At 70.1% G+C, this 57671-nt stretch carries 49 protein-coding genes and 1 pseudogene (2 of these 50 running past the window's edge); 30 read left to right on the plus strand and 20 right to left on the minus strand.

Annotated elements, in window-relative coordinates; genetic code table 11:
• The 3 genes in view from ACFWNN_RS02515 to ACFWNN_RS02525 are tightly spaced (at most 13 nt apart) and all read right to left on the minus strand, a layout consistent with a single transcriptional unit that may run on beyond the window.
• Positions 1–264 carry the 5' end (the start) of an acyl-CoA dehydrogenase family protein gene (locus ACFWNN_RS02515; protein WP_382438045.1) on the minus strand. 849 nt of this gene lie to the left of the window's left edge, so 264 of the gene's 1113 nt are visible here — the first part of the coding sequence; the start codon lies at positions 262–264; the stop codon falls past the left edge of the window.
• A 13-nt stretch (positions 265–277) separates the two neighbouring features.
• The gene (locus ACFWNN_RS02520; protein ID WP_382438046.1) at positions 278–898 is read right to left on the minus strand and encodes a TetR/AcrR family transcriptional regulator; all 621 of its coding nucleotides are present in this window, start codon (positions 896–898) and stop codon (positions 278–280) included.
• The gene (locus ACFWNN_RS02525; protein WP_382438047.1) at positions 895–2727 is read right to left on the minus strand and encodes an AMP-dependent synthetase/ligase; all 1833 of its coding nucleotides are present in this window, start codon (positions 2725–2727) and stop codon (positions 895–897) included. Before ACFWNN_RS02525 ends, ACFWNN_RS02520 begins: the two co-directional genes overlap by 4 nt.
• Positions 2728–2962: 235 nt before the next feature.
• On the opposite strand from ACFWNN_RS02525, the gene ACFWNN_RS02530 reads away from it, so the two are divergent.
• Both ACFWNN_RS02530 and ACFWNN_RS02535 read left to right on the plus strand, forming a co-directional pair.
• On the plus strand, positions 2963–4171 hold the full coding sequence (locus ACFWNN_RS02530) for an acetyl-CoA C-acetyltransferase (protein ID WP_382438397.1): 1209 nt from the start codon (positions 2963–2965) through the stop codon (positions 4169–4171).
• 20 nt (positions 4172–4191) lie between these two features.
• Complete coding sequence (locus ACFWNN_RS02535; RefSeq protein WP_382438048.1) at positions 4192–6297, plus strand: 3-hydroxyacyl-CoA dehydrogenase NAD-binding domain-containing protein; 2106 nt, start codon at positions 4192–4194, stop codon at positions 6295–6297.
• Here ACFWNN_RS02535 and ACFWNN_RS02540 read toward each other — a convergent pair.
• Entirely contained in the window at positions 6288–6935 is a 648-nt protein-coding gene (locus tag ACFWNN_RS02540; protein WP_382438049.1) for a TetR/AcrR family transcriptional regulator, read from the minus strand. The genes ACFWNN_RS02535 and ACFWNN_RS02540 overlap by 10 nt on opposite strands.
• A 144-nt stretch (positions 6936–7079) precedes the next feature.
• Here ACFWNN_RS02540 and ACFWNN_RS02545 point away from each other — a divergent pair, with 144 nt between their 5' ends.
• Genes ACFWNN_RS02545 through ACFWNN_RS02560 form a run of 4 tightly spaced genes read left to right on the plus strand, consistent with a single transcriptional unit; the run spans position 7080 to position 12256 of the window.
• On the plus strand, positions 7080–8309 hold the full coding sequence (locus ACFWNN_RS02545) for an oxygenase MpaB family protein (protein ID WP_382438398.1): 1230 nt from the start codon (positions 7080–7082) through the stop codon (positions 8307–8309).
• Between the two features lie 30 nt (positions 8310–8339).
• Entirely contained in the window at positions 8340–9554 is a 1215-nt protein-coding gene (locus ACFWNN_RS02550) for an oxygenase MpaB family protein (RefSeq protein WP_382438050.1), read from the plus strand.
• On the plus strand, positions 9551–11776 hold the full coding sequence (locus ACFWNN_RS02555; RefSeq protein WP_382438051.1) for a molybdopterin cofactor-binding domain-containing protein: 2226 nt from the start codon (positions 9551–9553) through the stop codon (positions 11774–11776). Before ACFWNN_RS02550 ends, ACFWNN_RS02555 begins: the two co-directional genes overlap by 4 nt.
• 9 nt (positions 11777–11785) lie before the next feature.
• A complete protein-coding gene (locus tag ACFWNN_RS02560; protein ID WP_382438052.1) occupies positions 11786–12256 on the plus strand; it encodes a (2Fe-2S)-binding protein in 471 nt (156 codons plus the stop codon).
• A gap of 291 nt (positions 12257–12547) precedes the next feature.
• Here the strand turns inward: ACFWNN_RS02560 and ACFWNN_RS02565 are convergent, their stop codons facing one another.
• The 10 genes from ACFWNN_RS02565 to ACFWNN_RS02610 all read right to left on the minus strand — a co-directional run bounded on the left by ACFWNN_RS02565 (position 12548) and on the right by ACFWNN_RS02610 (position 21585).
• Positions 12548–13150, minus strand: coding sequence for a helix-turn-helix domain-containing protein (locus ACFWNN_RS02565; protein ID WP_382438053.1), 603 nt, complete (start codon positions 13148–13150; stop codon positions 12548–12550).
• Between the two features lie 5 nt (positions 13151–13155).
• On the minus strand, positions 13156–14619 hold the full coding sequence (locus ACFWNN_RS02570; RefSeq protein WP_382438054.1) for an MFS transporter: 1464 nt from the start codon (positions 14617–14619) through the stop codon (positions 13156–13158).
• Positions 14603–15562 (minus strand): alpha/beta hydrolase, encoded by a 960-nt coding sequence (locus tag ACFWNN_RS02575; protein WP_382438055.1) that lies wholly within the window; start codon positions 15560–15562, stop codon positions 14603–14605. The genes ACFWNN_RS02570 and ACFWNN_RS02575 overlap by 17 nt, the downstream gene beginning before the upstream one ends.
• Positions 15559–16236 carry a class I SAM-dependent methyltransferase gene (locus ACFWNN_RS02580; protein WP_382438056.1) on the minus strand — a complete coding sequence of 226 codons (678 nt, stop codon included), beginning with the start codon at positions 16234–16236 and terminating at the stop codon, positions 15559–15561. The genes ACFWNN_RS02575 and ACFWNN_RS02580 overlap by 4 nt, the downstream gene beginning before the upstream one ends.
• Positions 16237–16338: 102 nt before the next feature.
• On the minus strand, positions 16339–17313 hold the full coding sequence (locus tag ACFWNN_RS02585) for a GlxA family transcriptional regulator (protein ID WP_382438057.1): 975 nt from the start codon (positions 17311–17313) through the stop codon (positions 16339–16341).
• A complete protein-coding gene (locus ACFWNN_RS02590) occupies positions 17303–18133 on the minus strand; it encodes an ABC transporter ATP-binding protein (protein ID WP_382438058.1) in 831 nt (276 codons plus the stop codon). Before ACFWNN_RS02590 ends, ACFWNN_RS02585 begins: the two co-directional genes overlap by 11 nt.
• Positions 18130–19206, minus strand: a complete 1077-nt coding sequence (locus ACFWNN_RS02595) for a FecCD family ABC transporter permease (RefSeq protein WP_382438059.1) — start codon at positions 19204–19206, stop codon at positions 18130–18132. Before ACFWNN_RS02595 ends, ACFWNN_RS02590 begins: the two co-directional genes overlap by 4 nt.
• Position 19207: 1 nt before the next feature.
• Positions 19208–20209: an ABC transporter substrate-binding protein gene (locus ACFWNN_RS02600; protein ID WP_382438060.1), complete on the minus strand. Its 1002-nt coding sequence runs from the start codon at positions 20207–20209 to the stop codon at positions 19208–19210.
• Positions 20206–20832 (minus strand): DJ-1/PfpI family protein, encoded by a 627-nt coding sequence (locus tag ACFWNN_RS02605; protein WP_382438061.1) that lies wholly within the window; start codon positions 20830–20832, stop codon positions 20206–20208. The genes ACFWNN_RS02600 and ACFWNN_RS02605 overlap by 4 nt, the downstream gene beginning before the upstream one ends.
• A 369-nt stretch (positions 20833–21201) precedes the next feature.
• Positions 21202–21585, minus strand: a complete 384-nt coding sequence (locus ACFWNN_RS02610; protein ID WP_382438062.1) for a winged helix-turn-helix transcriptional regulator — start codon at positions 21583–21585, stop codon at positions 21202–21204.
• Positions 21586–21676: 91 nt separating this feature from the next.
• Between ACFWNN_RS02610 and ACFWNN_RS02615 the strand changes: the two genes are divergently transcribed.
• The 7 genes from ACFWNN_RS02615 to ACFWNN_RS02645 all read left to right on the plus strand — a co-directional run bounded on the left by ACFWNN_RS02615 (position 21677) and on the right by ACFWNN_RS02645 (position 27608).
• The gene (locus ACFWNN_RS02615; protein ID WP_382438063.1) at positions 21677–22513 is read left to right on the plus strand and encodes an enoyl-CoA hydratase/isomerase family protein; all 837 of its coding nucleotides are present in this window, start codon (positions 21677–21679) and stop codon (positions 22511–22513) included.
• A gap of 163 nt (positions 22514–22676) precedes the next feature.
• Positions 22677–23210 carry a hypothetical protein gene (locus ACFWNN_RS02620; protein ID WP_382438064.1) on the plus strand — a complete coding sequence of 178 codons (534 nt, stop codon included), beginning with the start codon at positions 22677–22679 and terminating at the stop codon, positions 23208–23210.
• A gap of 119 nt (positions 23211–23329) precedes the next feature.
• Entirely contained in the window at positions 23330–23914 is a 585-nt protein-coding gene (locus ACFWNN_RS02625; protein ID WP_382438065.1) for an RNA polymerase sigma factor, read from the plus strand.
• Positions 23901–24584 carry an anti-sigma factor gene (locus ACFWNN_RS02630; protein ID WP_382438066.1) on the plus strand — a complete coding sequence of 228 codons (684 nt, stop codon included), beginning with the start codon at positions 23901–23903 and terminating at the stop codon, positions 24582–24584. The genes ACFWNN_RS02625 and ACFWNN_RS02630 overlap by 14 nt, the downstream gene beginning before the upstream one ends.
• Positions 24585–24680: 96 nt before the next feature.
• Positions 24681–25490, plus strand: a complete 810-nt coding sequence (locus ACFWNN_RS02635; protein ID WP_382438067.1) for a DUF4397 domain-containing protein — start codon at positions 24681–24683, stop codon at positions 25488–25490.
• A complete protein-coding gene (locus ACFWNN_RS02640; RefSeq protein ID WP_382438068.1) occupies positions 25487–26152 on the plus strand; it encodes a class F sortase in 666 nt (221 codons plus the stop codon). The genes ACFWNN_RS02635 and ACFWNN_RS02640 overlap by 4 nt, the downstream gene beginning before the upstream one ends.
• A 103-nt stretch (positions 26153–26255) precedes the next feature.
• Positions 26256–27608: a TIGR01777 family oxidoreductase gene (locus tag ACFWNN_RS02645; RefSeq protein ID WP_382438069.1), complete on the plus strand. Its 1353-nt coding sequence runs from the start codon at positions 26256–26258 to the stop codon at positions 27606–27608.
• Between the two features lie 26 nt (positions 27609–27634).
• Here the strand turns inward: ACFWNN_RS02645 and ACFWNN_RS02650 are convergent, their stop codons facing one another.
• Entirely contained in the window at positions 27635–29572 is a 1938-nt protein-coding gene (locus tag ACFWNN_RS02650; RefSeq protein WP_382438070.1) for a PASTA domain-containing protein, read from the minus strand.
• 494 nt (positions 29573–30066) lie between these two features.
• Here ACFWNN_RS02650 and ACFWNN_RS02655 point away from each other — a divergent pair, with 494 nt between their 5' ends.
• The 6 genes and pseudogenes from ACFWNN_RS02655 to ACFWNN_RS02680 all read left to right on the plus strand — a co-directional run.
• Positions 30067–30609 (plus strand): hypothetical protein, encoded by a 543-nt coding sequence (locus ACFWNN_RS02655; RefSeq protein WP_382438071.1) that lies wholly within the window; start codon positions 30067–30069, stop codon positions 30607–30609.
• A 162-nt stretch (positions 30610–30771) separates the two neighbouring features.
• Entirely contained in the window at positions 30772–31245 is a 474-nt protein-coding gene (locus ACFWNN_RS02660) for a hypothetical protein (protein WP_382438072.1), read from the plus strand.
• A 366-nt stretch (positions 31246–31611) separates the two neighbouring features.
• On the plus strand, positions 31612–33132 hold the full coding sequence (locus ACFWNN_RS02665; RefSeq protein ID WP_382438399.1) for a substrate-binding domain-containing protein: 1521 nt from the start codon (positions 31612–31614) through the stop codon (positions 33130–33132).
• A complete protein-coding gene (locus tag ACFWNN_RS02670) occupies positions 33129–34877 on the plus strand; it encodes a hypothetical protein (RefSeq protein WP_382438073.1) in 1749 nt (582 codons plus the stop codon). The genes ACFWNN_RS02665 and ACFWNN_RS02670 overlap by 4 nt, the downstream gene beginning before the upstream one ends.
• Before the next feature lie 20 nt (positions 34878–34897).
• The gene (locus tag ACFWNN_RS02675) at positions 34898–35632 is read left to right on the plus strand and encodes a class I SAM-dependent methyltransferase (protein WP_382438074.1); all 735 of its coding nucleotides are present in this window, start codon (positions 34898–34900) and stop codon (positions 35630–35632) included.
• Between the two features lie 50 nt (positions 35633–35682).
• A pseudogene (locus ACFWNN_RS02680) lies at positions 35683–37641 on the plus strand (DUF3367 domain-containing protein); the annotation flags it as partial.
• 2016 nt (positions 37642–39657) lie between these two features.
• Here ACFWNN_RS02680 and ACFWNN_RS02685 read toward each other — a convergent pair.
• A complete protein-coding gene (locus ACFWNN_RS02685) occupies positions 39658–40863 on the minus strand; it encodes a lipopolysaccharide biosynthesis protein (protein ID WP_382438075.1) in 1206 nt (401 codons plus the stop codon).
• 93 nt (positions 40864–40956) lie between these two features.
• Between ACFWNN_RS02685 and ACFWNN_RS02690 the strand changes: the two genes are divergently transcribed.
• The 3 genes from ACFWNN_RS02690 to ACFWNN_RS02700 are packed head-to-tail and all read left to right on the plus strand — an operon-like array spanning position 40957 to position 43533.
• On the plus strand, positions 40957–42630 hold the full coding sequence (locus ACFWNN_RS02690; RefSeq protein WP_382438076.1) for a hypothetical protein: 1674 nt from the start codon (positions 40957–40959) through the stop codon (positions 42628–42630).
• A 2-nt stretch (positions 42631–42632) separates the two neighbouring features.
• On the plus strand, positions 42633–42803 hold the full coding sequence (locus ACFWNN_RS02695) for a DUF2613 family protein (protein WP_382438077.1): 171 nt from the start codon (positions 42633–42635) through the stop codon (positions 42801–42803).
• A 31-nt stretch (positions 42804–42834) separates the two neighbouring features.
• The gene (locus tag ACFWNN_RS02700; RefSeq protein ID WP_382438400.1) at positions 42835–43533 is read left to right on the plus strand and encodes a methyltransferase domain-containing protein; all 699 of its coding nucleotides are present in this window, start codon (positions 42835–42837) and stop codon (positions 43531–43533) included.
• On the opposite strand, the gene ACFWNN_RS02705 is transcribed toward ACFWNN_RS02700, so the two are convergent.
• The 3 genes from ACFWNN_RS02705 to ACFWNN_RS02715 are packed head-to-tail and all read right to left on the minus strand — an operon-like array spanning position 43530 to position 46438.
• Positions 43530–44531, minus strand: a complete 1002-nt coding sequence (locus ACFWNN_RS02705; RefSeq protein WP_382438078.1) for a DUF3068 domain-containing protein — start codon at positions 44529–44531, stop codon at positions 43530–43532. The genes ACFWNN_RS02700 and ACFWNN_RS02705 overlap by 4 nt on opposite strands.
• Positions 44516–45682 (minus strand): glycosyltransferase family 4 protein, encoded by a 1167-nt coding sequence (locus ACFWNN_RS02710; RefSeq protein WP_382438079.1) that lies wholly within the window; start codon positions 45680–45682, stop codon positions 44516–44518. Before ACFWNN_RS02710 ends, ACFWNN_RS02705 begins: the two co-directional genes overlap by 16 nt.
• Positions 45683–46438 carry a glycosyltransferase gene (locus tag ACFWNN_RS02715; protein ID WP_382438080.1) on the minus strand — a complete coding sequence of 252 codons (756 nt, stop codon included), beginning with the start codon at positions 46436–46438 and terminating at the stop codon, positions 45683–45685.
• A gap of 696 nt (positions 46439–47134) precedes the next feature.
• Here ACFWNN_RS02715 and ACFWNN_RS02720 point away from each other — a divergent pair.
• The gene (locus ACFWNN_RS02720; protein ID WP_382438081.1) at positions 47135–47266 is read left to right on the plus strand and encodes a hypothetical protein; all 132 of its coding nucleotides are present in this window, start codon (positions 47135–47137) and stop codon (positions 47264–47266) included.
• Positions 47267–47316: 50 nt separating this feature from the next.
• Here ACFWNN_RS02720 and ACFWNN_RS02725 read toward each other — a convergent pair whose 3' ends face one another.
• Entirely contained in the window at positions 47317–48549 is a 1233-nt protein-coding gene (locus ACFWNN_RS02725; RefSeq protein WP_382438082.1) for an ROK family protein, read from the minus strand.
• Positions 48550–48684: 135 nt separating this feature from the next.
• Here ACFWNN_RS02725 and ACFWNN_RS02730 point away from each other — a divergent pair, with 135 nt between their 5' ends.
• From ACFWNN_RS02730 to ACFWNN_RS02760, 7 genes are all read left to right on the plus strand, one after another.
• On the plus strand, positions 48685–50349 hold the full coding sequence (locus ACFWNN_RS02730; RefSeq protein ID WP_382438083.1) for an ABC transporter substrate-binding protein: 1665 nt from the start codon (positions 48685–48687) through the stop codon (positions 50347–50349).
• A gap of 2 nt (positions 50350–50351) precedes the next feature.
• Positions 50352–51350, plus strand: coding sequence for an ABC transporter permease (locus tag ACFWNN_RS02735; protein ID WP_382438084.1), 999 nt, complete (start codon positions 50352–50354; stop codon positions 51348–51350).
• The gene (locus tag ACFWNN_RS02740; protein ID WP_382438085.1) at positions 51347–53026 is read left to right on the plus strand and encodes a dipeptide/oligopeptide/nickel ABC transporter permease/ATP-binding protein; all 1680 of its coding nucleotides are present in this window, start codon (positions 51347–51349) and stop codon (positions 53024–53026) included. Before ACFWNN_RS02735 ends, ACFWNN_RS02740 begins: the two co-directional genes overlap by 4 nt.
• Entirely contained in the window at positions 53023–53778 is a 756-nt protein-coding gene (locus ACFWNN_RS02745) for an ABC transporter ATP-binding protein (RefSeq protein ID WP_382438086.1), read from the plus strand. Before ACFWNN_RS02740 ends, ACFWNN_RS02745 begins: the two co-directional genes overlap by 4 nt.
• Positions 53775–56231 carry a glycoside hydrolase family 2 protein gene (locus ACFWNN_RS02750; protein ID WP_382438087.1) on the plus strand — a complete coding sequence of 819 codons (2457 nt, stop codon included), beginning with the start codon at positions 53775–53777 and terminating at the stop codon, positions 56229–56231. Before ACFWNN_RS02745 ends, ACFWNN_RS02750 begins: the two co-directional genes overlap by 4 nt.
• On the plus strand, positions 56221–57060 hold the full coding sequence (locus ACFWNN_RS02755) for a LacI family DNA-binding transcriptional regulator (protein WP_382438088.1): 840 nt from the start codon (positions 56221–56223) through the stop codon (positions 57058–57060). The genes ACFWNN_RS02750 and ACFWNN_RS02755 overlap by 11 nt, the downstream gene beginning before the upstream one ends.
• A 173-nt stretch (positions 57061–57233) precedes the next feature.
• Positions 57234–57671: the start of a cellulase family glycosylhydrolase gene (locus ACFWNN_RS02760; RefSeq protein ID WP_382438089.1), read on the plus strand. The gene runs 1161 nt beyond the window's last position; the window shows 438 of its 1599 coding nt (coding positions 1–438); its start codon is at positions 57234–57236; its stop codon lies beyond the right edge, outside the window.

Below are 57671 nucleotides of genomic sequence, written 5' to 3' on the forward strand. Positions count from 1 at the left end.
GGCGGCCGCGATGACGGTGGTGGCGAACCCGCTGATCGGCGCGCGGTGGAACGCCGTCTCCTCCAGGAAGAGGCACAGGTCGGTCATCCCGAGCCCGGCGCCGCCGTACTGTTCGGGCACGGCGATGCCGAGCCACCCCAGCGCGGCCATCTTCTCGTAGACGACCTGGTCGTGCGGCTCGGTCCCGGTCCTCGGCTCGCGGCGGCAGAAGTCGCCGACCGCGGCGAGCAGGTCGCGGCGTTCGTCGGTCAGGGTCCTCGGCATGGCGTGGGGCTCCTCAGTCGTTGCGCACGGCGGGAAAGACGGTCTCGACCAGGTGCAGCACGGTGCGGGTGAGCATCACGTGCAGGTCCGCGCGGGTGAGCGTGCCGCGCACCAGCCACTCGCGGGAGGCGGCCTTCAGCATGCCGCTGTGCGCGCGGATCATCGCCCGCAGCTTCGGCTGGTCCGCGCCGACGTCGGTCAGCATCACCGCTTCGAGCACGCGGTCCGTGGCGATCTCGTCGGCCTCCAGCATGATCTGCTCGATCTCCTGGTCGTTGCCCAGGTTCTCCAGCCCGATCGCGAAGAGCCACATCTCCCGGTTGCGCTCCACGACCTCGAGCCACCGGTCGACGCAGATCGACACCCGTTCCTGCGCGGTCGTCGGCGGCAGCCGTTCGGAGACGGACGCCGGCACGACCATCATCTGCCGCACCACCTCCAGGTAGAGGTCGCGCTTGGTCGTGAAGTAGTGGTGGATCAGCGCACGGGTCACGCCGGCCTCGGCCGCGATGTCCGTCGTGGACACCGAGGGGTAGCCGTGCGCGCCGAAGAGCCGCCGTGCCGCGCCCAGGATCTCCGCCCGCCGGGCGTCCGGTTCCATCCTGCGGCGCTGCGCCTGACGCTGCTCGCTCATCCCGTGGTTCCCCTCGTGTACATCGACTCGATCGTCGCGGCGTGCAGAGCGTCGACCTCCCTGCGCCGCAGGCTCATCTTCGGCGTCAGCTCAGCAGACTCCGGCGACCACGGCACTCCCAGGACCCGGTAGTGCTTCACCTGCTCGGACCGGGCCAGCACCTCGTTGACGCCGGCGACCGCCTCGTCCAGGGCGGCGAGCACGTCCGGGTGTTCCGCGAGCGCTTGGAGATCCGTGGTGGCGATTCCCCTGGCACGGGCCCAGAGCGGCGCCGCCTCCTCGTCGAGCACCAGCAACGCCGTGACGTACGGGCGCCGGTCACCGATCGCGACGGCGTACGCGATCAGCGGGTGCGCCCGCAGCAGGGACTCGATCCTCGTCGGCGCGATGTTCTTGCCGCCGTCGGTGATGATGAGCTCCTTCTTGCGGTCGGTGATGGTGACGATGCCCCGTTCGTCGACCTCGCCGACGTCACCGGTCTGGAACCAGCCGTCGGCGTCGGTGGCGGGATCCACGCCGCCGTCGGCGCGGAGGTAGCCCTGGCAGACCACGGGACCCCGCACGAACAGCTCCCCGTCGTCGGCGACCTTCACCTCTATGCCGGGGCCCGGCCGTCCGACACCGCCCAGGGCGAACACGTCCGGCGTGGCGACGGTGGCGGCTCCGGTGGTCTCGCTCAGGCCCCACACCTCGTACACCGGCAGCCCGACGCCGGCCAGGAACTCCAGCACGGCCACGGGAATCGGGGCCGCGCCGCTGAACGTGCGCCCGCACTCGCCGAACCCGATCGCGGCCCGGATCGGCCGCAGCACCGCGGCGTCGAGCTGCCCGTGCCGGGCGGCGAGGTGTGGTGGCACCTCCTTGCCCGCCGACCTGAGGTGGAACACCTCCAACGAGGTCTCCCGCGCCAGCGTCACCGCCGCGGCCTGCTCACCGGTGAGGATGTCGAGCTTCGCGCGCAGCCCGGCGGCGAGCTTCTCCCACACCCTGGGGACGCCGAAGAACCCGTTGGGCCGCACCGCCTGCAGCGCGGGCAGGAGCTGCGTCGGATCCGCGCAGATCGTCACGTGCCCCGCGGAGCAGATGGGCATGTAGATGCCGAGCACCCGTTCGGCGATGTGGGCCATCGGCAGGTAGGCCACCGAGCGCGGGTGGGGTTCGACGGGGACGAGGACGTCCTGCATGAGCGACTCGTAGATCACGTTGCGGTGGGACAGGACGACGCCCTTGGGTTCGCCGGTCGTGCCGGACGTGTAGACGACGGCCAGCGGCTGGTGCGGCGTGGCCTCGTCGGTGAGCGCCTCGAACGCCGGGTCCTGTCCCGCCACCGCGCCGCGCAGGTCGTCGTAGGAGACGAACCTGAGGTCGCCAGCCGGCGCGATGGCGGGATCGAGGACGACGACCGACCGGAGGCGGGGCAGGTCGTCGAGGACGGGCTGCCAGCGCCGCATCTGCTCCTCGCCCTCGATCACGAGGACGGTCGCGGCGCTGTGCTGGGCCACGTAACGGATCTGTTCGGTGCTCAACGTGTCGTAGGTGCTGCAAGGCAGGGCGCCGAGGTGGACCGCGGCGAGGTCGATCACCCAGTGCTCGGGCCGCTTCGCCATGGCGATCAGCATTCGATCGCCGCGGCCGAGTCCGACCGCGGCCAGGCCCTGGGTCAGCAACGCCACCTCGGCGCGCAGCCCCGACCACGTGAGCGTCGACGCGTCCGCACCGGCACCTGAAGTGAGGGCGGGGAGGTCCGCGAACTGCTGTGCGTTGCGGCGCAACAACTTCGTGATCGTGAGGCCTTCGACGGACTCGTGCAGCTGCTCTGCTGCGGCCACGGCGGGCTCCCTCCATCGCGATCCACTGGGGTTCGGGTGGCTCCACCGTGCCGCCACTGTTGACTGGCTGTCAATAGTGTGATTCAGGCAGTCCGAGCAGAATCGATGTAGACGAAGGAACTGTTGCGATCACTCGATCTGCTGCTACCTTCGGGCTTATTGACAGTCAGTCAACAACTCCCACCACCTGTCCCCGCCGAACCTGCCGCGGGTGAGAAGGAAGCGTGAGGGCCACGTGATCGAGGCATTCATCTACGACGCCATCCGCACGCCCCGCGGCAAGGGCCGCGACGGCGCGTTGCACCACGTCAAGCCGATCTCACTGGTGACCGGCCTGATCGACGAGCTCCGCCGCCGCCAACCTGGTCTCGACCCGGCGCACATCGACGACGTCGTCCTCGGCGTCGTCACCCCGGTCGGCGACCAGGGCATGAACATCGCGAAGGGCGCGGCACTCGCCGCAGGTCTCGCGGACACCACCGCGGGCGTGCAGCTCAACCGGTTCTGCGCCTCCGGCCTGGAGGCGGTGAACACGGCGGCGCAGCGCATCCGGTCCGGCTGGGAGCACCTGGTGCTCGCGGGCGGCGTCGAGTCGATGTCCCGCGTACCGATGGGCAGCGACGGCGGAGCCATGGCCACCGACCCGGCGACGGCGTACGACACGTACTTCGTCCCGCAGGGCGTCAGCGCCGACCTGATCGCGACGATCGAGGGGTTCACCCGGCAGCGCCTGGACGAGTACGCGGTGCGGTCGCAACTGCTGGCCGCACAGGCGTGGACCGGCGGTTTCTTCGCGAAGTCCGTGATCCCGGTCAGGGACCGCAACGGCGTCATCGTGCTGGCCCAGGACGAGCACCTGCGTCCCGGCACGTCCGACGAGACGCTGGCCAGGCTGAAGCCCTCGTTCGCGGGCATCGGCGAGATGGGCGGCTTCGACGCCGTCGCACTGCAGAAGTACCACTGGGTCGAGAACGTCGAGCACGTCCACACCCCCGGCAACTCCTCGGGCGTGGTGGACGGCGCCGCCCTGGTGCTGATCGGCTCGAAGCGGGCGGGGGTCGAGCACGGACTCACGCCTCGCGCCCGGATCGTGTCCGCCGCGGTCAGCGGGGCCGATCCGACGATCATGCTCACCGGGCCCGCGCCGGCCACCCGCAAGGCGCTCGGGCTCGCCGGGCTGACGGTGGACGACATCGACCTGTTCGAGATCAACGAGGCGTTCGCGTCCGTGGTGCTCAAGTACGTCAAGGACCTCGACCTGCCGTGGGAGAAGGTCAACGTCAACGGCGGCGCGATCGCGATGGGCCACCCCCTCGGCGCCACCGGGGCGATGCTCGTCGGCACGGTCGTCGACGAGCTGGAACGCCGGGACGCACGGCGGGCCGTGGTCAGTCTCTGCGCCGGCGGCGGCATCGGCATCGCCACCGTGATCGAACGTCTCTGACGACACCGGAGAGGAACATCGTGATCCACTGGGAGCAGGACTCCGACGGCGTCGTCGTGCTGACGATGGACGACCCGGACCACCCCGTCAACACCATGAACCAGTCCTATGTAGACGCCATGGAGGCCGCGGTCGGCAGGCTGGAGGCCGAACGCGAGAGCGTCACCGGCGTCGTGCTCACCTCCGCCAAGGCGAGTTTCTTCGCGGGCGGCGACGTCGGTTTCATGAGCAGGGCGCAGCCGGAGAACGCCGCGGAGATCAGCGAGGTCTGCCGGGTGCTCAAGGCCCAGCTGCGGAGGCTGGAGACGTTCGGCAGGCCGGTGGCGGCGGCGATGAACGGCACGGCGCTCGGCGGCGGCTACGAGATCGCCCTCGCCTGCCACCACCGCGTCGCGCTCGACACCGCGGACAGCCGGATCGGCCTGCCCGAGGTGACGCTGGGGCTGCTGCCCGGTTGTGGCGGTGTCAGCCGCACGCTCCGGCTCCTCGGTCTGCAGACCGCGCTGACCGACGTGCTGCTGTCCGGCACCCGGTACCGGCCGGCGGCGGCGCTGGCCAAGGGACTGGTCCACGACCTGGCCGCCACGCCGGAGGAGTTGCACTCCAAGGCGAAGGAGTGGGTGCTCGCGAACCCGGACGCGCGGCAGCCGTGGGACGAGCCCGGCTTCCGGATTCCTGGTGGCGCGCCGACGCACCCGAAGGTCGCCGCGACCCTGCCGGCGTTCTCCGCGAACCTGCGCAAGCGGCTCAAGGGCGCGAACGTGCCCGCGCCGCGCAACATCCTGGCCGCCGCCGTCGAAAGCGCGCAGCTCGGGTTCGAGGCGGGCGAGCTCGTCGAGACGACCTACCTCGTCGAGCTGATGACCGGCCAGGTCGCGAAGAACATGATGCAGGCGTTCTTCTACGACATGCAGCACGTGAACTCCGGTGGCAGCCGCCCGCTCGGCCCGCCCCGGCACAGCGCGCGCAAGGTCGCGGTGCTCGGCGCGGGCATGATGGGCGCCGGAATCGCTTACTCCTGCGCGAAAGCCGGGCTGGAGGTCGTGCTCAAGGACACCTCGCTCGCCGCGGCGGAGCTGGGCACGCAGTACTCGGCGAAGTCACCCGAGGCGTTCGCCCGGATCACCCCGACCGCCGACGTCGCCGATCTCGCGGGCTGCGACCTGGTGATCGAGGCGGTGTTCGAGGACCCCGAGGTCAAGCGGAAGGTGTTCGCCGAGATCGAGGCCGTGGTCGCGCCGGACGCCGTGCTGGGGTCGAACACCTCGACGTTGCCGATCACCGCGCTGGCCGAGGGCGTCGGCCGGCCGGAGGACTTCATCGGCCTGCACTTCTTCTCGCCGGTGGACAAGATGCCGTTGGTGGAGATCGTCGTCGGCGCGAAGACCAGTGAGCAGACCATCGCGAAGGCCGTCGACGTCGTCCGGCAGATCGGCAAGACACCGATCGTCGTCAACGACAGCCGGGGTTTCTTCACCAGCCGGGTGATCGGCCGGTTCATCGACGAGGCGGTGGCCATGCTGGGCGAGGGCCTGCACCCGGCCTCGATCGAGCAGGCCGGGCTCCAGGCGGGCTACCCCGCGTCTCCGTTGCGGTTGCTGGACGAACTCACCCTGACGCTGCCGCGCAAGATCCGCGAGGAGACCAAGGCGGCGGTGCTCGCCGAGGGCGGGCAGTGGCACGCGCACGCCGCCGAGGCCGTCGTCGACCGCATGATCGACGAGTTCGGCCGTTGTGGACGGTCGACCGGGGCGGGGTTCTACGACTACGCCGACGGCCGGCGCACCGCGCTGTGGCCAGGGTTGCACGAGCACTTCACCTTGCCGCACAAGGAGATTCCGTTCGCGGACATGCAGGAGCGGATGCTCTTCGCCGAGGCGCTCGACTCGGTGCGCTGCCTCGACGAGGGCGTGCTGCGGTCCGTGCCCGACGCCAACATCGGCTCGATCCTCGGCATCGGCTTCCCCGCCTGGACCGGTGGCGTTCTCCAGTACGTCAACGGCTATCCCGGCGGGCTGCCCGGATTCGTCGCCCGCGCGGGGGAACTGGCCGACGTCTACGGCGAGAGGTTCCGCCCGCCCGCGTCGCTGGTGGAGAAGGCGGCGAAGGGCGAACGCTACGAGTGAGGTTCGAGCATCGGGACGAGGAACCGCCGGGCGACGTCGCGCAGTTGCTCGTCGTCGTCCAGGTCGATGACGTGGCTGGGAATGACCAGGAAGGAGGCGGAGATCCGGACCATCATCTCGGCCACGACGTCGACGTCGACGGCCGCGGAGACGGTGCCCGCGTGCTGTTCCCAGCGCAGCCGGCTCGCGACGAACTCGCGCACGTCGGCCAGCGTCCGTCCCTCGTCCCCGGTCATGGACGGCACGACGGCGTCCGGCTCGACCTCCATCAGGCCGCCGATGAGCGGGTTGTCCCGGATGGCGCGCAGTGAGCTAACGAACCCGACGACGACCCGGTCCGCCACGGTCTCCGCGCTGCGCACGTCGACGATGAACTGGTCGAAGTAGCGCCGGAACTCCCGCCGCACCACGTGTTCCACCAGGGCGTCCTTCGTGGCGAACCGGCGGTACACGGTGATCCGCGACAGGCCGGCGAGCTTCGCGACGTCCGCCATGGTCGACCGCTTGATCCCCCGGCGGCGGAACTGCTCGTGCGCGGCGTCGAGCAGGCGCGTGGTGACCTCGTCGTCGGCGTCCGCGCCCTCGACGGCCTCGCTGAACGCCAGCTCCAGCACGGAACGGGCGTCGGTGGAACTCATGGCGACCGACGGTACAGGTTCCACGGTCGATTCCCCCGCAGGGCTCTGGCGATCATGACCTCTCCCGTGCTCCCATGATACAGAGATACTCACCTTGTTTCATTGTATCAACCCGACACCGGAGTCGAGGAGGAGTTCCACGCGATGGACGGACTGAGCAGGCGGAACATGCTGATCGCGGGCGGCGCGCTCGGAGCACTCGGGGCGCTCGGCATGGCCTCCCCCGCCCTGGCGAGGACCCCGTGGACCTGGGAGCCGGCCGGTTCGGTGGCGGGCACCGGCCAGGGCGCCGACCCGAACTGGGTGTGGGACGACGAAGCCGACCAGCTGCTCGCGGCCGTGATCGATCGCGGTGACGTGCCGCGGATCAACCCGCTCCTGCGCACGTGGACGCGCAACGATCAGCCGTTGCCCACCGGACTTCCCGCTGACGTCCGCGACTTCATGGAACGGGCGCGGCTGTTACCCGGCTGGGCCGACCAGGGCAAGCTCGACGTCGCGGCCCGGTTCAACGTCTCCAGGGGCTTCTACCTGAACCTGCTCAACGGTGTCGGCGGCGGCATGTTGAGCACCGCGATCCCCCGCGAGGCACGGGCCGTCTACTACTCCAAGGGCGGCGCCGACATGGAGGACCGCGTCGCCAAGACGAGCAGGCTCGGGTTCGCCGTCGGCGCCCTCGACGCCTACCAGCCGACCGGCACCATGGTCGTCGAGGCGGTGAAGACCCGGATGGTGCACGCGGCCGTGCGGCACCTGCTGCCGCAGTCGCCGGGCTGGTCCGGCACGAGCGGCGGCCAGCGGATCCCGATCAGCCTCGCGGACATGCTCGTCACCTGGCACACCCTGCCGACGTACGCGATGCGCAAGATGCTGGAGTGGAAGGTGCCGATCACCTCCACCGAGTCCGCCGCGCACCTGCACGTGTGGCAGGTGACCGCGCACATGCTCGGCATCCGCGACGAGTACATCCCCGGTTCCTGGGAAGCGGCCAACGAGCAGTCCCGGCAACTGCTCGACCCGATTCTCGGCCCAACGCGGGAAGGCGTGGAGCTCACCGACGTCCTGCTGGGCCAGCTCGCCGAGCAGACGAGCCCCGCGAGCATCAGCAGGCCGATGGTCAACGCGCTCGCCCGGTACCTCGTCGGCGACCAGATCGCGGACTGGGACGGCATCCGGCGGGAGCCGTTCTGGGACAGGACGATCGCCTCGGTGTGGCCGAAGCTCGTCGGCGTGCGCGAGAACCTGATCCCGTTGCCGCTGGTGCCGCAGATCGCCTGGACGCTCGACGAGGCGGCCCGCCGCTACATCATGTTCTACCTCACCAAGGGGCGCGAGACGCACATCGAGATCCCCGACACCAACCGGCCTTCCTGATCCGCGCGGACTCGACGAGGAGTTCCAGTCATGAACGACATCAGCAGGCGCACCATGCTGGTCGCGGGCGGCACGCTCGGCGCCCTCTGCCTCGCTTCTCCGGCCAGTGCGAGCTCGTTGTGGACGTGGTCCCCGGCCGGTTCGCTCGCCGGCGCGGGCACGGGCACCGACCCGAACTGGGTGTGGGACGACGAAGCAGACCAGTTGCTCGCGGCGGTGATCGACCGCGGGGACGTGCCGCGCGTCAACGCGGCGCTGCGCACGTGGACCCGCAACGACCAGCCGTTGCCCGCCGGACTGCCCGCCGACGTGCACGACTTCATCGAACGGGCGCGGCAGCTTCCCCCGTGGGCCGACCGGAACAAGCTCGACGCGGCGGCGCAGTTCAACAGGACCAAGGGCATCTACGTCGGTGTCCTCTATGGACTGGGCAGCGGCCTGATGAGCACGGCGATCCCCCGGGAGGCCCGCGCGGTCTACTACTCCCAGGGTGGCGCGGACATGAAGGACCGCGTCGCCAAGACCGCCAAGCTCGGCTACGACGTCGGCGACCTGGACGCCTACCAGCCGCAGGGCGAGATGATCGTGACCGCGGTGAAGACCCGCATGGTGCACGCGGCCGTACGGCACCTGCTGCCGAAGTCACCCGGCTGGTCCGGCACGAGCGGCGGCCAGAAGATCCCGATCAGCCTCGCGGACATGCTGGTGACGTGGCACAGCCTGCCCACGTTCGTGATGCGCAAGATGCTGGAGTGGGGCGTGCGGGTCAGCGCGGCGGACTCGGCGGCCTATCTGCACGTGTGGCAGGTGACCGCGCACATGCTCGGCATCCGCGACGAGTACATCCCCGCTACCTGGGAGGCCGCCAACGAGCAGTCGCGGCAACTGCTCGACCCGGCGCTGGGCCCCACCCGCGAAGGCGTGGCGCTCGCGAACGACCTGCTCGACATCGTCGCCGAGGTCGACGGCGGCCTGACCCGGCCGATGATCAGCGGGTTCTCCCGCTACACCGTGGGAGAGCAGATCGGCAACTGGATCGGCCTGCGCCGGGAACCGTTCTGGGAGGTGCTGATCCGCACGGCCTGGCCGAAGCTGGTGGCGTTCCGCGAGCACCTGATCCCGCTCCCGCTCGTCCCGGACGCCGCGTGGGCGCTGGAGGAGGTCATCCGCCGGTTCGTGCTGCTGTTCTTCTCCGAGGGACGGCGCATCTCCATCGAGATCCCCGACATGAACAGGCCGTCGTGAGACGACGCCGGTTCCTCGGCTACGTGCTGGCGTCACCGACGCTGGTCACCGCGGCGGGGCTCGGCGAGGACATCCCCTCGCCGGACCTCACCCGGTTGGCCGACCTCAACGACGTCATGACCGCCGCGGCCCTGCCGACGTCCGGGCTCATCACCGTGGAGATCGGCACCGACGGCACGGTGTCGTTCGCGCTGCCCCGAGCCGAAGTCGGCCAGGGCATCACGACGTCCACCGCGATGCTGATCGCCGAGGAGCTCGACGTGCCACCGGACCGGGTCCGCGTCTCGCTCGCCGACGCCCGTCCAGAGCTGCTCTTCAACCAGCTCACCGGCGCGTCGAACACGACCATCGCGACCTACACGCCGATCCGGGTGGCGGCGGCGACCGCCCGGGCCAGGCTCCTGGAGGCCGCGGCGGCCGAACTCGGCACCCGGAACCTCGTGCTCGCCGACGGCCTCATCACCGGAGCCGGCCGCAGCGTCGGCTTCGGCGCGCTGGCGGAGAAGGCCGCGAGCGTCGAGCCGTTGCAGATCGCCGTCACGCTCAAGCCTCGCGAGAGCTTCACCGTCATCGGCAAGCCGCACAACCGCGTCGACGCCGTCGAGGCGGTCACGGGGCGCAAGAAGTTCACGATGGACCTGGCCGTGCCCGGCGCGTTGCCGACCATGCTCTGCCGCCCACCGACCATCAACGGCAAGGTCGGCACCGTGCTGAACCTCGCCGAGGTCCGCGCGCTGCCGGGCGTGACCGACGTCGTGACCATCTCGACCGGCGTGGCGGTGCGCGCCGAGACGTTCGGCCAGTGCGTGGACGCGATCCGCGAGTTGCGCGTGAACTGGAAACCCGGGACTGTGGAAGGGAAGTCCGACGAGTCCGTCCTGGCCGAACTGCGCGACGCCGAACTCCCGATCGGTCTCCCACCGGTCACTCCCACCGTGGACCGCAGGTTCACCTTCTACTTCCGCGGCAACAGCGCGCTGGAACCCAACTGCGCCATCGCCGACGTACGACCCGACCGGGCGGAGATCTGGTCGTCGCTGAAAGCGCCGATCGTGGCCCAGAAGCTGATCGCCGCGAAGCTCGGGCTGGCCCCTCACAAGGTCCAGGTCCACGTCACCGAAGGCGGAGGCTCGTTCGGCCGCAAGCTCTTCTTCGACGCCGCCCTCGAAGCCGCCGAGGTCTCCCAGCGCATCGGCAAGCCCGTGAAACTCATGTGGCACCGCGCCGATGACACCCGTCAAGGCCGCACCCACCCCATGGCAACTTCACGGGTGCGAGTGTCCTATGTGGGCGACACAGTGCTGAGCTACGCCCAGCGCCACACCAGCATCCGCACCGACCTGAGCCACGGACTGGGCGAACTCTTCACCGCCATGGCCGCACGACTGCCGTTCGGCGACAAGGGCTTCGCCCAGACGTTCTTCCACCTCTCCCAGTCCATGCCCTACGAGTTCGGCCTGGCCACCCACCTGCTCGCCGAAACCGGCAAGGGCTTCAACACCTGCAGCATGCGCCACGTCTACTCCCCCGACGTCACCTGCGCCCGCGAACTCGTCGTGGACGAGCTCGCCGCGAAGACGCGCAGCGACCCACTGCGCTTCCGCCTCGGCTTCCTGCGCGACGACCGGGCACGAGCAGTGCTGGAGAAAGTAGCCGCAGAAGGCGACTGGGGCCGCCCCATGCCCGCCGGCACCGCCCAGGGAATCGCGTTCCACGGCGAGTACCACGCCTTCAACGCCGTTCTGGTCGAGATCGACTGCCGCCCGGAGACCGTGAACCGCCCGATCCGCGACGGCGTGGCCGGCCCCCGCGTCACCAAAGCCGTTGTCGCCGTGGACATCGGCCTGACCGTGAACCCCCGCGGCCTCGAAGCGCAGATGATGGGCTGCGTGATGGACGGCATCGCACTGGCGTTGACCTCCAGCCTCCACCTGCACGACGGCCACTTCCTGGAAGCCAGCTGGGACAACTACTTCTACACCCGCCAGTGGAACACACCACCGGCCCTGCGGACCTTCATCCTGCCCTCCACCACCGACAAACCGGGCGGCGCCGGCGAACTGGGCGTGGCGGCGTCGATGGCCGCCGTGGCCTGCGCCTACGGCCGTGCGACGGGAACCGTGCCGACGAGCTTCCCGATCAACCACCACACCCTGTCCTTCACCCCCAAGCCGTTCGTGCCTCCGATCCCCCCGTCCCCGACAGACGGCCTCACCCGGTAGGAGAACCTCTTGCCCCAGCACACCTTCCGCGTCAACGGCTCGCGGGTCACCGTCGAGGCGGCCGACGACGTGCGCCTGCTGTGGGTCCTCCGCGACCTGCTGGGCATCACCGGCCCGAAGTACGGCTGCGGCATCAACGTCTGCAAGGCGTGCACGAGCCACGTCAACGGCCACGCCGTCAGCCCCTGCTCCATCCCCGTCAGCGACCTGCGTCCCGACGACGAGGTGACCACGATCGAAGGACTCGCCGACGAGGCCGGCCTGCACCCGATGCAACAGGCCTGGCTCGATCACGACGTCGCCCAGTGCGGCTACTGCCAGCCGGGGCAGATCATGGCCGCGGTCGCCCTGGTGCGTCGGGTGAAGGCCGAGGGCCGTGCCGTCACCGACGCGGATCTCGACGGCATTCGCAACATCTGCCGGTGCGGCACGTATCCGCGCATCCGCGAAGCCATCAAGGCGGGCGCCGCACGGATGTGACGGGGTCGCCGAGCCGCCGCACCTGCGTCCGTCCGGCCGGGATCGGCCCTCCGTCGGGTCCGCTGCCCCTGTGCGTGCCGAAAACTATGTCCGCACAGGTCAAGCGGAATGCCGATACTCGTGGGGGACTCCGCCGAGACGGTCCCGCCGGAGTACCGCGAGGCGTTCGATCCGGTCAGGCCCAAGGGACTGGCGCCGGGGTCGCAAGGGTGCAGCCGCGGCGAGGGATCGGTGGGTACCGAGACGCCGTGCTGTCGTCCCCTGCTCGAGAGCGACGAGTTCGGCGCCACGTCAGCCTCTCGTCACTGCCCGGTGTCCTCGCATGGTGCGTGCGCGCAGGTGGGCGCGTTCGCCTTGCCGTCCGAAGAGGACCAGGAGCTCGACCGGGGTGGTTCCCGCGGCTCCAAGCCAGTGGGGGATGTGGGTGTCGAACTCGGCGACCTCGCCTGGGTGGAGGGTGAGGTCGCTGTCGCCGAGCACCAGGCGGAGGGTGCCGTTGAGGACGTAGATCCACTCGTAGCCGGCGTGGGTCTGCGGATCAGGTTCGACGGAGGACGTGGAGGGCGGGATGATCAGCTTGTGTGCTTGGAGTCCGCCCGGCCGGTTCGTGAGCGACATGTAGATGAGGCCGTCGCGCTCGACCGGGCGGATGTGCACGGTGGGGTCGCCCGTGTAGGGCGCGCCGACGAGGCTGTCGAGCGGGACGCGGTAGGTCGTCGAGAGCCGCAGCAGCAGTTCGAGGGTGGCGCGCCGGCCGCCGCTCTCCAGCCGCGACAGGGTGCTCTCGGAGATGCCGGTGGCTTCGGAGACCTGGGCGATGGTCATGCCGCGACGGCTGCGCACGTCGCGCAGCCGTGGTCCCACCGCGTCGAGGACCTCCTCGGTGGTGCGCATGATCGTCATTGTGTGGCATCGACCGCGGCCGCCGCGACCGGAGCCGGTTTCCTCGGCTTCTTCATCACGAGCAGGGCGCAGAGCATGGCGAGCAGGAACAGGACACCGGACACGGCGAACGCGAGGTGGTAGCCGCTGAGGTTGGCGGTCAGGACGTCGCCGGGGTTCGACTTGATCGCGTCGGCGCGAGTGCTGGTGTACAGGGTGTTGAGCAGGGCCACGCCGAGTGCTCCGCCGAGTTGCTGGGTGCTGTTGACCAGTCCGCTCGCGACACCTGCGTCGGCGGCGTCGACCCCCGCCAGCGCGGTGCTGTTCATCGGGGTGAAAACAAAGCCCAGCCCGATGCCCATGACCAGCTGCGGGACCAGTGTCCCGCCGAGCTGTGCGGGCGAGCCGTCGAGGGTGGTGAGCAGCAGCATTCCGGCGGCGGCGATCGCCATGCCCGCGACCATGGGCGGGCGTGGCCCGAACCGCGTCAGGCTGGGGGCGACGAACAGCGGGACGAGCACGATTCCCACGCAGAACGGCAGGAACGCGAGGCCGGTCGTGAGAGGGTCGAACCCGAGGTCGCCCTGCAGGTAGTAGGTCAGGAACAGGAACATGCCGAACATGCCGCTGCCCACCAGCGTGGAGGTCAGGAACGCGCCACCGCGCACCCGGTCGAGGACCACGCGCAACGGCAGCAGCGGCGCCGCCGCGCGGCGTTGCCACAGAACGAACCCGGCGAGAAGCAGGACGGACGTGACGAGCGCCGCGATCGCGGCCGGTGATCCCCAGCCACCCGACTCCGCGGCGAGTGTGAAGCCGAGGACCAGTCCCACCGACCCCGCTGTGGCCAGCAGGGCGCCGGGCAAGTCGTAGCTGCGTGGTCCGGACGCGACGCTTTCGTTCGCCGACAGCCAGGTGCCCGCGATCGCCACGACGGCGATGGGCAGGTTGACCAGCAGACACCACCGCCAGTCCAGGTACTCGGTCAACAGCCCGCCCGCAAGCAGGCCGATCGCTCCCCCACTGCCCTGCACGGCGGCGAAGACACCGAACGCCCTCGCCCGTTCGCGGTTCTCGGTGAAGGTCACGGCGATCAGCGACAGCGCTGCCGGAGCGAGTACGGCGGCGAACGCGCCTTGCAGCACACGGGCGATCACCAGCACAGCCTCGTCGACCGCCAGGCCACCGAGCGCGGAGGCGGCGGCGAATCCGGCGAGGCCGATGAGCAGCATCCGCTTGCGGCCACCGAAGTCGGCGATCCGGCCGCCGAGCAGCAGCAGTCCGCCGAAGGTGGCCGCGTAGCCGGTGACCGCCCAGTGCCGGTTCGCGTCGGAGATGCCGAGGGCGGCTTGGGCCTGGGGCAGGGCGATGTTGATGATCGAGGCGTCGAGCACCACCATCAGCGTGGCCAGGCTGATCATGCCCAGGGCGAGCCACCGGCGTGGGTCGGGCGCCACGTCGTGCTCAGGCACGCTGGTCATCGTTGTCACTCCTCGGCTGTGCCTGGTCGAGCCAGGCGTTGATCTCGGTGGTCAGGTGCTCGATCCCGGCGGCGCTGCCGGGCAGGACGTTCACGAGGTTGAGGAAGCCGTGCATCTGCCCTGGCATCTGGTGGACCCGCGTGGGCACACCGGCCTCGGCCAGGGCGGTCGCGTAGGCCTGTCCTTCGTCGCGCAGGACGTCGTGTTCGGCCAGCAGCACGATCGCCGGCGCCAGGCCGCGCAGGTCCTCCGCGCGCAACGGCGACGCGTCCGGATGCAGGCGGTCGGCGAGGTCGGGAACGTAGTGGTCCCAGTACCAGTTCATGGTGTCTCGGCTGACCATGAGCTGGTTCTCGGCCGCGAGGTAGCTCGGCCGGTCGGTGTCGGCGTCCGTCACGGGGTAGACGAGCACCTGCAGGTCCACGGGGAGCCCGAGGTCGCGCGCCCGTCTGGCCACGACGGCGGCGAGGTTGCCGCCCGCGCTGTCCCCGGCGACGACGATCGGAACCGGCGCACCGGTGAGCTCGTGCCGGCTCTCGCACACCCAGCGCGCCGCTTCCGTGGCATCGTCGACCGCGGCGGGAAACAGGTGCTCCGGCGCAAGCCGGTAGCGGGCCAGCACCACCACGGCCTTCACCTCGGCGGCGAGCCTGCGTGCGAGGTGGTCGTATTCGGCCGGGCTACCGTGCACCCAGCCCCCGCCGTGGTAGTAGACGACGATCGCGCGCGGCGTGTCCTGCGGCGTGAGCACTCGCAGCTCGAGTTGTCCGTTGTCCCGCACCACGACCCGGTCCACCGACTCCTTCAGCGCGGGACCCTTGCCGTGGAAGTGTGTGATCGACGCGGCGGCGGATCGGGCCTGTGTCACCGATCCGTGGTGGATCGGTGGACCACCGGATTCCACGGCGTCCAGGAACCGCCTGGTCTCGGCGTCCAGTGTCATGCCGCGCTCCCGTCGCCGTGCTTGAGCACGACCAGCACGTGATCGGTGACCGTCGCCTTCTGTCCATTCGGGCCGGTGGCGAGCCGCTGCGGCCGGTCCCGGCGCACCGCGCGCCACTGCCCGGGATCCAGCGCGAGCTCCTCGTAGACCTCGTCAGGGCTGGGAAAGTGGACGTCTGGATCCTGGTTCCACGACCACGGCGAGGTGGAACCGTGGTCCACGACGAGCAACCGGCCGCCAGGCCGCAACGCCTCCACGGCGGTGCGCAGGATCGCGGCACGGTCCACGTCGAACGGCGTGTGGAAGTGCTGGGCGGAGATGAGGTCGAACGAGCCCTCGGGGAACGTCCGCGTGAGGTCGTGCACCTCGGCGCGCACGAAGTCACGGAGATTCTCCGCCTCCGCGCGTTCCGCCACCGTGCGGATCGCGGTCGGCGAGATGTCGGCCGCGACCACACACCAGCCCTGCGAAGCCAACCAGAGGGTGTCGTTTCCCCTGCCGCAGGCCAGATCCAGAGCCGTGGCGTCAGCACGAGCAGGTGCCAGCGCCTCCACGGTCTCCACCAGAAGTGGGCTCACGTGGGAAAAGCCGCCGAGTTGCTGCTGTGCGTAGTGGTTCTCCCAGAACCGTTCGGCCTCGCTGTCCGGGACAGCCGGCACCTCTTGGGAACTCATGCGACGAAGGTCCACCACGCAGCCACGACTGCGCACGTTTTCGTGCCGAAACAGCAAGTCGCCGGCACCGTCGTCGCCCTGCGCCGCAGGAGCACCGCCGGGTCATGATCCGCCGGGCTGCCGGAACGTCTGCCGGTAGCGCTGCGGACTGGTGCGCAGCTCGCGGTCGAAGTGCGCGCGCAGCGCGGTGGCCGAGCCGTGCCCGCTGCGTTCCGCCACCACGGGGACCGGCAGGTCCGTGGTCTCCAGGAGTTCCCGCGCGAGTTGGAGCCGCTGGCGGCCGAGCCAGTCCAGCGGTGTCGTGCCGGTCTGCTCGCGGAACCGGCGCGTGAGGGTGCGGGTGCTCAGGTTGGCGTGCCGGGCGATGCCGGCGAGCGTCAGCGCGGTCGCCGCGTGCTCCCGCATCCACGTGAGGGTGGCGGCGAGCGAACCGTCGCCGGTCGGTAACGACGACGACGGGATGAACTGCGCCTGGTCACCGTCTCTGGTGGGCGGCGTGACCACGACCCGGGCAGTCGACGCGGCGACAGCGGCGCCGAGATCCCGGCGCACGAGGTGCAGGCACAGGTCCAACCCGGCGGCGACCCCGGCCGAGGTGAGAACCCTGCCCTGGTCGACGAAGAGCGCGCCGGCGTCGACCTCGACGTCCGGATGACGTCGCGCCAGGTCCGCCGCAGCCGCCCAGTGGGTCGTGGCACGGCGCCCGGAGAGCAGACCGGCGTCTGCGAGGGCGAACGCCCCGGTGCAGATCGACACCGTCCGGGCGCCACGGGTTGCTGCGGCCTGGAGCACCTCCACGACCTCGGGCGGCGTGGGCTTGGTGAACGTCATCCCCGGCACGACGACGGTGCCGGCCTCCTCCACGGCGTCCAGGCCGTGCGGGGCCTCGATCCGGTAGTAGGCAACGCCTCCGGCCGTGGCGGTGACCGACGGCTCGGTGCCGCAGACGCGGACCTGGTACGGGTAGTCGCCGCCGGACAGCCGGGTGAGTCCGAAGACCTGGCACGGGATGGCCAGGTCGAAGCCGACCACGCCGTCGAGGGCGAGCACGGCGACGACGTGCGGGTCAGCCGGCATCGGCACTGACCTCGGCCACGCGCGTGCGGCAACTCCAGTGACACCGCTCGTCCGGGCAGACGCACTGGGGCCGCAACACGAACCGGGCGGACCCGGCGTCGTGGTGCACGGTGGCGTCCACTCCGAACACCTCGCCGATCGTCTCGGGGGTGAGGACGTCCAGCGGCCTCCCGTGGGCGACCAGCCGTCCGTCCTGGAGCACGGCGACGGTGTCGGCGTAGGTCGCGGCGAGGTCCAGGCTGTGCAACGCCGCCACGACTGTGACGTTCAGGTCGCGCACCAGCTCGAGCAGGTCGAGTTGGTGGCGCAGGTCCAGGTGGTTGGTGGGTTCGTCGAGCACGAGCAGCCGGGGTTGCTGGGCGAGCGCGCGGGCCAGCAGCACGCGCTGCCGTTCCCCGCCGGAGAGCTCCCCCACCCGGCGTCGCAGGAACGCGGTCAGCCCGGTGCGTTCCACGGCGTCGTCGATCGCCGCGTGGTCGGCACGGGTGAAGCGGTCGAACAGGCCGAGGTGCGGCGTCCGTCCCAACGCGACGGTCTCCGCGACGGTGAACTCGAAACCGGTGTGCTGCTCCTGCATGAGCACGCCGATGTGCCGGGCAGTCTCGGCGGCGGGCACTGCCCACAGGTCGTGGCCGTCGAGGCGCACGGTGCCGGAGTCGGGACGCCGTGCGCGGTAGATGGTGCGCAGCAACGTGGACTTGCCGCTGCCGTTGGGTCCGGCGAGCGCGACGAACTGTCCCGAGTGGACGGTCAGGCTCACGTCGTCGAGAATCGGCCGTCCTCCCAGCGCGACCGAGACGGCATCGAGGTCGAGTCTCATGCGTTCTCCTGGGTGGCGAGGCCGCGGGCCCGCATGACGAGCAGGAAGAAGGGCACGCCGAGGAACGCGGTGAGGATGCCGATAGGCAGTTCCGCCGGCGCGATCAGCATCCTGGCCGCGACGTCGGCCCACAGCAGGAACAACGCGCCGAGCAGCACGGTGACCGGCAGCATCCGCCGGTGGTCGGCGCCGACGATCATGCGAGCCAGGTGCGGCACGATCAGCCCGACGAACCCGATGCCGCCGGACACCGCGACGACCGTGCCGGTCAGCAACGTGGTGAGGATCAGCAGGTACCAGCGCAACCGGCTCGCGTTCACGCCGAGCGCCGCACTGGCCTCCTCCCCCAGCACCAGCGCGTTCAGCCGCCGCGCCCGCACCAGCAGCAGCGCCGTCCCGCCGACGACCACGGCGGCCGTGACCGGCAGCGTGGCCCACCGGGCGCCGGACAGCCCGCCGAGCATCCAGAAGATGATCTGCTGCTGGGCGGCGGAAGAGTCGGTGCGGGCGAGCATGAACGAGGTGATCCCGGCGAACAGGTGACCGAAGGCGACGCCCACGAGGATCAGCCGCATCGGCAGCAACCGTCCGCGGTGCCGGGCCATCGCGAGCACGACGACGATCGCGCCGGTGGCACCGGCGAAGGCCGCCAGAGGAAGCGTGAGCGCGCCCAGCATCGAGGCCCCGGTCGTGAGGACCAGCACCGCCCCGACCGAGGCACCGTGGGACAGGCCGAGCAGGTAGGGATCGGCGACCGGGTTGCGCACGACGCCCTGGACCACGGCCCCGGCCAACGCGAGCCCGGCGCCCACCACGGCACCGAGCAGCACGCGGGGGAAGCGGATCCGCCACACGATCAGGTCAGCGGCAGCGCCTGTGTCACCACCGCCACCCAGGTGGTGCAGCAGGATGCGCGCGACCTCGCCGGCCGGCACGCCGACCGGCCCCACCCCGGTGGCCAGCAAAGTCGAGACGACCAACGCGGCCGCCAGCGCGGTGAGCAGGACCGGGTGCGGCACGAGGTCAGCGCGTTGCCTCGTGCGGGTCACGGGACGGGTGTCGAGAGCGGTCATGTCAGCCGGCGTGCAACGCGTTCGCGAGCTGTTCCAGGCCGTCGAGATTGAGCGGGCTCGGGAACGACACCAGGAACTGCGAAGTTGAGACGATCTTGCCCTGCTTCCCGGCCGTCGTGCCGGCCAGCAACGGGTTGGCTTTCACCGCCGCTACGAGTTCCTGGCCCTTCAGCTTGGCGAACGTGTAGTCGGTGATGACCCAGACGACCTGCGGGTCGCGTTGCACGACCTCCTCAGGCGAGATCTCCGCATGCATCGAGGAGACGTCGGAGAAAATGCTCTGCCCACCAGCCAGCGTGATCAGAGCGTGCGCGATCGTGCCCGCACCCGAAGTCTGCAACGGCTGCCCCGCCACCGGGTTGTCCTGCAACACCAGCACCTTCGGCTTGGCCCCGGACGAGGCCTTGGCCGCCACGGCCTTCGCTCGCCCCTCCAGTTCCTTCACGAGCTCCTCCGCACGATCCGGAACCCCGAAGACGGCCCCCAGCTTGCGCACGTAGTCGTACGTCGGCGACAGGTCGGTGAGCGCCTTTCCGCCGCTCTTGTTCATGCCACCGCCCAGACACGACGTGAGCCCCTTGGCCTTCATCGTGGCGAGGTCGGCCTCCTTCGGGCTGCCGGGCGGGCCGCCGAACGACTCGAAGCTCGTCAGCACGAAGTCGGGCTGCTGCGCGGCGACCACCTCGGTGACCGGCACGCGTTCCGCGAGCACCGGGATCTTCGCCAGCCGCTCCGAGTGCGGCGCCTTGTCCGCGGTGAACGGCGCGGGAAAGCCCGTTCCGACGATCTTGTCGGCCACTCCGAGCCGGACGAGGGTCTGCGCGGCGTAGCCGTCCAGGGTCACGACCCGTTCCGGCGTCCGGTCGAACGTGACCTCCTTGCCAGCACAGTCCTTCACCGTGACCGGACCGCCCGCCGCGGTCGCGGGTGCGGACGCCGGCGCCGCCGTGCCACACGCGGCGAGCGGCAGCACCGCGGCCAGAACCAGAATCGCTCGCCTCATCGAGCGGACACCCCTTCACTCGTCACGTCCGCCCGCCACAGCGGTTCACGACGCTCGTACTCCATGACGCGCTGCACGAGCCCGGCCGCGTCCGGCCCGCGGAACCTCTCCACGAGCCACAGCGCGAGATCCAGCCCGGAGCTGACACCGCCCGCGGTGACCAGGTCGCCGTCGTCGACCACCCGCGCGTCGACGTGCCTGCCGCCCGCCGCCACGAGGTCCTCGACGGCTCGGTGATGGGTGGTGCACGGGCGACCTGTCACCAGTCCCGCCGCCGCCAGCAGCAACGCGCCCGTGCAGACCGACGCCAGCACGAGATCCGGCCGGACAGCCGCAGCCAGCGCAGCGGGAAGCCGTCCATCGGCGATCTCGGCGCGCACACCGATGTCCTCACCCGACGCGTAGCCACCACCGGGCACGATCAGCACGTCCAGGTCCTGCGGCGCCCACCGGCCCGGCCGCAGCGACAAGCCACCCCTGGTGGTCACGTCGGGCCGTTCGCCAGGCGCGATCAACTCCACCTCGACGCCGAGACCGGCCCGAGAAGCCATACCGAACACCGAGAACGGCCCGACCACGTCCAAGTCGTCCGTGCCGTCGAACACGACGATGCCGACCCGCAAGACCAGCCTCCCTCACCCGTTGACAGTGCGCTGCGCACATCGTCACGGGCCGGACAGGGCGCAGGAAGTGGCCGCCGGGCCAACCTCCGCCAGGATCTCGCCACCGCTGTGGGTGCACTTCAGCGCGTCGCACACCAGTAGTCGTCCGGACGACGCGATCAGTTCCCAGGTTCGCTGAAAAGAGAGTCCACGCTGGACAGTCCAATGTGCGGGCTCATCTGGAAAGGACCTTCGTCGCGTGCTCGACCACAGCGTGTGGAGCGGTGTCCACCGGCCCCGCACTGCTGGGCGGTGCTGTCAGGTCGGCGCGCTGGCCGACCGTCGTGGCAATCCCCATCCCGACGCCGCACCAGCGTCGAAAAGTGCCGGCTAGATCTCCGACACCCTCTCGTCGTAAGCGCGCTGGCACTCCTGGATCTGCGCGCTGTGTTCCACGGTCCAGCCGTAGAGGTGGCAGAACGGCTCGCGCAGGGACGCGCCCATCGGGGTCAGGGAGTACACGACGCCGACCGGCGAGGTGGGCAGGACGGTCCGCACGATCATCCCGTTGCGCTCCAGGCGGCGCAGGGTCTGCGTGAGCACTCGTTGCGTCACACCGTCGAGCCGGCGCTTCAGCTCGTTGAACCGCGTCGGTTGTTCCAGCACCGCCATGACCATCATCGACCACTTGTCCGCGATCTGGTCCAGGATCGGCCGGCTGGGGCAGTCTGCGCTCAGAACGAGGGGCTCGCCCACGGTGGTGTCCTCCGGCATCCCTGGTGTTGTGGAAGTGCGTTCTTGACGACCTTAGCAGCACGATCGACCCTAGGTATGCAATGAATACCTAGAAACGGGGCTAAGTCTTATGACCTTCGGCGACTTCACGACGCTGCACACCGGCCTGAGGGACGGCGTGCTGACCGTCGTCTTCGACAATCCGCCGGTGAACGTGCTCGGCGCCAAGACCATGCGCGAACTGCGTGACCTGCTGACCGGCGTACGGGACGACCCCGGCGTGAAGGTGATCGTGTTCGAGAGCGCGAACCCCGAGTACTTCCTCGCCCACGTGGACATGCACATCCTCGAGGAGCGGGAACTGCTCGAAGAGCTCGCCGCGGCCGCCCCGCCCGGTGTGAACGTCTTCCAGGCCACCGGTGAGTTGCTCAGGCACCAGCCACAGGTGACGATCGTGAAGCTCGCCGGCAAGGCGCGCGGTGGTGGCGCGGAGTTCGTGGCCGCGGCGGACCTGGCCTTCGCCGCCGAGGAGACCGCGGGACTCGGCCAGGTCGAAGCGCTCATGGGCATCACCCCCGGCGGAGGCGCCACCCAGTACCTGCGGGAACGGGTCGGCCGCAACCGGGCGCTGGAACTGGTCCTCGCCGGCGAACTGGTCGACGCCCGGACCGCGGCCGCCTACGGCTGGATCAACAGGGCGGTCCCGGCCGCAGAACTGGACGCGCACGTCGACCGAATCGCCCGCACGATCGCGGGGCTCGCCGACGGTGTGGTCGCGGCCGCGAAGCGCACGATGCCGCCTGCCGACCTCAGTGCCGGACTCGTCGTGGAGAACGACGCGTGGGCATCGCTGATCGGACAGCCCGCCTCCCAGCGACTCATGAGCGAGGCGCTCGCGGCCGGCGCCCAGACGGTGCAGGGCGAACGCGACCTGGAAGCCCTCATGGTGGGGCTCAGGGCGCGATGACTGCTCGCAGGCGGCCGTGGCACCGACCGGTCGGGCAGGTTCCCGCTGTCCTGACCACGAGCGTGGCGTGACAGCCAGAAAGTCCTGACCGGCCGCATCCGCCGAAGCCACCCGCGTCGTACCTCACTCGTCGGAACAACCGAACCGAGGAGGACTGAGTTCGATGCGTGATCGCGTGATCGCCGTCGGTCTGATCTTGGTCGTCGCACTGGGCTGGGGCGCCTTGGCACCCGCCACCGCGGCGGCGGAGGGGAGGACCTCGAGCACGTCGTCGTGGTCCTGGCAGGGCAAGGGCCGGACCGATCTGACGCTCGACCCGGCCGCCGCCGCTGCCCTGACGTCCCTGGGAGTCAAGGTCAAGCCGTTCCTCGCCAGGTCGAGCGGTGGGGTCATCAAGTTCACCATCGTCGGCAATCCTGGCGACGGAACCATCGAGCACATCGGCGGCCTCGTGTTGCAGGCCCACAGGACCTGCCTGTTCCTCACCAACTACACGATCGACCTCAACCGCGGAGTCCTGACCGGCCTGGTCAACTTCCGGCAGCGCGCGGATCTCTTCACCCTCGGCGCCGCCACGCCGCAGGGAGTCACGCTGGCCCTCACCGAAGGGGCGGCCGGCGTCCTCAACTCCACCTTCGGAGTCACCGCGTTCAAGGCGGGTCTGGTCATCGGGTACGGCAACCCCGTTCTCAGCTGAGCAGCCAGGACCTGAAGGGGCTGTCCCGCCTCAGCAAGGAGGCGGGACAGGCCCACACGACAAGCGAAGCGACCGACTGCCTTATAGATTGGCCGAGTGGCACGACGATGGAGGCCGCGTTGACCGCCGGATCGGGCGGAACCAGCACCACCGATGCCGACGATGATCTTCCGGACCGCTTTCGCGCCGGCGAGAGCGGTGCCCTGCGGCATGTTTATCTCAGGTACGCACCGGCCGTCCTGCGGGTGGCGAGCGCCAGCCTGTCCGACCGCGGTGAGGCCGAGGAGGTGGTTCAGGCCGTCTTCGTGACCGCCTGGCAAGCACGTCGCACGTTCGATCCCGCCAGGGGCAGTCTGCTCGTGTGGTTGCTGACCATCACCCGGCGCAAGGCCGTCGACGCCCTGAGGGCCCGCGGGCGGCGCGAACAGGTGGTCCGCGTCCTGCGCACCGCAGGTGGGTCATCAGGTCTGGACGAGTCACCCGACAAGCCTGAGCGGGTCGTCGACCGCCTGGTCGTGCTGGACGAACTGTCGACGTTGCCGGACGACCAGCGACGCGTGCTGATGCTCGCGTTCTACGATGATCTCACCCACCAGCAGATCGCCGTGATGACCGGTTTGCCGCTGGGCACCGTGAAAAGTCACCTGCGCCGAGGGATGGCACGACTACGACAGCGATGGGAGGCAGACGGTGCCGCACGTTGACACGGACCGCCTCACCCTCATCGCGCTGGGCGACCAGAACGCCTACGACGCCGATGCGGACCACTTGCGCGAGTGCGAGACCTGCGCCGCCGAACTCGAAGCGCTGCGGGAGGTCGCGGCGCTCGGCGGTGAAACGGAGTACGAATCGGACCTGCCGTCGCCGTCACCTGAGGTGTGGCATCGCATCGCCGCGGAGACGGGTCAGAACGGCGAATCGCGCGAGGCCACGCCCTGGTGGCGCTCGGCGGCGCTGCGCGTGGTGGCCGTGGCAGCCGTTGCGGCGGTCGCGGCAGGCGCGGCGGTGTACGCGGCCGACAGGGTGAACCGTCCCGTCGAGATCGCCGACCAGTTCGTCGCCGAAGCGAACCTGGTAGCGCTGGAATCGGCTCCCGCCGGAGCATCCGGGCGAGCGCAGGTCCTGCGGCGTGCCGACGCGGTACTGCTACGACTCGACATGGCGGGCATGCCGCGGCCGGAAGGGCTCTACCAGGTCTGGCTCTACGACGGCGCTCAGACCATGATCCCCCTGGGCGTTCTCACCGGCGGCCAGGTGGACATGGCTGTTCCGGCGTCGATCGACATCACCAAGTACCCGATCGTCGACGTGTCCGCACAACGACTCGGGCAGCAGGAACACGGCGTGAGCATGCTGCAGGGCACCCTGCGCTGAAACACAGCGGTTTCGGCGCGAACCCGAGTTCGGACGCATCCGCCGCGAGCGTTCCGGTCGTACCCCTCGTGACCCACTCCCCACGGAGGAGCGACCATGAGGATTCGGTTCGTTCACATCGCGTCCGCCGCTGCACTGATGGTGACAGGACTGGCGCCGGCCGCCGCAGCGGAAGCCCAGGCAGAGTCACAGGTGTCCGTCGTGCACGGCATACCGGGACAGCCGGTCGACGTCTACGTCAACGGGGCGAAGACGATCGAGGGCTTCCAGCCGGCCACCGTGGCCGGACCGTTGAGCCTGGCCGGCGGCACCTACGACGTGGCCCTGACCAAGCCCGGCGAGCCGGTGGCCAGTGCCATCCTGCAGAACAAGACACTCGCCGTTCCCGGAGGCCAGAACCTCACCCTCGCGGCACACCTCGACGCCGCGGGAAAGCCCGTGCTGACCGCGTTCGTCAACGACACGTCCACGATCGCCGCGGGCCAGGCGAGGCTCGTCGTCCGTCACACCGCGGCTGCCCCCGCGGTCGACGTGCGCGCGGGCGGCACACCCGTGTTCAGCGGCCTGACCAACCCCAAGGAGGCCAAGGCAGACCTGCCCGCGGGCACGGTCAACGCCGACGTCGTGCTCGCCGGCACCGCCACGGTCGCCCTCGGCCCCCAGAACGTCGACCTCAAGGCAGGCACCGCGACGATCGTGTACGCCATCGGATCAGCGGAAGGCAAGACGCTCGCACTCGCGGCCCAGACGATCACCGGACTGGGCGGCGCACCCCACGGCGTGCCCGCGGGGCAGGGTGGCCTCGCCCGGGGAAGCGACTGGCGATTCCTGTTCGTTCTTCTGGGGATCGTGCTGCTCGGCGCTGTTCTGACCGGCCGTCGCGTCTCGCGGCACGAAGAGCGATGAGGCGTCGGAGTGGGCTCGTCCTGCTGGTGGCCTCGGCGACCGTCGTCGTCTCGGTGGCGGCGTTCATCTCGTTCACGAGGCCGACCTCGAACTCGACCTCGTTCGGCGAGAGCGCCGCGCGCGGCGTGCAGACCACGGCGACCTCACCGTCCACACGGGACGAGCCCGCTCCGCGCATCTCCACGCAGCCGGCGGTGTTGCCGACGCCGTCCTCCTCCGTGACGCCGACCGGACTGGAGATCCCCGCTGCGAGGATCTCCGCTCGGGTGGCGCCGACCGGAGTCGACGACCGAGGTGAGTTCGCGGTGCCACCCAGCATCGACACGGTCGGCTGGTACCGGTTCGGCGCGTCCCTGGCGAGTGGCGAGGGATCGATCGTGATCGGCGGGCACGTGGACGGCGCGACCGAAGGCCCTGGAGCCTTCTACCGGCTCACCGAGCTCCGTTCGGGCGACGAGATCACCGTCACCGGCGACGACGGTTCCGAGCGGAGGTTCCGTGTCGTGGCGCGCGAACAGGTGTCGAAGAAGAAGATCGACCTGGCGCCGTACTTCGCGGTGACCGGACCTCTCCGGCTGACGCTCTTCACCTGCGGCGGGGAGTTCGACAGCGCGGAAAGATCCTATGTGGACAACGTGGTGGTCACCGCCGTGCCCAGCTGAGCCGAGATCGAAGCGACGCGTGGATGCGCCGGGAACGCGACTCCGCGGTGCCCCGTTTCCCGGCCGTTGAGCGGGCGGGCCGGGAGGCCCTTAGCGTTGGCTCATGTCACTGGTCTACTCGAGCTTCGTGGACGCTCCGTTGGACGACGTGTTCGCCTGGCACGAGCGGCCTGGCGCGATCCACCGTCTGACGCCACCGTGGCAGCCGGTCAGCGTGGTGCGGGAAGCGGACACGCTGTCCGGCGGCCGTGCGCTGCTCGGGCTTCCCCTCGGTCTGCGCTGGGGAGCGCGGCACACGGAGTACCGCCCGCCGCACAGGTTCGTCGACGAACTCGACTCCGCTCCGCTCGACTGGGTGCTGAAGTGGAAGCACACCCACGAGTTCGCGGCAGAGGGTCAGGGCACCCGCATGACCGATCGGGTCGACACAGCGGTTCCCGGCGTGGTGCTCCGGTCGATGTTCGCCTACCGGCACCGCCAGCTCGCGGCGGACCTGGCGGCCCAGGAGGCGGCGAGGCAGGCCGGCGACCACCCGATGACGATCGCGATCACGGGCAGCTCGGGACTGGTCGGCACCGCGTTGAGCGCCTTTCTCGGCACAGCGGGACACCGCGTCGTCCGACTCGTTCGCCACGACCCGAAGACCGAGGACGAGCGACGCTGGGACCCGGACCGACCGGACGTCGCGATGCTGTCCGGAGTGGACGCTGTTATCCACCTCGCCGGTGCCTCCATCGCGGGCCGGTTCACGGACCAGCACAAGCGCGCGGTGAAGGAGACACGCGTCGGACCGACCCGCGAACTCGCCGAACTCGTCGCGGCCGCCGGCGTGCGCGTGTTCGTCACCGCGTCGGCGATCGGCTACTACGGACCCGATCGCGGAGACGAGGTGCTCACCGAGGACAGCGAACGCGGCGACGGGTTCCTGGCCGACGTCGTCACCGCCTGGGAGGAGGCGACGACTCCGGCACGCGACGCGGGCGTCCGAGTCGTGACCGTGCGGACCGGCCTGGTGCAGTCACCCCAGGGCGGCACGCTGAGGATCTTCCACCCGCTGTTCGCGGCGGGCCTCGGCGGCAAGCTCGGTGACGGCCAGATGTGGCAGGCGTGGATCGGCATCGACGACCTGGTCGACGTCTACCACCGCGCCCTCTACGACGAGACCCTGTCCGGCGCGGTCAACGCGGTGGCACCGCGCGCCGTGCGCAACAGCGAGTACGCGACCACGCTGGCGAAGGTGCTGGGACGGCCGGCGTTGCTGCCGGTGCCGGCCATCGGTCCGCGCCTGCTGCTCGGCGACGAGGGCGCCCGCGAACTCGCCGGAGCGAGCCAGCTCGTCCGCCCGGCGGTGCTGACCGAGGCCGGGCACGTGTTCCGCCATCCCGAGCTCGAACCTGCCCTGCGCCACCTGCTGGGTCGAACGCCACCGGAACGCCGCGGAGTCGAGACGTCCTGACCGCATCGGTTCGCCCAGGACGCGGGTCAGCCGCCCGCGATGGTGATGGCGCTTCCCGGCTGAACGCGCTGGGCCGGTTCGACGGACTGGGCGGCGCACGGCGCGTCGTCACCGTTCGGGGACACCGCGTTGACCTGGAGGCCGAGCGCTTGCAGCTGGGCTCGGGCGTCCCGGATCGACTTGCCCCGCACCTCCGGCATGGAGACGGCGTTCGACAGGACCACCGACGCGCTCTTCTGGTCCGGACCGAGCACGGTACCGGCGGGCGGGTCGGTGCGGACCACCCGGCCGCCGTCGACGGCGGCGGAGAACTCCGCCGGTGCCTCGACGGCCTCCAGCCCGTTGCGCTGGAGTTCGGCGAGGGCCTCGTCCTTGGTCATGTTGGTCAGGTTGGGCACGGGCTTCTTGGGTGCCGGGCCTTTGCTCAGCACCAGCGTCACCTGGTCGTCGATCCGCAGTTGCGTGCCCGGCCGCGGTTCCACGGCGACGAGCTTGCCGGGCGGCACGGTGTCGCTGAAGGCCTTCTTCGTCTCGTCCGCGACGGCCTTGAGCCCGCTCGCCTCGATCTCCTTCGTCGCCACGTCGACCTCGGCGCCGGCGGTGAGGAACGGGACGACCGGGCGTCCTCTCGACACGTAGACCGTGATCGAGGAGTTCTCGAGCAGCTCGGTTCCGGTGCTCGGCTCGGTGCGGAGCACGTTGCCGTTCGGCACGTCGTTGCTGGGTACGCGCACCACCTGGGCGCTCAGCGAAGCGTCGCGCACCTGCGCCAGCGCGCTCGTCTCCGTCTGCCCGCCGATCTCCGGCACGGCCGTCCGGCGCTCCGCGCCCAGCCACCACCACGACAGTCCGGCGACCACCGCCACCACCGCGACGACGCTGGTCCCGATGCCGACGCGACGCCTCGTGCGCCGGCGCCGCTGCTCCGCCGGGTCGATCTTCTCGGGTCGCGGTCTGGCCGGGCGCGCCTGCCGCGGACGCGAGGGCGCGCTCGGCGACCTCAGCCGCGCGGTCACCTCGGCCGTCGACGACGCTGCCGCACCGACGGCCACCGGAACCGGGCTCATGATCATCGTGCGATCCTCGTCCGGCGGTGTGCCGGGCAGCGGAACCGGCTGAGGCCGCAGCCCCAACTCGTGCCCGACGCGCTCCAGGTCCTCCAGAAACGCCGTCGCGTCCGCGTGACGCAGCGCCGGGTCGCGCTGGGTCGCCCGGAGCACGAGGTCGTTCAACGCGACCGGCAACACAGGATCCGCCGGGACCTCCGGCCGTTGCCACGGAGCAACGAGTGCGGGGCCTTCGCCGGAGGACAGGGTCTTACCCGTGAGCACCTCGTACAGCAGGCCGCCCGCCGAACACACGTCACCGCGTGCATCGGGGGTGCTGGGAACCGCCTGTCCCGGGGGCTGCCAGGCGACCGCGCCGGCGACGATGTCGCCGCCCATCGCGCGCAGCAGTCCGAACCTGGCCACCTTGACCTGACCGTCTTCGCCGATCAGCACGTTCTCCGGCCTGACGTCGCCGTGCACCAGACCAGCGCGGTGCGCCGCACCCAGCGCCGACAGCACGGGACCGAGCACGCTCAGTGCCACAGCGGGCGGCAAGCCACCGCGCTGGGCCAGGAGATCACGGAGGCTGCCACCCTCGACGAGCTCCATGACCAGGTAGACCTGATCACCCTCGACGCACTGGTCGTGGACCGCGACGACGGCCGGGTGCCGAAGGTGTGCGGCGGCGCGCGCCTCCCGCTCGAAACGGGCGAGGAACGCCGGCGCCGAGGAGACGGGCGAGTTCATGACCTCGACGGCGATCGCGCGGTCGAGACGGACGTCCCGGCCCCGGTACACCGTGGACATCGCACCACGCTCGAGCACAGCGTCCAGCCGATAGCGCCGTTCCAGCAGGAGACCAGACAGATCTGTCACGCTTTCAGGCACGGTCGCAGATGATAGCCGCAGGTACATCGGCGGATCATCGATTCGACCCCGGATGCTGCGCGATCACCGGATCAGTTCGATCAGAGTCCTTCCCCGCCGGTGGACCAGTAGGCCTTCGTGGTGATCGCCGATCGGGGCATCTTGTCGCCTGGGCGGTGCTGGTTCAGCACGAGCCACCGGCGCAGCGCAACGCCCGGCTCTGGTCCAGCGGACAGGACATCAAAGCCTGGCACCAGTTCCTGTGCCGCCAGGCCGGGAGTCCTGGTCGGCCAAGGGCTGAGGACGTTGATCCGGAAGACGTGCGCCTTCGAGCTGAGCGTCCAGCGCGGACACAGAGTCGATGGCGTTTCTGTGCAACAGGACAACGCAGGCCACAACCGCATTCATCTCTGCACCGATCAGCGGACCGGCCGACACTTTCGAATGGAACAGCTCCCCCATCACGGGCACGTTCAGTTCACCGCCACGACAGGCACAGCGCAGAACTGAGCAAGTCACTCGAATGATCGGGGATGATCACCATGAAGAGGATCGCCGGAATCCTGTTGGCACTGGCCTTCGGCGCACTGACACTGAGCTCGCCGGCGTCCGCCTCCGCCGACGCATCGCACGGCGGTCCCGCCGTCGAGGCCGCGAACGCCTGCGGCACCTGGGGTTGCTACCTCGCCGGCACATCGTTCGCCGGCTTCTACCACGTGCCTGGCGCGACGCCGCTGTGCTCGGCCAGCGCGGTGGGTGCGGGCACCGTGTCGTGCGGTTACAACCAGTCCTACACGGTGACCGCCGGGGCCAGCGCGAACATCGACATCACGCTGATCAAGGACCAGCTCGCAGCGAACTTCGGGCTCAACGGCAGCCTGGCGAAGACCATCACCATCACCAACGGCTGTTCTCACAACTTCGGCGCGGCCGGCGGAAGGCTCTGGGGAGTGCCGGAGTACTCGAAGTCGACCTATTCGATCCACCGCCGGGACCTCGGTGGCGGCAGCGGCAACGACCCGCGGATCGGCGACGGCTGGATCGGTGTGCCGAACGGCATGAAGTGCTACTTCGTGACGAACTGACGCCCTCAGTCCTGCGGAGACCACGAACGGCACTTCTGCCGAGGCAACCTCGCGGCGGCAGTTCGAGCTACCGGGTCCTCACCGGCAAGGGCTGACAGCTCGGCGAGTCTAGCGCCACGTCGCACCACCGCGATGACGTTTCGCGGAGCCACAACCGTTTTCTTGGCTGCGAAAGATCTCGAACAAGATCAAGAATCGAACAGGATCGGAAAAACGATGAAGATCAAGCATCTTGCGGCCGCACTCGCGGCCGCAGCTGTGTGCGTGACCGTGCCCGGGACCGCTTTCGCGGACCAAACGTGCAAAACCGGGATCCTGGAGTCCTCGAGCGACTCCTTCGCCTTCAAGTCGATCACCGGCTACTTCGGCCAGGGCTACGTCGCGGTCTCGTTTCAGAATCCCTCGGGCCCGGTCCCGGTGACCGTGTCGATCGTGGACGAGAGCGGCGGGGGCAATCGCACACCGAACCAGACCCCGTCCGAGACGGCGATCGGCATGGGCAGCTCCTACACGTTCGGCTACTGGGGAGGGCTGAACGGAGGAGGAACTCGCAAGTACGACTTCCGGGTGCGCGTCGGCAGCCCGCTCGTCAACGGCATCAAGGTGCCCTACCAGGTGATCAGCAACCGCTGCTGACAACGTCCGGTGCTGCGGGCGGCGGGAGACTCCCCTCCACCGCCCGCAGCACAGGGCTCAGCCCGTCGGGAATCCCACCAAAAGTTCGGAGGGCCCACCGACGCGCCGTCCCGTCACCGCGGCAACCAGTTCGGAATTCGTCAAAGTGGCCACAGTCAGCTCCCTCGGTCAAAACAGAGACCCAGCTGCCAAAGGCAGCCCCGGCCATCAGTCGATGACCTGACGATCACATCGACGGAGAAGTCGTGACTGGTCTCTGGAAGATCACGGTCCAGGACCTGGAGGTCGAGACCGTCTACGCTGGCTCGACCTGTCAGCGGCGACGAGGGGTTGGGGCCTGTGGCTCGGCGTTCGGACTCACCGGTGGTGATCTTGAGCATCCTGCTCGTGCTGTCACTCGCCGGATGGTTCGGCTTCGACTACCTGCACGAACGGCTCTCCTCCTCGAGCTGTGACACGGTCACCACGCTCAGCGTCGTGGCCGCGCCGGGCATCGCCTCGGCCGTGGCGCGCGTGTCGGAACAGGGCGGTGCCGCGTGCTACCGGGTCGAGGTGACGGCGCGGGGTTCCGCTGAGGCCGTCGAGTCGCTCGAGCAGGCCAAACCGGATGTGTGGATCCCGGAGTCGTCCCAGTGGTTGCTGCGCGCCCAGCGGCGGGGTGCGTGGGACATTCCTGTCGCGGGCCCGTCGATCGCGTCCTCGCCCATGGTGCTGGGGCTGACCGAGACGGCCGCGCGGCGGTTCGGCTGGCCGGAGAAAACGCCCACGTGGGCTCAGGTGTTCAGCGGCGAGCCGGCGATCGGGCTTGTCGACCCGGCCGTCGACCCGGCGGGGCTGTCGGCGTTGATCGCCACTGGTGAGTTGACCGCATCCGCTCCGGACCCGGCCGGGTCCTATGCGCTGACGTTGCGCAAGCTCACCAAGCACACCGTTCAGAAGCCCGCCGAGTTGTTCGATCCCGCTCGGCCGCTGGACGGTGTGGTGACGCCGGAGTCGGACTTGGGGAAGCACGGGCTGGTCGGGGTGTACGCCGATCCCGCCGTGCCTTCGCTGGACTACCCGTACGTCGTTCTGCCGGGGTCTGATCAGGGCAAACGTGATGTGGCGCAACAGTTCCTGAGTCGGTTGCTCGACCAGGGCTCTGCCGGGCGGTTCGCCGAGGTGGGGCTTCGCGGGCCCGACGGGCGGGCTCTCGGGGGTTCCAGCGCCGCGGTGGTGCGGCCGGTCGCGCCTCCTGCCGATCCCGACCAGCTGCTCAACCAGTGGGCGGCGGTCAACCGCAGTGCGCGGATGCAGGTGTTGCTGGACGTGTCCGGGTCGATGGCCCAGGTGGTTCCCGCGGCTGCTGCCGACCGGATGACGCTCACCATCCGGGCCGCCGAGTTGGGCATCAGGCTGTTCAAGCCGACCTCGAAGATCGGTCTGTGGCGGTTCTCCACGAACCTCGACGGCGACAAGGACTACAAGGAGCTCCTGCCGGTGCGGCCGGTGGGTGAGCTGCTGGCCGCCGGCTCGCTGGACGAGCTCCGCAAGGTCAGGGCGATCCCCAACGGCGCCACCGGGCTGTACGACTCGGTGCTGGCCGCCTACACCTCGGCCCGGGAGAACTGGGAGCCTGGCCGGATCAACCTGGTGGTGGTGCTCACCGACGGCAAGAACGAGGACCCCCGAGGGATCAGCCGGGAACAGTTGCTCGCCCAGCTGGCCGAGTTGCAGGACCCGAAACGGCCGCTGCAGATCATCGGCATCGGCATCGGGCCGGACATCGACCCGGTCGAGCTGCGGGAGATCTCGCGGGCGACCGGCGGCGACGCGTACACCACCGAGGACCCGACGAAGATCGTCGACGTGTTCTACGCAGCGATGGGCAGGTTGCTGGAGACGTGACCACCACTGACGTGACCACCACCGAACCGCGGCAGATCGTCCTGGCCTGGCCCCGGCCGATCACCCTGGCTGCGGTCGCGATCGGCGTCATCCCGTTCGTGCTCCACGCCTGGATGGCGTTCAACGGCTACTTCGGGCACGACGACTTCGTGATCCTGCACCGGGCGGCGGCCAACGGGCCGTTCGACCTCGGCTACCTCTTCCAGGACTACAGCGGCCACCTGGCGCCCGGCATGTTCCTGCTGGCGTGGTTCATCACGGCGGTCGCGCCGCTGAGCCACGTGGTCGCCGTGCTCCCCCTGCTCGCGATGCTCGCGGTGGCGTCCGTGCTGTTCTGGCGGGTGCTGACGCGGTGCTTCGGGCCGCGCTGGACACTGCTGGTGCCGTTCGCGGTGTACGCGTTCTCGCCCCTGATCCTCTACCCCACGCTGTGGTGGGCCTACGGCGTGCAGCTCTTCCCGTTGCTGCTGACCATGTTCGGCGCGATCCACGCGCACCTGACCTACCTGCGCACCCGCGCCACGAAGCAGGTCGTCATCACCCTGCTGTGGACCGTCGCCGGGCTGGCCTTCTACGAGAAGGCGGCGCTGTTCGTCGCGGTGCTGTTCGGGATCACGGTGCTGCTGGGGGAAAAGGTGCCCTGGCGGGTGTGGCTGGCGCACGGCGCCGTCGTCGCCGGGTTCGCCGTCCTGTTCGTCGCCCTGACCGCCAGCCGGGTCAAGAACGACCTGCCGTCCGCGGACTTCATCGCGCAGTTCGTCGGCAACGCGGTGCTGAACACCTTCCTGCCGGGCCTGTTCGGCGGCCCGTGGACCGGTCCCGCGCCCGGCGCGACCATCTCGACGTCGCCGCTGTGGCTGCGCCTGGCCGTGGCCGCGCTGGCCGTGCTGGTGCTCGTCGGCGCTCTGCTCAGGGCACCCCGGCGCGCGGGGGCCGCGTGGCTGATGCTGGCCGGGTACCTCGCGGTCGACCTGGGGCTGGTGATCGTGACCAGGCTGCCCGAGATCGGGCCGCTGATCGGCAACGACCCCCGGTACGTCGCCGACGCGGTGCCGATCGCCGTGCTCTGCGCGGCGTTCGCGTTCCTCGATCCGGGCGAGCGCACCGGCGGCCTGAAACGGCCGGTCGTGCTCGGCCTGGTGACGCTGCTCGGGATCAGCGCCACGTTCAGCTTCCTGTGGCTCGCACCTGGCCTGCGGTTCGCCAAGTCGGAGCAGTACGTCAGCACCGCGCGTGCCGCGCTGGCGGCGAACCCGTCGATCGCGCTCTACGACACGCAGGTCCCGGACGACGTCATGTCGGTGTGGTTCGTCTACGACGGCCTGGCGTCCAGGGTGGTCGGGCTGCTCCCCCAGCGGCCGAAGTTCGACCAGCCAGCGGAGGAGATGTTCCTGCTGGACGACAACGGATCGCCGCGGAAGATCACCGGCGTCAAGGATCCGGTCGTCGGCAGGAAGGGTCCGGTGGCCGACTGCGGCTACGCGGTCGGCGGCCAGGTCGTGACGATTCCGCTGAGCGGCCGGGTGGAAGGACGCCGGCTGCTGCGGATGGAGTACTACACCTCCGGTGCGGGCCCGGTGCGGCTCGCGCTGGGAACGGTCGTCCAGGAGGTGAACGTGGCCGAGGGCCTGCACGTGCTGTACGTCGCCGTGAACGGCGGCTCGGACCGGCTGGAGATCAACCGCGGCACCGAAGTGGACCCGATGTGCGTCGTGGACGTCCGGATCGGTTCCCCTACGACGTGACCGGACCTACACTCCGCCGAATGACCTTCGACCAGGTGCGCCGCGACTGGACCCGGCTCGGCGAAGCGGATCCGCTGTGGGCGGTGCACGTGGCGCCGGACAAGCGCGGCGGCCGGTGGGAGGTCGACCAGTTCCTCGAGCTGGGGCGGCAGGACGTGGCGATCGCCCGTGAGTGGCTCGCCCGGCTCGACCTGCCGGTGACCTGGCGGCGGGTGCTGGACTTCGGCTGCGGGGCCGGGCGGCTGTCGCAGGCGCTGGCCGAGCACGCCGACGAGGTCGTCGGCGTGGACGTCTCGCCGCCGATGCTCGCCACCGCCGAGAAGCTGGACCGCAGCGGCGGGAAGTGCCGGTTCGTCCACAACGACACGCCGGATCTGCACCGGTTCCCCGACGGCGACTTCGACCTGGTCTACACCGAACTGGTGTTGCAGCACCTGCCGCGCACGGCGATCGAGGGCTACCTGGCGGAGTTCATGCGCGTGCTGCGTCCTGGTGGCGTGGCGGTTTTGCAGTGCACGACGAGTCCGTTGTGGACGCTCAGGGGCGTGCTCTGGCGGTTCGCGCCCTACCGGCTGGTGGCCTGGGGGCAGCGCGTCGTGCTGCGCTACCCGGCGCCGATGCGGATGACCGCGGTGGCGCCGGAGCGGCTCCGCGCGGTGGTGGCCGAGCACGGCGGTGAGGTGGTGGACAGCGTGTCCGAGGACATCCCCGTCAGCCACTGGCGGTCCACGAGATACGTCGTCCGCAAGAGGTGACGCGCGTCAGGATGGCCGTGGGCTTGTACCGCAACCCCACGGCGTGGGTCATGCTGGGTCTCACGCTGCTGTCGTTCCTGCAACGCCCCGGCCGCACGACCTTCGACACCAAGCTCGACCTCGTGGTCGACCCGCTGGCGTTCCTCGGCCGCGCGCTGCACCTGTGGAACCCCGCGGCCAGCGGTGGCGAACTGCAGAACCAGGCGTACGGCTACCTGTTCCCGATGGGGCCTTACTTCGCGGTGTGCCAGGTACTCGGGCTGCCGCCGTGGATCTCCCAACGCCTGTGGTGCGCCCTGCTGCTGTGCGGCGCGTTCGGCGGTGTCCTCGCCGTCGCGCGGGCGCTGGGGATCGGCACCGCCCCGGCGCAGTACCTGGGGGCCGTCGCGTACGCGCTGGCGCCGCGGATGCTCACCGAGATCGGCCCGCTGTCGGCGGAGATGGTCGCCGCCGTGATGCTGCCGTGGATCCTGCTGCCCCTGATCAAGGCCGACCGGATCTCCTCGCCACGGCGGGCGGCCGGCCTGTCCGGGCTGGCGACCCTCGGCGTCGGCGGGATGAACGGCGCGCTGGTGCTCACGGTCCTGCTGCTGCCCGGTCTGTGGCTGCTGACCCGGCAGTGGACCGCGCGGCACGTCCGGCTCGTGCTCTGGTGGTTCGCGGCCGTGGTGGCGGCCGTGCTGTGGTGGTTCCTGCCGCTGGTGCTGCTCGGCGAGTACAGCCTGCCGTTCGTCGACTACGTCGAGTCGGCCGCCAACACCACGGCGCCGACGTCGTTGTTCCAGGTCCTGCGCGGCACCAACCAGTGGGTGGCCTACGTCGTGCAGGGCAGCCCGTGGTGGCCCTCGGGTTTCATGCTGGTCGACAACCCGGTCCTGATGCTGGCCACCGGGCTCCTCGCGGCGGCCGGCCTCGCCGGGCTGGTCCGCCGCGGACTGCCGGAGCGGCGCTTCCTGACGCTCGGCGTCGTCGCGGGCGTCGCCGTGATGACCATCGGCTACGTCGGGGCGCTCGACAGCCCGCTGTCCCACACCGTGCGCGCCCTGCTGGACGGTCCGCTGGCCCCGCTGCGCAACGTGCACAAGTTCGAGCCCGGCCTGCGGCTGCCGTTGATGCTCGCGTTCATGCACGCGGTGTCCCGCGTCCGCGTCCCGGCCGCCGCGGCCACCGCGGTCGCGGGCAAGGTCCGGCTCGCCGTCGGCGTCCTGCTGGTGGCCGTGATGGCCCTGCCCGCGTGGACGCTCACGTTGCGGCCGGGGCCGGGGTGGCAGGAGATCCCGGACTACTGGCGTTCCGCGATGACGTGGCTGGCCGACAACGACCCGCACGCCCGCACCCTCCTGCTGCCCGGCACCGGGTTCGGCGAGTACACCTGGGGCAGGACGGTCGACGAACCCGCCCAGGCGCTGGCCCGGTCGCCCTGGGCGCTGCGCAGCCAGATCCCGCTGGGCTCGGAGGGCAACACCCGGCTGATGGACGCGGTCGAGGACGCGCTCGCCGACGGGCGCGGCGCACCGGGGCTGGCCGACTTCCTCGCTCGGTCCGGGCACAGGTTCCTGTTGGTGCGCAACGACATCGACCGGGTCGCCACCGGTGCGCCGCCGGTCGCGATGATGCGGGACGCGCTGGCCCGCTCCGCCGGGATCGAACGCGTGATGACGTTCGGCCCGGTGGTCAAGCCGGGTGACCAGGCGGTCGTCAACTCGATCGACCTCGACGCCGCGCCCGCGCCCGCGGTGGAGATCTACGAGGTGAAGCGGTCGGTGCCGCGCGCGGTCGCGGTGAACGCCGAGGACCTCGCGACGGTGAGCGGTGGGCCGGAGTCCCTGTTGCCGCTGCTCGACTCGGGAGTGCTGCGGGGAGATCGCCCTGCCGTGCTGGCCGGTGACGGCGGCGCGCCCGAGAGCCGGGACTGGCTCGTCACCGACGGGCTGCGCCACCGGGAGCGCAACGTCGGGCGGGTGCGCGACAACCTGAGCCAGACGCTCGCCGCCGACGAGCAGCCGAGGCTGGACCGGCCGGTGTCCGACATCCTGCCGTTCCCCGGTCAGGAGCACCTGACGGTCGCGGCCTACCGCGGGATCCGCGGCGTCACCGCGTCGAGCTCGGCCGGGTTCGCGGACGCCGTCCGCGCGTCCGACCCGTCGTCCATGCCGTTCGCCGCGATCGACGGAGATCCGTACAGCGCCTGGCAGTCCTCCACCTTCGCCGGACCGGCCGGGCAGTGGCTCGAAGTCGGCCTGGACACGCCGCGGGTCGTCGACCAGGTGACGCTGCGGATGGTCGACGACATCCGGGTCGGCTGGCCGGTCACCCGGATCAGGATCACCACCGACTCGGGCTTCCGCGACCACGAGGTCGCCAGGGGCAGCGCGGAGCAGGTGTTCGCGGTGTCGCCGGGCCTCACGAGCAGGGTCCGGATCACCGTGCTGTCGGTGGCGGCGGAGCTGACCAACGGCTCCGTCGGCATCGCCGAACTGTCGGTGCCCGGAGTGACCGCCCACCGGGCGCTGCGGGTGCCCACCGACGTCCTACCCGGCCCCGGACAGCGGACGACCTTCGCCTTCAGCCGCGGTCCTCAGCCGCGCTACGCCTGCACCGGCACCGACGGCGACCAGCGGTGCGACGTGGGACTGGCCCGCAGCGGCGAGGAACCCGACGGGATCCACCGGCTCTTCCGCACCCGCGACGACGCCAACTACCGTCTCGAAGGGACGGTCCTGCCCACCGTCGGCGGCACCCTCCCCGTCACCGCACCGGGGTTGACCGTCTCCAGCACGACCCAGTTGGCCGGTGACCCCGGCGCGGCGCCGCTGGCCGCAGTCGACGTGAACCCCGCCACGACGTGGATCGCCGACTACACCGACGAGGAACCCACGCTGCGCCTGGCCTGGCCCGCCGCCCGCGACGTGAAGGGCCTGCGGCTGACCACGTCGGCGCTGTCCGGCGCGTCCCGGCCGACCGAGGTGCAGATCACCACCCCGGAGCTGAGCCGGACCGTGCCGGTGTTCTCCGACGGCGCGGTCGAGTTCGCCGCGACCACCGACCGGCTGGACATCACGATCAAGAAGAGCGAAGGGGTGCCCGGCCGCGTGCCGGGACCGGTGGGCATCAGCGACGTGGAGATCGGCGGTGCGCCCGATCTGGTGCGGCCGATCCCGCTGGACACCCCGTTCACCGTGCCGTGCGGCTCCGGCCCGGCCGTCACCATCGACGGAACCGCCTACGCCACCACGGTCTCCGGCTCGCTGCGGGACGTGTTCCAGCACCGTCCGCTGCCGCTGGGCACCTGCCGGGACCTGGTCGAAGGCGTCGATCTCGGAGGCCGGGAGCACGAGGTGAGCACGGCTCGATCGGCCTCCTTCGTGGTGCAGGACCTCACCCTGCGGCCCAGCACCGCGACCGCCACCGAGCCGGCGCCGGGTCGCCGCGCGATCGACTTCGAGCGGTGGGACGCCGCACACCGTGAACTGCGGGTCGCCGCCGGGCAAGCCGCGGTCCTCAGCGTCCCGGAGAACGCCAACGACGGCTGGGTGGCCAAGGTGGACGGCAAGCCGCTCCCCCGCACCAGGATCGACGGGTGGCAGCAGGCCTGGGTGCTGCCGGCCGGTGGCGTGACGACCGTGGTGCTGGACTTCGAGCCCGACACCACCTACCGGCAACGGCTTCTGGTCGGCGCCGTCGCCGCGGCGCTCCTGCTGGCGGCCACGCTGTGGCCGGTGCGCAGACGGGTCCGGATCACCACGTCCCCGGCAGGAAAGCGGTGGGTGCCGGCGGTGCTGGTGGTGCTGCTCGCGGCCGTCGGCGGGATCCTGCCGGTCGTCCTGCTGATCGCGAGCCTGCTCGTCCGCGCCGTGGCCCAGCGGTTCACCGCGCGGTTCAACGTCACGGCCCTGATCGTCGTCGCCGGGATGGCGACCGCCACCGGGATCGCGGTCGTCGGACGCCTGCAAGGACACGGACAGAACTGGGCTTACGGAACAGCCACGCAGGCCGCGATCCTCGTCGCCCTGGCCGCGGCGGTGTCACCGTGCCTTGCGTGGTTCGACCCGGGACCGGAACTCGATCAGGGCTCCGAAGCAGACGAGCAGGGCGGTGGCGGTGACGGCCCCGGCGACGACCTGGGCCGGCGAACCGTGCCACCAGCCGAGCACGAGCACGACCTCGAACCCGACCGCCGGCCAGGTCAGTGACGCGGACCGGCGGTCGGCGCCCGCGATCCTGGAGTACAACAGGATCTGCACGAGCGACAGCAGTGATCCGACCAGGGCGAACGGCCACACCGGAAGACTGCTCGCCGCGTAGGCCGACCCGCCGACGAGCGACACCACCGTGCTCCCGAACACCGCGCACCCCAGCACCACCACCGCGTCCACGGCGGCGCAGACGCCCAGCGCGATCGGCACGATCCGGCGGCGGGCCTTCTCGTCGGCCAGCTTGGGCAGGACGACGACGGCGATCGCGTACGGCAGCCAGTACGCGATCTTGGTGATCACCGAGCCCACCGCGTACTCCCCCGCCTCGTGGGCGGGAAGGCTGTGCCGGGCCAGCACCAGGTCCACGTTCACCAGCAGCACCAGCGCCAGCAACGCCTGCACGGTGTGCAGCACGTCGCGCACGTGCCCCGCGGTGCGCGGGCCGGGCACCGGTCTGCCGCAGATCAGCCAGCCTGCGAAGGCGACGACGACGGACCCCGCGACCGTCCCGGCGAACGCCCCGGCGGGCGTGCGGAACACGAGCAGGCCGAGCAGCGTGCCGCCGACCCGCCCGACCCCCTCGGTCGCGATCAGGCGGGCCATCGACCGGAACCGCTGCGTCCCCTGCAGGATTCCGTGGCACAGGCCGACGAGCGTGATCGGCGCGAGCGAGCAGGCGAGCAGCAGCACCGCCCACGGCCCCGGCAGGTGCAGCAACGCCATCAGCACGGGCGAGACGGCCAGCGCGGTGACCAGGACGGCGGCGCTGGTCATCAGACCGAGCGTCACCAGCGGCCCGCGATCCTGTTCGGGCGCCCGCGCCACCCGCAGGGCGACCACGGTCTGCAGGCCCATCGCCGGCACCGCACCGATCGCCAGGAGCGCCAGCAGCGAGCCCATCTCCCCGAAGACCGGCGGCGCGAGCAGCCGCGCGGCGATCACCGTGAGCAGGTAGCTGGCGACGTTGCTGCCGCCGAAGGCCACCGCGATCGCGATCGCGTCGACGCGGGTCCTGGCCGGAAGTGTGTCCGCCACTGACTTCGTCCCCTAAGTTACCGAAGGGTAATGGTCGGGGAACTATAGTCCCGCAGTCCAGGTTCCGGGACGGCGACGAGAAGAGCGGGTGCGATGCGGCTGGTTCTGCCCGCGGTGTCCGCCGTGCTGGCCCTGCTCGTGCTCACCCCGTTGCTCGGCCGCGGTTTCGTCCTGAACTACGACATGGTGTTCGCGCCGGACCAGTCGCTCCTGCCCGACGGCCTCGGTCTCGGCTCGGCGCTGCCCAGGTCGGTCCCGGCGGACGCGGTGATGGCGTTCGCGACCGCTCTGCTGCCGGGCGACGTCGTGCAGAAGATCGTGCTCCTGGCGGCCTTGTTCGCCGGTCCGCTCGGCGCGGGCAGGCTCGTGCCCACGAACTCGGTGGCGATCCGGGTCGTCGCCGCGGTCTGGTACGGGTGGAGCGCGTACGCGGCCGAGCGACTCTTCATGGGCCATTGGCCGTACCTGGTCGCGTACGCCTGCCTGCCGTGGATCGCGGCGGCAGGGCTCGCGGTCCGCCGAGGAGAACCCAAGGCGCTCCCGAAGCTGATCCTGGCCTGCGCTCCCGCGGTCCTCACCCCGACCGGCGGAATCATCGCCGCGGTGCTCGCGGTCGTGTGCTCGGGCCGTCGCGCACTCGCGGTCACCGTGCCGGTCACGGTCCTGCTGAACCTGCCGTGGCTGCTGCCTTCCGTGCTGCACCCCGGCGGCTCACTGTCCAGTCCGGACGGTGCCGGAGCGTTCGCCGCCAGAGCCGAGAGCTGGGCGTCTCCGGTCACCAGCGTGCTCGGCCTCGGTGGGATCTGGAACGCCGAGGTCGTGCCGGGCAGCCGGGAGATGCCGCTGCTGCCGGTGATCACCCTGCTGTCGGTCGCCGTGGCCCTGGTGGGGCTGCGTTCGCTCGCGCCGCGGTGGGGCCTGGCGCCCGCGCGTTCGTTCGTCGTCCTCGGCGCGATCGGCGTCGCGATCGCGGTGTTCGGCACGCTGCCGGGCGGTGGTGACGTGCTGGCGTGGGCGGTGTCCCACGTGCCCGGCGCGGGTCTGCTGCGGGACTCGCAGAAGTGGGCCGCATGGTGGGCGCTCCCGCTCTCGCTCGGGTTCGCCCTCGGAGTGGAGGCGGCGGGAAAGTACCTGACCGGCAGAACCGCGCTCGTGACACTGGCGGCGCTGCTCCCGCTCATCACGATGCCCGACTTCGCCTGGGCGGGGTGGGGCCGTCTGGAGGTCGTGGACTACCCGGCCGACTGGAGTGCCGTGCGCACCGTGCTGGCGGAAGACGACGGAGCGGGCGACGTGCTGGCTCTGCCGATGTCCGCGTTCCGGCGGTTCTCCTGGAACGGCGACCGGACGCAACTCGATCCGGCGCCCCGGTTCCTGTCGAGGACCGTCGTCATCGACGACGTCGTGCACGTCGGCGGCAGACCGGTGTCCGGAGAGGACGGCAGGGTCGCGACGATTCGCCGGGCGATGGCCCGCAACGACGGTCTCGGCGCGTTCGGGATCGGCTGGGTGCTGGTGGAGCACGGGACCCCCGGCTCGGTCGACCCCGCTGTGCTCAGGGGTCTGCGGGAGGTGTGGTCCGGGCCGTGGCTGACCCTCTACCGGGTGCCGGGGGTGATCGCGCCGCCACCGGCCGGAGCGCCGCGATTGCCTGTTGTCGCAGGAGATCTCGGTGCGTTGGCGGTTGTCGCGTCCGGCCTATTGTGGCTGCTGTTACCAGCCGGTAGATTCAGCCGACCCAACCTCTCGCGGACAGCCGAGGAGTAAGCGTGCGGACATTGATCGGTGTCGTCATCGCGGCCGTCGCCGGGCTCGCGTTCGCCGGTGGCGGAACGTTCGTCCTGGTCAACTCTCTCGCGCCGGACAAGGCCGTCCAGCTCGAGAACGCCCCGGCTCCCAACAACTCCAACCCCGACACCGTCAACTACGGCACGCCGTAAGGTGCCGAGCCAGGCGACGCTGGACCGGTCGATCCGCCTGTTCAAGGCGTTCCGCAACGAGCAGACCGACCGGGACACGTTCTACCGGTTGCTGGCCGAGGACTCCGCGCGGCAGGTCGCCGAGTTCACCTCCCTCGCCGGCCGGAGTGTTCTCGACGTCGGTGGCGGCCCCGGGTACTTCGCCGACGCGTTCCGCGCGGCCGGCGCCTACTACGTCGGCCTGGATCCCGATGTCGGCGAACTGTCGGCGCGCGGCGAGTACGCCGAAGGGATGATTCGGGCCAGTGGCACGCGACTGCCCATCCGAACGTCCTCAGTGGACATCTGCTACTCGTCGAACGTGCTGGAGCACGTGGACGAGCCGCGCACGATGCTCGACGAGATGGTGCGCGTGACGAAGCCCGGCGGGACGGTGTTCCTGTCGTTCACGCCGTGGTACTCCCCCTGGGGCGGCCACGAAACCTCGCCGTGGCACTACCTCGGCGGCCACCACGCCCGCCGCCGGTTCCGCGAGAACCACGGCCAGGAGCCCAAGAACCGTTACGGGGAAAGCCTTTTCGCGGTGTCCGTCGGCTCGGCGCTGCGCTGGGCGCGGAACCACCCGGAGGCGAGCCTGGAACGCGCACTTCCCAGGTACCACCCGTGGTGGGCTACCTGGGTCGTGCGCGTTCCGGTGCTGCGCGAGGTCGTGTCCTGGAACCTCGTGCTGGTCCTGCGGAAGAAGCCCTAGGCGGTGCGGCGGCGGCCGGCGAGCAACAGGACGATGCCGACGGCCAGCAGGACGCCACCCGCGATCCACAGGATCACCGGAAGGCCGGTGAGCAGCCACAGCTTGGACGTGTTCTCCTCGGCCACCCGCACGTTGTTGTCGACCGTCTGCTTGTTGAGCTCCAACGTTCCGTCGAACACCGCGGTGCCCCGACCCGCGTTCTGGTCCGGTGTGCGCAGCTCCTGCTTCACCGACTGACGCACCTTGATGAGCGCGCCGGTGACCGGCTCGACCCACAGCGTCTTCTCGGCCTGGTAGTACAACTTGACCGAGACGGACGGTTCGGTCATGCCGAGCAGCGATCCGGGCACCTCCCGGTCGTCGACGTCGGTGGCCGGCACGGACTGCTTGAACCGGTACACCGGCAGGCCCTGCAGCGTCTCCTCACCGTCGAACCTGGCGTCCACCGGCTTGCCCACCCCGCTGTCGTACCAGGGGTAGGTCCGCTTCTCGGTCTGGAAGGGGAACTTGAAGTTCAGGCCGGGGAACTGAGCCTGGCCGCGCGTGCCGGGGATCTTCGTGTCCTTGCCGTTCTCCGACTTCTCCTTCTGGAGGTACTGCGTGGTGCAGGGCGCGACGGCCTCCGCGGTGAACCGGTCCAGGCACAGCTCACGCACGCTCCCGCTGAGCGTCAGGCTGTCCTCGTCCTCCGTGATCTGGCTGGCCTCGTTCCACACGGTCACGCCGCTGTCGGCCTGGACCTCGGGCGCCCGCAGGTTGCCGGAGACGTACGTGCTCGACGTCAGGCTGAGGTTGCGGCGGATCTCGGGCTTTGCCGGGCCTCCGTCCTGTGGCACGTAGACGAGTGCGGTGACGCCGCTGCCCTGGGCCACCGCGGTCGTCTTGGGGTTGTGCGGGATCTTTGCGAGGGCCGGATAGGCGTAGAACCGCAGCAACAGCCCGGTCGCGATCCCGAACACGCCGAGTCCGAGCAGGACGAAGGTCAGGACGCGTCGCAAAGGTCCTCCTCAGGAACTGGGCCGCCGACGCGGCCTGTGGTTGAACTGTCGAGCAGGCTGGACACCACGGCGACGAACATCCGTCCGCTGGTGGCCCAGTCGAAACCGGCGGCCCAGGCCCGGCACGCGTCGGCCACGGCCGAGGCGTCGTCGGGGCGGGCCAGCAGCGTGAGAGCGTCGTGGATCGCGGCGCCGACGTCCTCGTCGTCCTGCACCAGCCAGCCGGTCTCCTCGTGCCGCACGGAGTCGCGCAACCCGTCGACCTCGCGGCAGACGGTCGGGACGCCGTGCGCGGCCGCCTCGATCACGGCCAGTCCCCAGCCCTCGCCGTCCGACAGGGTGACGTTGAGCCAGGATTCCCGCAGCAGAGCGCTTTTCGTCGAGTCGTCGACGAACCCGTGCACCACGACGGAGTCCGGGAACGGTGCCGCGGCCTCGCGCACCGCGGCCTCGTCCGGTCCACGGCCGATGACGTGCAGGCGCAGACCGGGCCAGCGGCCGCGCAGCGTGCCGACGATCTCGATCAGCCGGTCGACCCGCTTGTGCGTGACGAGCCTGCCCAGGCACACCAGCGAGGGGTGCGGGGACCGTGTGCCGTCCGCGGACGGCGGGTGGTCCGTGCCGTTGGGCACCACGAAGATCCGGCCGCGCCAGGCGAGGCGCTCACGCATCGCGCGCACGGTGGACCGCGACACGGCGACCGTCACCGCGTGGCGGTAGACCTTGTGCGCGGCAGGACCTTCGAGCCAGCGGCCGATCCGGGCCAGCCACGGCGGGAAGTGCACGGCGAACTGGGCGTCGTGCACGTGGTGCATCACCAGCACGACCTTCGTCCACCTGGCGACCACCAGGGGACTGAAGAAGGGGATCCCGTTCTGGCAGTCGATCACCAGGTCGATGCGGCTTCGGTTGCGCAGCAACCACAACAGCGCCCAGAAGTACACCGTCCACCGGCCGCCGCGACGCACGGTCGACTCGTCGCCGCCGCTCTGCCCCTCCCCCTTGGCCGTGAGGAAGGTGACCTGCGCCCCGGCGGCGGTCATCGCGTCCGCCATGCGCGCGGCGTACTCCTCGGCGCCACCGGCGTGCGGATGCCCGCGGTCGCGCCAGTTCACCACTACCACCCGCGCACCGTTGAGCGGTGGCCTCACTCAGGCCACCTCCGCGACGGCGGGCATGACCGAGGCGACGACGGGCGTCTTCTCCGCGCCGAGGATCGACCGGATCCTGGCGAGCGCGGCGAAACTGCGGTAGCCGTCCCGCATCGGGCGGAACGTGGACCCCGGCACGTCCCTCCAGCTCACCGGCAGTTCGACGATCATCGCGCCGATCCGTTGCGCCCTGGCGAGCAGTTCGACGTCGAACGCCCATCCCGGTGTGCGCAGCGGCCAGAAGATCGTGTCGGCGGTGTGCCGGTCGAAGAACTTGTAGCCGCACTGGGTGTCGCCGACGCCGGGCACGATCGTGCCGGCCGCGTACCGAAAGGCCCACGCGCCCGCCTGCCGGACCTGGGTGTGCCTCGCACGCACGATCGAGTTCGGGTGCGACCGCGATCCGACGACCACGTTCACACCAGTGCGCAGGAACCGGAGCGTCGGCGCCAGCGCCGCCATGTCGGTCGCCAGATCGGCATCGCAGAAGCCGACGTAACGGCTGTCGGTCCGCAGCACGCCGGTCCGCACCGCCGCGCCCTTCCCCGGCTGGTCACAGCGGATCAGCCGCACCGGGATCGATCCGTGCCGGTGCTCGCGGGCAATCTCGCCACTGCGGTCGGTGCTGCTGTTGTCGACCACGACGATCTCGCACGGCTCACGGGTGGCCGCGAGCGCCGCCTTGAGCGCGGACAACGTCGCCGACAGCCGCGACTCCTCATTGCGCACAGGCACGACAATCGAAAGCAGTGTCATGTCTTCGCCGTTTTTCCGGGTGCACAGAACCCAGCACGGTGTCGCAAGAGTCCTCCCATGATGTGACGCAGGTCTCAGGACGGCGAAAGTTACCCAACGGTAGTTCCCTGGAAATAAAATGGAAGTGTGATATGTGTCACATGCCCTGCTGAAGTGGCTGAGACCTTCGAACTTTGTACCGTTCAGCGCCAAGAATTGAGCTGTACGGGCTAATCAGATACCGGTGACCAGATGGAGATCCCCCGGCGAACAAAGATCCCGCGAAGAACTGCCGCGCATCCGGCGTTAGATTCGTCGATTGACGAAACACACAGCTCAGAGCATCTGAATTGATCTACCGTCATGTGAAGCAGCACGCCCGGACGCTCCTGGCGCCACAAGTCCACGCACTTGACGGCGCCGTCCCAGGCGTCAGTTGCATATCGGTTCAGGCAGGATCCCGACCGCTAGCACAAAGAAAGCAGCCGACCGATTCAAATAGTTAATGGATACGGTTCGTTCCGTAATAAAAGCAAATGAACCCCGCCGGCACGATCAACGTGTCCGTACACAGGTGAGCGAGCGCCGGTACGCCGAGACGGCCAGGCCTGCTCGGCCCTGTCTTTCAGCCGCCGGGCGAGGGTGAAACCGGGATGGTCGCCCTTGTCTCAGCACCTCGGCCGAGGCGAACGAAGGGTGTCTGTCCGTTCCCGGCCCGTGCCGCGACCTCGCCCGCGCCACCCGAGCTGCTGCACGGACGCGCTGACCGAGATGGGACGCAAGCGCGACGGAGTGCCGGCCGACCGAGCTGAACGCGCGAAGACGCTCGGCTGGAACACGGGCGCGTGAGCTGCCGGCCGGCGCCCCGGGCTAATCGCTGATCATCTGAGACGTGGTGCTCACCGGGCGAACTGCTGGAACACCGGCGGCTCCTCCGCCGCGAGGTCGTCCGGCAGACGCAGGCCCTGCCTGCGCGGCACCAGTTCCGACTGCAGCACTATCGCCGCCGCGCCGATCGCGGACGCCGACGCGGCCGCGGGCGAGAGCCGCACCGAGATCGGGTGCACGTCGCGGGCGATGAACGCCGTGTCGAGCTCGGCCCGCAGCACGGGGAGGTACACCGAACCGGCGATCGCGAAGCTCGGCCCGGTGAGGACCAGCACCTCGAGGTCCAGCAGGTTGGCCAGCGTGCGCGTGGCGGCGGCGACGTACCGGGCGGACCGCTCCAGCAGTGCCACCGCGCGCGCGTCTCCCTGCCGGGCCGCCCTGCCGATGGCCGCGAAGTCCGCCGAGACGGGAGTGCTCGCCTTGCTCCGGCCGCCGGCCAGGCCCGCCGCGCGCGCCAGGGCACGGTCGGCGCGCGCCTGCTCCACCACCGCGGCGGGACCGGCCAGCACCTCCAGGCACCCCCGTCCACCGCACGGGCACCGGGGGCCGTCGACGTCGAGGCACGCGTGGCCGATCTCACCGATGTGTCCGCTCGGGCCTCGGTAGGTCGTGCCGCCGAGCACGACGCCCGCGCCGATGCCGCTGCCCATGTACAGCGCGGCGAACGTCGAGGTCGCGCCGACTCCTCCGGACCAGTGCTCCCCGATGGCGGCGGCCGTCGCGTCGTGGTCGAGCAGCACCGGCAGGCCGGTGGCCCGCTCCAGTGATCGTCCGACGTCGTGCAGGGCCGACGGCCGCGCGGACACGAGGCCCAGTCCGAGGATTCGATCGCGTTCGACGCCGACGCTGTCGACGACCGCGTCGACCTCGCGCGCCACCCTGCCGACCACGGCGTCGAGGTCGTCGCCGATGGCGCCGGCCCGCGAGATCCTGGCGACGACCGCGCCGCCGAGGTTGGTCAGCACGTAGGTGATCCGCGCGTCGTCGAGGTGGACGCCGACGGCGTAGCGGGCGAAGTGGTTGAGCTGCAACATGACCCGGCGTTTGCCGCCAGTCGACTCGGCGTGCCCGGTCTCGGCGACCAGTCCCTCGTCGATCAGGCCCCGCACCACCGTGGAGATCGTGCCGCCGGTCAGCCCGGTGGCGTTGACCAGGCCGACCCGGCTGATCATCCCCGCCGCGCGGATCAGGTCGAGCACGGCCGCCCTCGTGCTGGCGTGGGTCACGCGAGCCGGTCCGCTCACCGCACTCCTTCGTCGAACGACGAACCTGCCTGTCGACCGGCTCGGGATCAGTAAAGCATCCGGAATCGTTGACTTTCTTTGTTTAGTAACTGAAGAATCTCCGCCACGCTCGACCAGCCACGAGGAGGACCAGCGATGTTCCTGCACAAGAGGCTCTGCGCGTTAGGTTTCGCGGTGGTCGTCGGGGCCACCGCGGCCTGCTCCGGCTCCGGTGGTGGCGGCCAGTCCCGCGACACGCTCGTCGTCTACACCGGACAGGCCGGCGACTACCAGCTCAACTTCAACCCCTACGCCCCGACCCAGATCGAGGGTCCCGGCACGATCTACGAACCGTTGTTCTTCTTCAACATCGCCAAGGACTCGCCGCCCAAGCCGTTGCTGGGCACGGCCTTCGAGTGGAACGCCGGCGGCACCGAGCTCTCGATCACGCTCAGGAACGACGTGACCTGGTCCGACGGCGAGAAGTTCACCGCCGAGGACGTGAAGTTCACCCTCGACATGGTCGCCAAGACTCCTGCCATGAACCGGACGGGGTTCAAGGGCACGACCACCGTTGCCGACGACACCCACGTCACCGTGAAGTTCGCCGAACCGTCCTACATGGACGGACCCCAGGTGCTGGGGCAGCTCTGGATGGTGCCGGAGCACATCTGGAAGAACTACGCCAAGCCCGAGACCGAGGTGAACCCGACCCCGGTCGGCACCGGCCCGTTCCAGCTCGGCGACTTCAAGGCGCAGTCGTTCACCCTCAGGGCGAACCCGAAGTACTGGGGCGGCGAGCCCGCGCTCAAGCAGGTCCGCTACCTGTCCCTGTCCGGCAACCAGGCGGGCGTCGACGTGCTCAAGGCCGGATCGGTCGACTGGCAGACCGGCCCCATCCCGGACATCAAGGACGTCGAGAAGAACTACCCCGGCTACAAGGTCATCACCCTGCCGCTCAACCAGGTCGCGCTGTTCACCTGTTCCAACGCGCAACTCAGCTGCCAGGGCGCGCAGACCGACCCGGCGGTGCGCACGGCGATCTACCACGGCATGAACCGCACGCAGATCAACTCGCTGGCGTTCCAGAACACCGCGAGCGAGATGTCGCCCGGCTACACCCTCCAGCCCCGCGACGCCTCCCTGATCTCCGGCAAGCTCACCGACCGCATGGCGCCGATGAACGCCGACGCCGCCAAGGCGGAGCAGATCCTCACCTCGGCCGGCTACGCCAAGGGCGCTGACGGCATCTACGCCAAGGACGGCAAGCCGCTGGCCCTGACGGTGAAGGTCGTCGCCGGCTGGACCGACTACATCACCACGCTGGAGACGATGAGCCAGCAACTGCTGAAGATCGGCATCAAGATCACGCCGCAGCAGCTGTCCTGGAACGAGTGGGCCGACGCACGCGGACGCGGCCAGTTCGAGCTGCTCATCGACTCGGTCGAGCAGGGCCCGGCCCCCGACCCGTACTACACCTACAGCTACTTCTTCTCGACCGCGACGACGGCGCCCGTCGGCCAGGCGGCCAGCCCGAACTACTCCCGCTTCAGCAACCCGGCCGTGGACGCGGCCCTGGCGGAGCTGAAGAAGACCGACCGGGGCGACTCCTCGCGGCAGCCGCACTACGACGTGATCCAGGCGGAGCTGGAGAAGTCGATGCCGTACATCCCGGTGCTGACCGGCGGCGTGCCCACCGAGTACAACGACAAGGCCTTCACCGGCTGGCCCAGCAAGGACGACCTGTACGCCTTCCCCGCCGTGTGGAAGAGGCCCGACGCGTCGCAGGTGTACCTGAAGCTCAAGCCGGCCGGCAGCTGACGATGGGCTACTACCTGCGCAAGCTCGCCTTCTACCTGACGGCGCTGTGGGCGGCGGTGACGCTCAACTTCGTCATCCCCCGACTGCTGCCGGGCAACCCCGTGGACATCCTCATGGCCAAGCTGCAGCAGCGCGGCGGGTCCGTCGACCCCGCCGCGCGCCAGGCCTACGAGACGCTCCTCGGCACCGGCGGGCGCGAGTCGTTCGTCGAGGAGTACTTCGCCTACCTGGGCAACCTGCTGCGCGGCGAGCTCGGGGTCTCGGTCAGCGCGTTCCCGGCGAAGGTGTCCGACGTGATCGGCGACGCCCTGCCGTGGACCGTCGTGCTGGTCGGCCTCGCGACGCTGATGTCGTTCCTGCTGGGCGTAGGGCTCGGCACCGTGGTCGGCTGGAAGCGCGGCACGTGGCTGGACTCGCTGGTACCGGCGACCACGATGTTGTCGGCGGTGCCGTACTTCTGGCTGGCGTTGATCCTCGTGGCGCTGCTGTCGTCCGGTCTCGGCTGGTTCCCGCTGAACGGCGGCTACGACGTCGTCCTGGATCCGGGCTGGAGCGCCGGGTTCCTCGGTTCGGCGATCTACCACGGCGCCCTGCCCGCGCTGACGATCGTCCTCTCGTCGATCGGCGGATGGCTCCTGGGCATGCGCAACATGATGGTGTCGGCGATGTCGGAGGACTACGTGCTCACGGCACGGGCGAAGGGGCTTCCGGACCGCCGGATCATGATCCGGTACGCGGCGCGCAACGCCGTGCTGCCCTCGGTCGCCGGTTTCGCGATCTCGCTGGGGTTCGTGGTGTCCGGGTCGATCGTCACGGAGCAGGTGTTCTCCTACCCCGGCATCGGCTCGAAGCTGCTGCAGGCGGTGCAGAACAACGACTACGCGCTGATGCAGGGCATCTTCCTCGTGATCACGATCGCCGTGCTCGGCGCGAACCTGGTCGTCGACCTGCTGTACGGCCTCGTCGACGCCCGCACGAGGGATCGGAGCACGGTGTCATGACCTGGTCCCCCAAGCTCGGCATCGGCCTCGGCCTCGCGGCGGCGATCGTCCTCTTCGGAGTGATCGGCCCGGTGTTCGTCGGCGACCCGGCCACCATCAGGGACATCGGCCTCACCTCACCGGGTGGCGACCACCTGCTCGGCACCACGATCACCGGGCAGGACGTCCTCGCCCAGCTCGCCCACGCCACACGGGGTTCGTTGTGGATCGGTCTGCTGGTCGGGGTCATGGCGACGGTGCTGTCCGGCTTCTTCGGCATCGTCGGCGCCTACGCGGGCGGCGCGGTCGACGAGGCGTTCTCGTTGTTCTCCAACGTCGTGCTGGTCATCCCCGGCCTGCCGCTGGTCATCGTCGTGGCCGGGTTCGTCCCGGCGGACCAGCGCGGCACCCTGACCATTTCACTGGTCCTCGCGATCACCGGCTGGGCCGCCGCCGCACGGGTGCTGCGTGCACAGACGTTGTCGTTGCGCACCAGGGACTACGTGGCCGCGGCTCGCGTGTCCGGCGAGAGGACGTGGCGGGTGATCGGTGTCGAGATCCTGCCGAACCTGCTGCCGATCGTGGCCGCCCAGTTCGTGTTCGCGGTCGTGCTCGCCATCCTCAGCGAGGCGGGGCTGTCCTTCCTCGGGCTCGGCGCGGCCAACTCCTCGACGCTGGGCACGATGCTCTACTACGCGCAGAACGGCTTCGCGCTGCAACGGGAAGCGTGGTGGTGGTTCGTCCCGCCGGGCCTGATCATCGCCCTGTTCGGTGGCGCACTCGCGCTCATCAACTTCAGCATCGACGAGATCGTCAACCCGAAACTGCGCGACCGCGGCCGGCGCAAGCCCGACGTCGCGGCCACCACCGCGCTGGTGGCCGCGCCGGAACCGGACGCCGTGCTGACCGTCAGCGACCTCAACGTCGTCTACCAGGGCGCCACCCCGGTGCACGCCGTGAAGGACGTGTCGCTCACGCTGAGGCGGGGCGAGATCCTCGGCCTCGCCGGGGAGTCGGGCTGCGGCAAGACCACCCTGGCCTACGCGATCAACCGCCTGCACCGGCCACCGGCCGAGGTCACCTCCGGGTCCGTCACCTTCGAGGACGTCAACGTGCTGGAGCTCGGTCCTGAGCAGCTCAGGGAGTTCCGCTGGGTCAAGCTCTCGATGGTCTTCCAGGGAGCGATGAACTCGCTGAACCCGGTCGCACCCATCCGCTCGCAACTGCGGGACGCGCTGCTCGCTCATCGCCCGGAAACGTCCACTTCGGACTGCGAGGACCGGTGTGCGGAGGTCCTCGAACTCGTCGGGGTGGATCCGGCCAGGCTCGGCTCCTACCCGCACGAGCTGTCCGGCGGCATGCGGCAACGGGTGATGATCGCGATGGCGTTGCTGCTCGAACCGCAGGTCATGATCATGGACGAACCCACCACCGCGCTCGACGTGCTGGTGCAGCGCGAGATCCTCGACGAGATCATGCGCCTGCGCGACGAACTGGGCTTCGCGGTCGTGTTCATCACCCACGACCTGCCTCTGCTGCTGGAGATCAGCGACAGGATCGCGGTCATGCTCGACGGCGAGGTCGTCGAGCTGGCCACGGCGGAAGACCTGTACCTGCGCGCCCAGCACCCCTACACGCGTCGGCTGCTGGCGGCGTTCCCGAGTCTGACCGGCGAGGCGGGAGCACTGGTCACATGACGACGCTGGAAGTCCGCGGTCTGACCAAGAAGTTCCACAAGGTCCACGCGGTCGACGACGTGTCGTTCACCCTGGCCGCCGGCCGCACGGTGGCGCTGGTCGGCGCGTCCGGCTCCGGCAAGTCGACGATCGCGCGCATGATCGCCCGGCTGTCCCGGCCGACCTCCGGAGAGATCCGGTTGACCGACGCCGGGGGCGACCCCGTTCCCGGGCGGCGGTACCGCGACCACGTTCAGATGATCTTCCAGGATCCGTTCGCGTCGCTCAACCCGTTCCACACCGTCGAGCACCACCTCGTCCGGGCGCTGCGGCTGCACGGACGTTCCCGCGACGAGGTACCTCACCTGTTGGAGCGGGTGAGCCTCAGCCCGGATCTCGCCGGCAGACGGCCGCACGAGCTGTCCGGCGGGCAACGCCAAAGAGTGGCGATCGCCCGCGCCCTCGCCCCCGGTGCGAAGGTCGTCATCGCGGACGAGCCGGTGTCCATGTTGGACGTCTCGATCCGGCTGGGCGTGCTGAAGCTGCTCGACCGCCTGCAACGCGAGGAGAACCTCGCGGTCCTCTACATCACGCACGACCTCGCCACCGCACGGCACTTCTCCCACGAGGTGCTCGTCCTGCACCAGGGCCGGATCGTCGAACGCGGTCCGAGCGACGACGTGCTCCTCCGCCCCCAGGACCCCTACACCCGCCGGCTCGCCGCCGCCGCACCGAACCCCGAAGCCCGCTTCCGCCAGGGAGGAACGCCTTGATCCGCCAGAACCTGCACGACGGCTGGCAGTTGACGACGATGACGGCCGAGGTTCCGGACCACATCAGAGACAGGACCGTGCCCGCGACGGTGCCGGGCAGCACCCACCTCGACCTGCTGGCGTCCGGCCTGATCACCGACCCCTTCCTCGACCAGGCCGAGACCGAGCTGGCCTGGACGCATCGCGCGGACTGGCGGTACACCACCACGTTCCTCGCGGCCGCTGCCGGGCAGGACCAGCGGGCGGACCTCGTGTTCGACGGCCTCGACACGGTCGCGACCATCGACCTCAACGGCCGGCACCTCGGCCAGACCGCGAACATGCACCGGAGCTACCGCTTCGACGTACGCGAACTGCTCGTCGACGGCGCCAACGAACTGACCGTCTCGTTCGCCTCGGCCCTGACCCACGCGGAGAAGATCGAAGCGGCTCTCGGCCGGCGCGAGCACGTCAACACGCACCCGTTCAACATGGTGCGCAAGATGGCCTGCAGCTTCGGCTGGGACTGGGGACCCGACCTGCAGACCGCGGGCATCTGGCGGCCGGTGCGGCTCGAACGGTGGCACACCGCCCGGCTCGCCCAGGTCCGCCCCGTCGTGACCGTCACCGGCCCGGACGCGGGCCGGGTCGAGGTGCACGCCGAGATCGAGTGGGCCCGGCAGGAGGACCTGACGTTGCAGATCACGCTGGGGGCGCACGAGCGCACCGTCGTGGTTCCCGCCGGGCAGACGAGGGTGATCGCGCGCCTGGACGTGACCGATGTCGAACTGTGGTGGCCGGTAGGGCTGGGCGCTCAGCCGCTCTACGACCTGAAGGTACTGCTGCGCAACGAATCCGGATCCCTCGACGGCACGGTCAAGCGGATCGGGTTCCGCACCGTCACGGTCGACACGGTGCCGGACGAGCACGGCACACCGTTCACCGTCGTCGTCAACGGCCAACCCGTCTTCATCAAGGGCGCCAACTGGATTCCCGACGACCACTTCCTCACCAGGATCACGCGCGATCGGCTCGCCCGGCGCGTGGACCAGGCCGTGGCGATGCACGCGAACCTCCTGCGGGTGTGGGGTGGCGGGATCTACGAGTCGGACGACTTCTACGACGTCTGCGACGAACGAGGCGTCCTGGTCTGGCAGGACTTCGCTCTCGCCTGCGCCGCGTACCCGGAGGAAGAGCCGGTGCGGTCGGAGCTGGAAGCAGAAGCCCGGGAGAACGTCGCGCGCCTGATGTCCCACGCCTCGCTGGCGTTGTGGAACGGCGGCAACGAGAACGTCTGGGGGTTCGCCGACTGGGGCTGGCAGGAGCAGCTCGACGGGCGGACGTGGGGGCTCGGCTACTACGACGACGTGCTGCCCGGCATCGTGGCCGAGCTCGACCCGACCCGCTTCTACTGCCCCAGCAGTCCGTACAGCCCGGCCGGCGGCGTCCACCCGAACGACGAGAACCACGGCACGCGGCACGAGTGGGAGGTCTGGAACCGGCTCGACCACGGCCACTACCGCGACCACGTCCCCCGGTTCTGCTCGGAGTTCGGTTTCCAGGGACCACCGACGTGGACCACCCTCACCCGCTGGATCCACGACCGGCCGCTGACTCGGGAGTCACCGAGCTTCCTCACCCACCAGAAGGCGGAGGACGGCAACGGCAAGCTCCACCGGGGTCTCGCCGGAAACCTGCCACATCCGTCGCGGTTCGAGGACTGGCACTGGGCGACGCAGCTCAACCAGGCGCGGGCGGTGAGCTTCGGCGTCGAGCACTTCCGCTCGTGGTGGCCGCGCACGGCCGGAGCGATCGTCTGGCAGCTCAACGACTGCTGGCCCGTCACGTCCTGGGCCGCGATCGACAGCGAGGAACGGGTCAAGCCGTTGTGGTACGCGCTGCGCCACGCGTTCGCGCCACGACTCCTGACCTTCCAGCCCCGTGGCGACAGGATGGTTCTCGTCGCGGTGAACGACCACGACGAGGCGTGGGACGCGCACCTCACCCTCGACCGCCAGACGTTCCGGGGAGTCACCCTGGACCTGACTAGACTGCGTCGCACCATCCGGCCCCGGTCGGTCCTCGAACTCGAGCTCCCGGACGGTCTGACGCAGCCGGCGGACGAACACGCGGAGGTGATGGTGGCGACGACGGCGGAAGCCCGCGCGATCCTCCCGTTCCTGCCGGACGTCGAGCTGGCGTACGACCCGAACCCGCTCAGCGCCCGTGCGGAGGCGGTGCCGGGTGGGTACGAGGTCGTGGTCCGCGCCGAGGCGTTCGCGCGCGACGTGACGATCCTCGCCGACAGGGTCGCGCCCGACGCGGTCGTCGACGACGCTCTGGTGCCGATGCCGGCGGGAGAGGTGCGCACCTTCCACATCCGCACGTCGGCCGCCGTCGACCCGGTTGCGTTCACCGACCGCCTGGTCCTTCGTTGTGCCAACGACCTCACCGCGGTGCCCCGTGAGCGGTGACTCGACGGGCGCGGTCGGCCTCGTGCTGGCCCGCCCGGCCCACCTCCTCGGTGTCGAGCCCTTCTTCATGGAGTTCATCGCCGGTATCGAGGAGCGCCTCGCCCAGCGCGACCTGTCCGTGCTGCTCCACGTCGTGGCGGACCACGAGGCCGAGATCGCCGCCTACCGCCGCTGGGCGGCGCGCGGGCTGGTCGACGCCGTCGTGATGGTCAACCCGGTGGTCGACGACCCGCGCCCGGCCGTGCTGTCCGAGATCGCGCTGCCCACCGTCGTCGTCGGTGACTCGTACCTGCCCTCGGTGCGCACGGACCACACCGGTCCGATCGCCGAAGCGCTCGGCCGGTTGCTGGAACTCGGCCACCGGCGGATCGCCCGGGTCACCGGTCCCGGCGCGCTGGCGCACACCCGCGCCAGGACCGAGGCGCTGCTGGCCGGGTGCGCCCAGGCCGGTGTCGACCCGGTGGTCGTCGAGGGCGACTACTCCGAGGAAGCGGGCGCCAAGCTCACCGCCGCGCTGCTGACGAGCCTTGAGCCGCCCACCGCGATCCTCTACGACAACGACGTGATGGCGGTGGCCGGCCTCGCCGCGGCCACCGCGCTCGGCATCGCCGTGCCGGAACAGCTGAGCCTGGTCGCGTGGGACGACTCGACCCTGTGCCGCCTGGCGTCCCCCGCGCTCACCACGATGAGCGTCGACGTGCACCAGTTCGGCGTCTCGGTGGCGGAGTCGGTGCTCGAACTCGTCGACGGTGCGAGCGTGACGCCGCGTTGGTCCCCCACCGCCCGATACCTGCAGCGCGACACGACGGCGCCCCCACCGTCCTCTTAGGGCTTTCCTCATCGCGGTGAAGGAGGGGAAGAAAGCCGCCGAATGACCGGTTCGAGTCGAATCGACCGTCGAAAGTGGACCGAGAATCCCCGCCTGGTTGACCGCCGGCCGCTCCCCTCGGATTCTGGGAGCGCTCCCAGAATCCGAGGGAGTGCGAGCCACGAGGAGATCAGATGAAGCGGCGGCACAGGGTTCTGGGCGCGGTGGTCGCGGCCGTGGTGGCGATGAGCGGGGTGGTCGTGCTGGGATCGGCCGGCCACTCCTCCGCCGTCGCGGCGGGTGGCACGGGCACCGGGTACCTGCACACCAGCGGGAACAAGATCCTGGACAGCACCAACACGACGGTCCGGCTGACCGGCATCAACTGGTTCGGCATGGAGACCGACAACAAGACCTTCCACGGCCTGTGGTCCAGCCGCACGTGGCGCCAGCAGCTCGATCAGATGGCCCAGCTGGGCTACAACACCCTGCGCGTCCCGTTCTCCAACGACGCCCTCAAGCCCGACGCCAAGGCGACCGGGGTCAACGACTACACCAACCCCGACCTGGTGGGCCTGTCGCCGTTGCAGATCCTCGACAAGGTGATCGGGTACGCGGGCGAGAAGGGGATG

Source organism: Lentzea sp. NPDC058450 (assembly GCF_042721395.1).
Taxonomy (GTDB): Bacteria; Actinomycetota; Actinomycetes; order Mycobacteriales; family Pseudonocardiaceae; genus Lentzea.

Coding starts and splice junctions, on each gene's coding strand:
- ACFWNN_RS02520 (WP_382438046.1), bottom strand. CDS start 898: ATGAGCGAGCAGCGTCAGGCGCAGCGCCGCAGGATGGAACCGGACGCC.
- ACFWNN_RS02540 (WP_382438049.1), bottom strand. CDS start 6,935: ATGAGTTCCACCGACGCCCGTTCCGTGCTGGAGCTGGCGTTCAGCGAG.
- ACFWNN_RS02545 (WP_382438398.1), top strand. CDS start 7,080: ATGGACGGACTGAGCAGGCGGAACATGCTGATCGCGGGCGGCGCGCTC.
- ACFWNN_RS02550 (WP_382438050.1), top strand. CDS start 8,340: ATGAACGACATCAGCAGGCGCACCATGCTGGTCGCGGGCGGCACGCTC.
- ACFWNN_RS02565 (WP_382438053.1), bottom strand. CDS start 13,150: ATGCGCACCACCGAGGAGGTCCTCGACGCGGTGGGACCACGGCTGCGC.
- ACFWNN_RS02570 (WP_382438054.1), bottom strand. CDS start 14,619: ATGACCAGCGTGCCTGAGCACGACGTGGCGCCCGACCCACGCCGGTGG.
- ACFWNN_RS02575 (WP_382438055.1), bottom strand. CDS start 15,562: ATGACACTGGACGCCGAGACCAGGCGGTTCCTGGACGCCGTGGAATCC.
- ACFWNN_RS02580 (WP_382438056.1), bottom strand. CDS start 16,236: ATGAGTTCCCAAGAGGTGCCGGCTGTCCCGGACAGCGAGGCCGAACGG.
- ACFWNN_RS02585 (WP_382438057.1), bottom strand. CDS start 17,313: ATGCCGGCTGACCCGCACGTCGTCGCCGTGCTCGCCCTCGACGGCGTG.
- ACFWNN_RS02590 (WP_382438058.1), bottom strand. CDS start 18,133: ATGAGACTCGACCTCGATGCCGTCTCGGTCGCGCTGGGAGGACGGCCG.
- ACFWNN_RS02595 (WP_382438059.1), bottom strand. CDS start 19,206: ATGACCGCTCTCGACACCCGTCCCGTGACCCGCACGAGGCAACGCGCT.
- ACFWNN_RS02600 (WP_382438060.1), bottom strand. CDS start 20,209: ATGAGGCGAGCGATTCTGGTTCTGGCCGCGGTGCTGCCGCTCGCCGCG.
- ACFWNN_RS02610 (WP_382438062.1), bottom strand. CDS start 21,585: ATGCCGGAGGACACCACCGTGGGCGAGCCCCTCGTTCTGAGCGCAGAC.
- ACFWNN_RS02615 (WP_382438063.1), top strand. CDS start 21,677: ATGACCTTCGGCGACTTCACGACGCTGCACACCGGCCTGAGGGACGGC.
- ACFWNN_RS02620 (WP_382438064.1), top strand. CDS start 22,677: ATGCGTGATCGCGTGATCGCCGTCGGTCTGATCTTGGTCGTCGCACTG.
- ACFWNN_RS02635 (WP_382438067.1), top strand. CDS start 24,681: ATGAGGATTCGGTTCGTTCACATCGCGTCCGCCGCTGCACTGATGGTG.
- ACFWNN_RS02640 (WP_382438068.1), top strand. CDS start 25,487: ATGAGGCGTCGGAGTGGGCTCGTCCTGCTGGTGGCCTCGGCGACCGTC.
- ACFWNN_RS02645 (WP_382438069.1), top strand. CDS start 26,256: ATGTCACTGGTCTACTCGAGCTTCGTGGACGCTCCGTTGGACGACGTG.
- ACFWNN_RS02650 (WP_382438070.1), bottom strand. CDS start 29,572: ATGTACCTGCGGCTATCATCTGCGACCGTGCCTGAAAGCGTGACAGAT.
- ACFWNN_RS02655 (WP_382438071.1), top strand. CDS start 30,067: ATGAAGAGGATCGCCGGAATCCTGTTGGCACTGGCCTTCGGCGCACTG.
- ACFWNN_RS02675 (WP_382438074.1), top strand. CDS start 34,898: ATGACCTTCGACCAGGTGCGCCGCGACTGGACCCGGCTCGGCGAAGCG.
- ACFWNN_RS02690 (WP_382438076.1), top strand. CDS start 40,957: ATGCGGCTGGTTCTGCCCGCGGTGTCCGCCGTGCTGGCCCTGCTCGTG.
- ACFWNN_RS02715 (WP_382438080.1), bottom strand. CDS start 46,438: ATGACACTGCTTTCGATTGTCGTGCCTGTGCGCAATGAGGAGTCGCGG.
- ACFWNN_RS02730 (WP_382438083.1), top strand. CDS start 48,685: ATGTTCCTGCACAAGAGGCTCTGCGCGTTAGGTTTCGCGGTGGTCGTC.
- ACFWNN_RS02735 (WP_382438084.1), top strand. CDS start 50,352: ATGGGCTACTACCTGCGCAAGCTCGCCTTCTACCTGACGGCGCTGTGG.
- ACFWNN_RS02740 (WP_382438085.1), top strand. CDS start 51,347: ATGACCTGGTCCCCCAAGCTCGGCATCGGCCTCGGCCTCGCGGCGGCG.
- ACFWNN_RS02745 (WP_382438086.1), top strand. CDS start 53,023: ATGACGACGCTGGAAGTCCGCGGTCTGACCAAGAAGTTCCACAAGGTC.